This is a genomic window from Pseudomonas aestuarii, from assembly GCF_027988105.1.
GTDB classification, from domain to species: Bacteria; Pseudomonadota; Gammaproteobacteria; order Pseudomonadales; family Pseudomonadaceae; genus Aquipseudomonas; species Aquipseudomonas aestuarii.
In genome coordinates this window covers 223,925-278,510 of the sequence record NZ_JAQJZJ010000008.1, presented here as the reverse complement: position 1 = coordinate 278,510, position 54,586 = coordinate 223,925, and the positions used below count along the sequence as shown (strand labels likewise).

General features: G+C 58.9%; 59 protein-coding genes and 4 tRNA genes (1 of these 63 only partly in view). 61 read left to right on the top strand and 2 right to left on the bottom strand.

The features are described 5' to 3' along the window. Positions 1 to 614: 614 nt before the first annotated feature. The 51 genes from birA (at position 615) to bfr (ending at position 39,554) form a co-directional block, all read left to right on the top strand. Positions 615 to 1,577, top strand: a complete 963-nt coding sequence (gene birA / locus PH586_RS17785) for a bifunctional biotin--[acetyl-CoA-carboxylase] ligase/biotin operon repressor BirA (protein ID WP_271349089.1) — start codon at positions 615 to 617, stop codon at positions 1,575 to 1,577. Then, positions 1,567 to 2,313 carry a pantothenate kinase gene (locus PH586_RS17780; RefSeq protein WP_271349088.1) on the top strand — a complete coding sequence of 249 codons (747 nt, stop codon included), beginning with the start codon at positions 1,567 to 1,569 and terminating at the stop codon, positions 2,311 to 2,313. The genes birA and PH586_RS17780 overlap by 11 nt, the downstream gene beginning before the upstream one ends. Positions 2,314 to 2,321: 8 nt before the next feature. Then, entirely contained in the window at positions 2,322 to 2,993 is a 672-nt protein-coding gene (locus PH586_RS17775; protein ID WP_271349075.1) for an SPOR domain-containing protein, read from the top strand. A gap of 141 nt (positions 2,994 to 3,134) precedes the next feature. Beyond that, positions 3,135 to 3,219, top strand: a tRNA-Tyr gene (locus tag PH586_RS17770). 24 nt (positions 3,220 to 3,243) lie between these two features. Continuing rightward, positions 3,244 to 3,317: transfer RNA gene (locus PH586_RS17765), tRNA-Gly, on the top strand. A 26-nt stretch (positions 3,318 to 3,343) separates the two neighbouring features. Next, positions 3,344 to 3,419: transfer RNA gene (locus PH586_RS17760), tRNA-Thr, on the top strand. A gap of 84 nt (positions 3,420 to 3,503) precedes the next feature. After that, positions 3,504 to 4,697: an elongation factor Tu gene (gene tuf / locus PH586_RS17755; RefSeq protein ID WP_271349069.1), complete on the top strand. Its 1,194-nt coding sequence runs from the start codon at positions 3,504 to 3,506 to the stop codon at positions 4,695 to 4,697. A 54-nt stretch (positions 4,698 to 4,751) separates the two neighbouring features. Continuing rightward, a tRNA-Trp gene (locus PH586_RS17750) sits at positions 4,752 to 4,827 on the top strand. A 43-nt stretch (positions 4,828 to 4,870) separates the two neighbouring features. Continuing rightward, complete coding sequence (secE, locus tag PH586_RS17745; RefSeq protein WP_271349074.1) at positions 4,871 to 5,239, top strand: preprotein translocase subunit SecE; 369 nt, start codon at positions 4,871 to 4,873, stop codon at positions 5,237 to 5,239. 9 nt (positions 5,240 to 5,248) lie between these two features. Beyond that, on the top strand, positions 5,249 to 5,782 hold the full coding sequence (nusG, locus tag PH586_RS17740) for a transcription termination/antitermination protein NusG (RefSeq protein ID WP_238042685.1): 534 nt from the start codon (positions 5,249 to 5,251) through the stop codon (positions 5,780 to 5,782). Positions 5,783 to 5,899: 117 nt separating this feature from the next. Continuing rightward, positions 5,900 to 6,331: a 50S ribosomal protein L11 gene (rplK, locus tag PH586_RS17735; RefSeq protein ID WP_090505833.1), complete on the top strand. Its 432-nt coding sequence runs from the start codon at positions 5,900 to 5,902 to the stop codon at positions 6,329 to 6,331. Then, positions 6,331 to 7,026, top strand: a complete 696-nt coding sequence (gene rplA / locus PH586_RS17730) for a 50S ribosomal protein L1 (protein ID WP_238042684.1) — start codon at positions 6,331 to 6,333, stop codon at positions 7,024 to 7,026. The genes rplK and rplA overlap by 1 nt, the downstream gene beginning before the upstream one ends. A gap of 213 nt (positions 7,027 to 7,239) precedes the next feature. Next, positions 7,240 to 7,740: a 50S ribosomal protein L10 gene (rplJ, locus tag PH586_RS17725; RefSeq protein ID WP_238042683.1), complete on the top strand. Its 501-nt coding sequence runs from the start codon at positions 7,240 to 7,242 to the stop codon at positions 7,738 to 7,740. 81 nt (positions 7,741 to 7,821) lie between these two features. Continuing rightward, complete coding sequence (gene rplL, locus PH586_RS17720) at positions 7,822 to 8,187, top strand: 50S ribosomal protein L7/L12 (RefSeq protein ID WP_238042682.1); 366 nt, start codon at positions 7,822 to 7,824, stop codon at positions 8,185 to 8,187. A 220-nt stretch (positions 8,188 to 8,407) separates the two neighbouring features. Beyond that, positions 8,408 to 12,481 (top strand): DNA-directed RNA polymerase subunit beta, encoded by a 4,074-nt coding sequence (gene rpoB / locus PH586_RS17715; RefSeq protein ID WP_271349072.1) that lies wholly within the window; start codon positions 8,408 to 8,410, stop codon positions 12,479 to 12,481. Between the two features lie 64 nt (positions 12,482 to 12,545). Further along, positions 12,546 to 16,745 (top strand): DNA-directed RNA polymerase subunit beta', encoded by a 4,200-nt coding sequence (gene rpoC, locus PH586_RS17710; RefSeq protein ID WP_271349071.1) that lies wholly within the window; start codon positions 12,546 to 12,548, stop codon positions 16,743 to 16,745. Between the two features lie 157 nt (positions 16,746 to 16,902). Then, positions 16,903 to 17,274 carry a 30S ribosomal protein S12 gene (rpsL, locus tag PH586_RS17705; protein ID WP_003186084.1) on the top strand — a complete coding sequence of 124 codons (372 nt, stop codon included), beginning with the start codon at positions 16,903 to 16,905 and terminating at the stop codon, positions 17,272 to 17,274. A 118-nt stretch (positions 17,275 to 17,392) separates the two neighbouring features. Continuing rightward, positions 17,393 to 17,863, top strand: a complete 471-nt coding sequence (gene rpsG / locus PH586_RS17700; RefSeq protein WP_238042679.1) for a 30S ribosomal protein S7 — start codon at positions 17,393 to 17,395, stop codon at positions 17,861 to 17,863. 30 nt (positions 17,864 to 17,893) lie between these two features. Further along, positions 17,894 to 19,999 carry an elongation factor G gene (gene fusA, locus PH586_RS17695; protein WP_238042678.1) on the top strand — a complete coding sequence of 702 codons (2,106 nt, stop codon included), beginning with the start codon at positions 17,894 to 17,896 and terminating at the stop codon, positions 19,997 to 19,999. Positions 20,000 to 20,029: 30 nt separating this feature from the next. Continuing rightward, entirely contained in the window at positions 20,030 to 21,223 is a 1,194-nt protein-coding gene (gene tuf, locus PH586_RS17690; protein WP_271349069.1) for an elongation factor Tu, read from the top strand. A 141-nt stretch (positions 21,224 to 21,364) separates the two neighbouring features. Further along, a complete protein-coding gene (gene rpsJ / locus PH586_RS17685; protein ID WP_010486970.1) occupies positions 21,365 to 21,676 on the top strand; it encodes a 30S ribosomal protein S10 in 312 nt (103 codons plus the stop codon). Between the two features lie 82 nt (positions 21,677 to 21,758). Next, on the top strand, positions 21,759 to 22,394 hold the full coding sequence (rplC, locus tag PH586_RS17680) for a 50S ribosomal protein L3 (RefSeq protein ID WP_079204520.1): 636 nt from the start codon (positions 21,759 to 21,761) through the stop codon (positions 22,392 to 22,394). A 12-nt stretch (positions 22,395 to 22,406) separates the two neighbouring features. Next, positions 22,407 to 23,009: a 50S ribosomal protein L4 gene (gene rplD, locus PH586_RS17675; RefSeq protein WP_172149917.1), complete on the top strand. Its 603-nt coding sequence runs from the start codon at positions 22,407 to 22,409 to the stop codon at positions 23,007 to 23,009. Beyond that, positions 23,006 to 23,305, top strand: coding sequence for a 50S ribosomal protein L23 (gene rplW, locus PH586_RS17670; protein ID WP_271349068.1), 300 nt, complete (start codon positions 23,006 to 23,008; stop codon positions 23,303 to 23,305). The genes rplD and rplW overlap by 4 nt, the downstream gene beginning before the upstream one ends. Positions 23,306 to 23,319: 14 nt before the next feature. Continuing rightward, a complete protein-coding gene (rplB, locus tag PH586_RS17665; protein WP_271349067.1) occupies positions 23,320 to 24,144 on the top strand; it encodes a 50S ribosomal protein L2 in 825 nt (274 codons plus the stop codon). A 16-nt stretch (positions 24,145 to 24,160) separates the two neighbouring features. Next, positions 24,161 to 24,436: a 30S ribosomal protein S19 gene (rpsS, locus tag PH586_RS17660; protein WP_234229346.1), complete on the top strand. Its 276-nt coding sequence runs from the start codon at positions 24,161 to 24,163 to the stop codon at positions 24,434 to 24,436. A gap of 11 nt (positions 24,437 to 24,447) precedes the next feature. Then, complete coding sequence (gene rplV, locus PH586_RS17655) at positions 24,448 to 24,780, top strand: 50S ribosomal protein L22 (protein ID WP_079204524.1); 333 nt, start codon at positions 24,448 to 24,450, stop codon at positions 24,778 to 24,780. Between the two features lie 13 nt (positions 24,781 to 24,793). Continuing rightward, the gene (gene rpsC / locus PH586_RS17650) at positions 24,794 to 25,480 is read left to right on the top strand and encodes a 30S ribosomal protein S3 (protein ID WP_238042673.1); all 687 of its coding nucleotides are present in this window, start codon (positions 24,794 to 24,796) and stop codon (positions 25,478 to 25,480) included. 12 nt (positions 25,481 to 25,492) lie between these two features. Continuing rightward, entirely contained in the window at positions 25,493 to 25,906 is a 414-nt protein-coding gene (gene rplP / locus PH586_RS17645) for a 50S ribosomal protein L16 (protein ID WP_042552939.1), read from the top strand. Continuing rightward, on the top strand, positions 25,906 to 26,097 hold the full coding sequence (gene rpmC / locus PH586_RS17640) for a 50S ribosomal protein L29 (protein ID WP_002555481.1): 192 nt from the start codon (positions 25,906 to 25,908) through the stop codon (positions 26,095 to 26,097). The genes rplP and rpmC overlap by 1 nt, the downstream gene beginning before the upstream one ends. Before the next feature lie 2 nt (positions 26,098 to 26,099). After that, a complete protein-coding gene (gene rpsQ / locus PH586_RS17635; protein WP_238042672.1) occupies positions 26,100 to 26,366 on the top strand; it encodes a 30S ribosomal protein S17 in 267 nt (88 codons plus the stop codon). Positions 26,367 to 26,388: 22 nt separating this feature from the next. Then, complete coding sequence (gene rplN / locus PH586_RS17630; RefSeq protein WP_014854220.1) at positions 26,389 to 26,757, top strand: 50S ribosomal protein L14; 369 nt, start codon at positions 26,389 to 26,391, stop codon at positions 26,755 to 26,757. A gap of 11 nt (positions 26,758 to 26,768) precedes the next feature. Continuing rightward, a complete protein-coding gene (gene rplX / locus PH586_RS17625; RefSeq protein WP_079204527.1) occupies positions 26,769 to 27,083 on the top strand; it encodes a 50S ribosomal protein L24 in 315 nt (104 codons plus the stop codon). Between the two features lie 20 nt (positions 27,084 to 27,103). Continuing rightward, positions 27,104 to 27,643, top strand: a complete 540-nt coding sequence (rplE, locus tag PH586_RS17620) for a 50S ribosomal protein L5 (RefSeq protein WP_172149925.1) — start codon at positions 27,104 to 27,106, stop codon at positions 27,641 to 27,643. A 13-nt stretch (positions 27,644 to 27,656) separates the two neighbouring features. Further along, a complete protein-coding gene (gene rpsN / locus PH586_RS17615) occupies positions 27,657 to 27,962 on the top strand; it encodes a 30S ribosomal protein S14 (RefSeq protein ID WP_079204529.1) in 306 nt (101 codons plus the stop codon). A gap of 203 nt (positions 27,963 to 28,165) precedes the next feature. Continuing rightward, positions 28,166 to 28,558 (top strand): 30S ribosomal protein S8, encoded by a 393-nt coding sequence (rpsH, locus tag PH586_RS17610; protein ID WP_069519903.1) that lies wholly within the window; start codon positions 28,166 to 28,168, stop codon positions 28,556 to 28,558. Positions 28,559 to 28,570: 12 nt separating this feature from the next. Then, on the top strand, positions 28,571 to 29,104 hold the full coding sequence (gene rplF / locus PH586_RS17605) for a 50S ribosomal protein L6 (protein WP_271349062.1): 534 nt from the start codon (positions 28,571 to 28,573) through the stop codon (positions 29,102 to 29,104). Between the two features lie 10 nt (positions 29,105 to 29,114). Continuing rightward, on the top strand, positions 29,115 to 29,465 hold the full coding sequence (gene rplR, locus PH586_RS17600; protein ID WP_271349061.1) for a 50S ribosomal protein L18: 351 nt from the start codon (positions 29,115 to 29,117) through the stop codon (positions 29,463 to 29,465). Between the two features lie 3 nt (positions 29,466 to 29,468). Further along, positions 29,469 to 29,969 carry a 30S ribosomal protein S5 gene (gene rpsE / locus PH586_RS17595; RefSeq protein WP_238042669.1) on the top strand — a complete coding sequence of 167 codons (501 nt, stop codon included), beginning with the start codon at positions 29,469 to 29,471 and terminating at the stop codon, positions 29,967 to 29,969. 2 nt (positions 29,970 to 29,971) lie between these two features. Beyond that, positions 29,972 to 30,151 (top strand): 50S ribosomal protein L30, encoded by a 180-nt coding sequence (gene rpmD / locus PH586_RS17590; protein WP_079204534.1) that lies wholly within the window; start codon positions 29,972 to 29,974, stop codon positions 30,149 to 30,151. A gap of 3 nt (positions 30,152 to 30,154) precedes the next feature. After that, positions 30,155 to 30,589: a 50S ribosomal protein L15 gene (rplO, locus tag PH586_RS17585; protein WP_172149943.1), complete on the top strand. Its 435-nt coding sequence runs from the start codon at positions 30,155 to 30,157 to the stop codon at positions 30,587 to 30,589. Beyond that, positions 30,590 to 31,918: a preprotein translocase subunit SecY gene (gene secY, locus PH586_RS17580; protein WP_271349060.1), complete on the top strand. Its 1,329-nt coding sequence runs from the start codon at positions 30,590 to 30,592 to the stop codon at positions 31,916 to 31,918. Positions 31,919 to 31,946: 28 nt separating this feature from the next. Beyond that, positions 31,947 to 32,063: a 50S ribosomal protein L36 gene (gene rpmJ, locus PH586_RS17575; RefSeq protein WP_002555468.1), complete on the top strand. Its 117-nt coding sequence runs from the start codon at positions 31,947 to 31,949 to the stop codon at positions 32,061 to 32,063. Positions 32,064 to 32,194: 131 nt separating this feature from the next. After that, positions 32,195 to 32,551 (top strand): 30S ribosomal protein S13, encoded by a 357-nt coding sequence (gene rpsM, locus PH586_RS17570; RefSeq protein ID WP_213641487.1) that lies wholly within the window; start codon positions 32,195 to 32,197, stop codon positions 32,549 to 32,551. Positions 32,552 to 32,581: 30 nt separating this feature from the next. Further along, positions 32,582 to 32,971 (top strand): 30S ribosomal protein S11, encoded by a 390-nt coding sequence (rpsK, locus tag PH586_RS17565; protein ID WP_079204538.1) that lies wholly within the window; start codon positions 32,582 to 32,584, stop codon positions 32,969 to 32,971. A 17-nt stretch (positions 32,972 to 32,988) separates the two neighbouring features. Beyond that, a complete protein-coding gene (rpsD, locus tag PH586_RS17560) occupies positions 32,989 to 33,609 on the top strand; it encodes a 30S ribosomal protein S4 (RefSeq protein ID WP_090505816.1) in 621 nt (206 codons plus the stop codon). 22 nt (positions 33,610 to 33,631) lie between these two features. Beyond that, positions 33,632 to 34,633, top strand: coding sequence for a DNA-directed RNA polymerase subunit alpha (locus tag PH586_RS17555; RefSeq protein ID WP_079204540.1), 1,002 nt, complete (start codon positions 33,632 to 33,634; stop codon positions 34,631 to 34,633). Positions 34,634 to 34,675: 42 nt separating this feature from the next. Then, positions 34,676 to 35,062 (top strand): 50S ribosomal protein L17, encoded by a 387-nt coding sequence (gene rplQ, locus PH586_RS17550; RefSeq protein ID WP_025167705.1) that lies wholly within the window; start codon positions 34,676 to 34,678, stop codon positions 35,060 to 35,062. Positions 35,063 to 35,229: 167 nt separating this feature from the next. Beyond that, positions 35,230 to 36,609: a Na+/H+ antiporter NhaC family protein gene (locus PH586_RS17545; RefSeq protein ID WP_271349056.1), complete on the top strand. Its 1,380-nt coding sequence runs from the start codon at positions 35,230 to 35,232 to the stop codon at positions 36,607 to 36,609. Between the two features lie 175 nt (positions 36,610 to 36,784). Beyond that, the gene (gene katG / locus PH586_RS17540; protein ID WP_271349055.1) at positions 36,785 to 38,935 is read left to right on the top strand and encodes a catalase/peroxidase HPI; all 2,151 of its coding nucleotides are present in this window, start codon (positions 36,785 to 36,787) and stop codon (positions 38,933 to 38,935) included. A gap of 154 nt (positions 38,936 to 39,089) precedes the next feature. Next, entirely contained in the window at positions 39,090 to 39,554 is a 465-nt protein-coding gene (bfr, locus tag PH586_RS17535) for a bacterioferritin (RefSeq protein ID WP_271349054.1), read from the top strand. Positions 39,555 to 39,607: 53 nt separating this feature from the next. Here the strand turns inward: bfr and uvrA are convergent, their stop codons facing one another. Beyond that, a complete protein-coding gene (gene uvrA, locus PH586_RS17530; RefSeq protein WP_271349053.1) occupies positions 39,608 to 42,472 on the bottom strand; it encodes an excinuclease ABC subunit UvrA in 2,865 nt (954 codons plus the stop codon). 363 nt (positions 42,473 to 42,835) lie between these two features. On the opposite strand from uvrA, the gene PH586_RS17525 reads away from it, so the two are divergent. After that, a complete protein-coding gene (locus PH586_RS17525) occupies positions 42,836 to 44,224 on the top strand; it encodes an MFS transporter (protein ID WP_271349052.1) in 1,389 nt (462 codons plus the stop codon). 18 nt (positions 44,225 to 44,242) lie between these two features. Beyond that, the gene (locus PH586_RS17520; protein WP_238042662.1) at positions 44,243 to 44,746 is read left to right on the top strand and encodes a single-stranded DNA-binding protein; all 504 of its coding nucleotides are present in this window, start codon (positions 44,243 to 44,245) and stop codon (positions 44,744 to 44,746) included. A 139-nt stretch (positions 44,747 to 44,885) separates the two neighbouring features. Here PH586_RS17520 and PH586_RS17515 read toward each other — a convergent pair whose 3' ends face one another. Continuing rightward, positions 44,886 to 45,785 carry a LysR substrate-binding domain-containing protein gene (locus PH586_RS17515; protein ID WP_271349051.1) on the bottom strand — a complete coding sequence of 300 codons (900 nt, stop codon included), beginning with the start codon at positions 45,783 to 45,785 and terminating at the stop codon, positions 44,886 to 44,888. A 194-nt stretch (positions 45,786 to 45,979) separates the two neighbouring features. On the opposite strand from PH586_RS17515, the gene PH586_RS17510 reads away from it, so the two are divergent. The 8 genes from PH586_RS17510 to PH586_RS17475 form a co-directional block, all read left to right on the top strand. Then, entirely contained in the window at positions 45,980 to 47,620 is a 1,641-nt protein-coding gene (locus PH586_RS17510) for a 5-guanidino-2-oxopentanoate decarboxylase (RefSeq protein WP_271349050.1), read from the top strand. Further along, a complete protein-coding gene (locus tag PH586_RS17505; protein ID WP_271349049.1) occupies positions 47,614 to 49,077 on the top strand; it encodes an aldehyde dehydrogenase family protein in 1,464 nt (487 codons plus the stop codon). Before PH586_RS17510 ends, PH586_RS17505 begins: the two co-directional genes overlap by 7 nt. Positions 49,078 to 49,306: 229 nt before the next feature. Beyond that, positions 49,307 to 50,410, top strand: a complete 1,104-nt coding sequence (locus PH586_RS17500; RefSeq protein WP_271349048.1) for an extracellular solute-binding protein — start codon at positions 49,307 to 49,309, stop codon at positions 50,408 to 50,410. An 81-nt stretch (positions 50,411 to 50,491) separates the two neighbouring features. Beyond that, positions 50,492 to 51,400 carry an ABC transporter permease gene (locus tag PH586_RS17495; protein ID WP_408636977.1) on the top strand — a complete coding sequence of 303 codons (909 nt, stop codon included), beginning with the start codon at positions 50,492 to 50,494 and terminating at the stop codon, positions 51,398 to 51,400. Next, complete coding sequence (locus tag PH586_RS17490; protein WP_271349047.1) at positions 51,397 to 52,254, top strand: ABC transporter permease; 858 nt, start codon at positions 51,397 to 51,399, stop codon at positions 52,252 to 52,254. Before PH586_RS17495 ends, PH586_RS17490 begins: the two co-directional genes overlap by 4 nt. 54 nt (positions 52,255 to 52,308) lie before the next feature. Then, the gene (locus PH586_RS17485) at positions 52,309 to 53,364 is read left to right on the top strand and encodes an ABC transporter ATP-binding protein (RefSeq protein WP_271349046.1); all 1,056 of its coding nucleotides are present in this window, start codon (positions 52,309 to 52,311) and stop codon (positions 53,362 to 53,364) included. Positions 53,365 to 53,699: 335 nt separating this feature from the next. Then, positions 53,700 to 54,584, top strand: coding sequence for a sugar nucleotide-binding protein (locus tag PH586_RS17480; protein ID WP_271349045.1), 885 nt, complete (start codon positions 53,700 to 53,702; stop codon positions 54,582 to 54,584). Then, a protein-coding gene (locus PH586_RS17475) for an NAD-dependent epimerase/dehydratase family protein (RefSeq protein ID WP_271349044.1) crosses the window boundary here: on the top strand, positions 54,577 to 54,586 show its beginning. Its footprint extends 923 nt past the window's final position; only the first 10 of its 933 coding nucleotides appear in the window; the start codon lies at positions 54,577 to 54,579; the stop codon falls past the right edge of the window. The genes PH586_RS17480 and PH586_RS17475 overlap by 8 nt, the downstream gene beginning before the upstream one ends.

The following is a 54,586-nucleotide window of genomic DNA, read 5'->3' as shown; positions in this document are numbered from 1 at the left end:
ATCAATCGCAGCGAGCCTGGCGCTCGCTCAACCCTGTGGTTTGTTAATATCGCGCGTTCTGTTTTTCCTTCTGAGGCTGGAGTTTGCCGATGTCCGCCCCTGTGACCCCTTTCGGGCTTGCTGCCCTGCCGGATGCCTACAAGGCGGTGCTCTATGTGCTGGCTTTGTCTTTCCCGGGCAAGCATAAAACCGCTTTGCTCGAGCAGTAGCGCGAGATGGGGGTACGCAGTGCCTCTACCCGAGCGATGGACGGGCCGGCACTGAGCGAGGTGCTGGCGATGCTGCACCGCCTCGACTGGGTCAGCCGCGGCGGAGTCCAAGGCCTAACTTTCAAGTACATGCCCGAGGGGGTGGGCTTGTCGGGACACAGGCAAGAACAGTTAAATGCCATTTCCTTGTAACTGAGTATCCGCCACCTAAGCACTTCGATTTCAAGTGTCGAGCGAAACGATGAATGAGTCGATGCGAAAGACCATGCCATGCGGCACGATGCCACCGCTTCAATTGATTAGCCGTGTTGCACTCAGCTCCTGCAGCAGCCGAGTTTTTCGCGCAGTTTCACAACCTGTAGGCACACCGTTATCATGCGTGCCTTGCAACTCAGTGAGATCAGCATGTTGCCACTACTAAGGCTGCTTCAAGACGGGCGTTTTCATTCGGGCGAAGCGCTTGGCGCGGCCTTGGGTGTCAGTCGCTCAGCAATATGGAAGCAATTAAAGACCTTGGAGTCTGAGTTGGGCTTGCCGGTTCATAGGGTTCGTGGGCGTGGATACCGCTTGGAGAGTCAGCTTGTTCTGTTAGATGAGGATGCTCTGGCGGTCAGTGCGTCTTCTAGCGGCTGGCCATTGAGTATTCTGCCCATTGTGGATTCGACCAATGCTGAGGTCTTGAGGCGTTTGGTGAGCGGTGAGGTGCCGCCTTTTATCGTATTGGCGGAGTGCCAGACCTCTGGACGGGGACGCAGGGGGCGTAATTGGGTGAGCCCCTTTGGTGAAAATCTATATTACAGCCTGGCGCTTCAAGTAGATGGCGGTATGCGGCAGCTTGAGGGGTTGAGTCTGGTTGTGGGCTTGGCTCTGCTGCGTGCGCTGCGTTTAGCCGGGGTGGTCACTGCTGGGTTGAAGTGGCCTAACGATGTGTTGGTCGATGGCCGCAAGATAGCGGGCATTCTCCTGGAGTTGTCTGGCGATCCGGCTGATGTATGTCACGTGGTGATAGGTATCGGGGTCAACGTGAACATGCTCGCTGAGACGGGAGATATCGATCAGCCGTGGACGTCTATGCGTGCTGAGCTGGGGTGCCTGGTTGATCGCAACGAGTTTGTTTTTGAGCTTAATCGCCAATTATCACTGTATCTAGGCGAGCATGAAAAACGTGGTTTTTCAGCGTTGAGGGATGAGTGGCAAGAAAGTCATCTTTGGCAAGGGCGTCATGTGACGCTCACCATGGGTGCCAGGCCGGTTGAGGGGGTGGTGTTGGGCGTCGATCGGACGGGTGCCATCCGCTTGCGTGTTGCTGGGGTAGAGCAAAGTTTTAGTGGTGGAGAGCTCAGTTTGAGGTTGAATGATGATTCTTGAGCTCGATTGTGGAAATAGCTTTATCAAATGGCGGATCGTCACAGAAAGTGGCGCGAGTGCGGGTTGTGGCGGTGTTGTTGGTACCGATGAAGAGCTCGTTCTGGCCGTGCAGCAGCAATTGCTCGATCTGCGCGCTTGTCGTTTGGTGAGTGTGCGCTCGGATGAAGAAACGACGCGTCTTGTCGATGCGCTCAAGCGAGCACTTAGCATCGAGTGCGTTTGTGCGCATGCGGCCGTTGAGTTGGCAGGTGTGCGTAATGGGTATGAGCAGTATGAGCGTCTAGGGCTTGATCGCTGGCTTGCTCTGGTTGCTGCATACCAGCAGGCCCAGCAGGCGTGCTTGGTACTGGACTTGGGGACTGCCGTGACCTCAGATTTTGTTGATACTGATGGTCAGCACCTTGGCGGTTTTATTTGCCCTGGTGTGCCTTTGATGCGTAATCAACTGCACACCCACACTCGCCGAACACGTTATGACGATCGACTTGCCGCGCAGGCGATGCAGAGCTTTGCGCCCGGGCGCTCAACGGCTGAAGCGGTAGAGCGCGGTTGTTCATTAATGCTACAGGGATTTGTTCATACCCAGCTGGATATGGCTCGCGACTACTGGGGGGGGCGTTTTGTGGTCTTCTTGACGGGTGGTGATGCTTCTTTGGTGGTCAACCTGTTGCCGGGTGCTCAAGTAGTCCCTGACCTGGTCTTTATCGGATTGGCGATCGCCTGTCCGTTACGTTGAGGTCATGCATGCGCTGGATGTTCTTGCTGTTGATTGTATTGAATCTGTTCTATTACGTGTGGCACCAGCAGCAGGCGCCATTGCGTCCAAAATCGGTTGCTCCGCTGACCCTTGCCCAGGACAGTAAGCGCGACATTCAACTGCTGAGTGAGTCTGATGAGCCTAAGCGGCGTGATCAGCCCCCCCCCTCGGTTGCTGGGACGGTCTGTCTTTTTCTCGGGGGCTTTGAGTCGGAGTCTACGGCTGCTGCAGTAGAGCAGCGGCTGGTCAGTCTCGATATCCGTTCGCGCATGCAATCAATGGATGCCGCAGCAGAAGTTGAGTATTGGGTGTATTTGCCGCCACTGGCATCACGCCAGGCCTCGCTTCGGCAGTTGAAAGAGTTGCAGGCGAGGAAGATAGACAGCTACATCATCACCCAGGGGGATTTGGCTAACGGAATATCGCTGGGGATCTTTCCGCGCGAAGACTCGGCGCGGGGGGTGATGCAGCGTCTGCATGATGCTGGTTACGACGCCGAGCTAAGGGAATTGCCGCGTTCTCATCGAAGCTATTGGGTGCGAATCTCGCCCGAAAGCCGTCAATTGGTCAGCGATTCGCTCTTGGAGAGTTTGGCTTTTGACTTCAATGGGTTGCAGCATCAATTAAAGCAGTGCGAAAGCATTGCAACCGCTCGTTAGATTGCATAGAATGGCGCCCGCTTCGCAGGGTGGCTTTAACGGCTAATCTGCAGAGTTGCTGTCAATGCAGCTAACCTCAGGTTTTTAATGAGAAATTGCTTGACAGTAGGGTGGCTTCTGAAGAGAATGCCGCCTCCTTTTGGAGGGATTCCCGAGTGGCCAAAGGGATCAGACTGTAAATCTGACGTCATCGACTTCGAAGGTTCGAATCCTTCTCCCTCCACCAGATTTAGCGTGAGCTACAAGCTCAGCGGGTATAGTTCAGTGGTAGAACCTCAGCCTTCCAAGCTGATGATGCGGGTTCGATTCCCGCTACCCGCTCCATGTTTGTGGTTTGCGCAATGTGTAACGCTCATGTAGCTCAGCTGGTAGAGCACACCCTTGGTAAGGGTGAGGTCAGCGGTTCGAGTCCGCTCATGAGCTCCATTCAACAAAGGCAGATATGAAAGTATCTGCCTTTGTTTTAATGGTGATATGACTTGCTTAATTCTTCGCTTGGAGGCAGTCGAGATGGCTAAAGAAAAGTTTGAACGTAATAAGCCGCACGTTAACGTAGGCACTATCGGCCACGTCGACCACGGCAAGACTACTCTGACTGCCGCGCTGACCAAGGTGTGTGCCGAGGCTTTCGGTGGCGCCATTCGCGATTTCGCGCAGATCGACAGTGCTCCAGAAGAAAAAGCTCGTGGTATCACGATCAACACTTCCCACGTTGAGTACGATTCCACCATCCGTCACTACGCTCACGTAGATTGCCCGGGCCACGCCGATTATGTGAAAAACATGATCACCGGTGCTGCGCAGATGGATGGCGCCATCCTGGTTTGCTCGGCTGCTGATGGCCCGATGCCGCAGACTCGCGAGCACATCCTGCTGTCCCGTCAGGTAGGCGTTCCTTACATCGTGGTCTTCCTGAACAAGGCTGACATGGTGGATGATGCTGAGCTGCTGGAACTGGTTGAGATGGAAGTGCGTGACCTGCTGTCGATGTATGACTTCCCAGGCGACGACACTCCGATCGTGATCGGCTCGGCGTTGATGGCCCTGAATGGCCAGGACGACAACGAGATGGGCACCTCGGCCGTGCGTAAGCTGGTTGAGACCCTGGATACCTATATCCCGGATCCGGTGCGCGTTATCGACAAGCCGTTCCTGATGCCTGTTGAGGATGTATTCTCGATCTCCGGTCGCGGTACCGTTGTGACTGGTCGTATCGAGCGCGGCATCATCAAGATCCAGGAAGAAGTTGAGATTGTAGGCCTGCGTCCTACCGTCAAGACCATCTGTACTGGTGTTGAGATGTTCCGCAAGCTGCTCGACGAAGGTCGTGCTGGCGAGAACTGCGGTATCTTGCTGCGTGGCACCAAGCGTGATGACGTTGAGCGTGGTCAGATTCTGGCCAAGCCGGGTAGCGTTAAGCCGCACACCAAGTTTGAAGCAGAAGTGTATGTGCTGAGCAAGGACGAAGGTGGTCGTCATACTCCGTTCTTCAAGGGCTACCGTCCGCAGTTCTACTTCCGCACTACCGACGTAACCGGTAACTGCGAGCTGCCGGAAGGCGTTGAGATGGTAATGCCGGGCGACAACGTGAAAATGGTTGTTACCCTGATCAAGTCGATCGCCATGGAAGATGGTCTGCGTTTCGCGATTCGCGAAGGCGGCCGTACCGTTGGTGCCGGCGTGGTTGCCAAGATCATCGAGTAATCGGTTGATCTGTCCCTCTCAGGCCGGCATAATGGTCGGCCTGATTTTAGTATTAGGTCAGTAGCTCAATTGGCAGAGCGGCGGTCTCCAAAACCGCAGGTTGGGGGTTCGATTCCCTCCTGACCTGCCATTTTCTAACGAATTTGGCGTGTCTTCTCACAGGATCTTAGTAAATGACTGTTAAGGCTGAAGCCAAAGATTCGCGCTTTGATCTGCTGAAGTGGGTTGTGGTATCCGCTTTGGTGGTGGTGGGTGTGGTTGGTAATCAGTACTTTTCTGCTGAGCCAATCCTGTACCGGGTGCTGGGCTTGCTTGTTCTCGCGGTCGTTGCTGGCGCTGTCGCGCTGCAGACGGCTAGGGGGCAGGCTTTTTCCGAACTGGCAAAAGAAGCGCGCATTGAAATTCGTAAGGTCGTTTGGCCAACCCGCCAGGAAACCACGCAGACCACGTTGATTGTTGTGGCTGTTGTTCTGGTTATGGCGCTGCTGTTGTGGGGTTTAGATACCTTGCTCGGTTGGCTTGTTTCGTTTGTAGTCGGTTAAAGGTGTCCCGTGGCTAAGCGTTGGTACGTTGTGCATGCTTACTCGGGTTACGAGAAGCATGTGATGCGCTCGTTGATCGAGCGTGTAAAGCTCGCCGGTATGGAAGATGGCTTCGGTGAGATTCTGGTCCCTACTGAAGAAGTGGTGGAGATGCGCAATGGCCAGAAGCGCAAAAGCGAGCGCAAATTTTTTCCTGGCTATGTGCTAGTACAGATGGACATGAACGAAGGCACTTGGCACTTGGTCAAGGATACGCCTCGGGTCATGGGCTTCATCGGTGGTACTGCGGATAAGCCGGCAGCGATTACCGACAAAGAAGCCGATGCCATCTTGCGTCGCGTTGCTGATAGCGGTGATAAGCCCAAGCCGAAGACGCTGTTTGAGCCAGGTGAGATGGTCCGTGTCGTTGATGGGCCGTTCGCTGACTTTAGTGGTGTGGTCGAAGAAGTCAATTATGAGAAAAGCCGTATCCAGGTGGCAGTGACTATTTTCGGTCGCTCCACTCCGGTCGAGCTGGAGTTCAGTCAGGTCGAAAAGGCATAACTGACACAAGCATCCCTTACCCCGCAGTCGCAAGCTGCGGGGTTTTGTCGTCACTGGGATAAATACGTAAATCATCGGGGAGCCGTAAGGCGCTAGAACCCGTAATTGGAGTAGCTCATGGCTAAGAAAATAACGGCTTATATCAAGCTGCAAGTAAAGGCTGCACAGGCTAACCCGAGCCCGCCAGTAGGTCCGGCGCTGGGTCAGCACGGCGTAAACATCATGGAGTTCTGCAAGGCGTTCAACGCCAGGACCCAGGGTATGGAGCCGGGTTTGCCGACGCCAGTGATCATCACTGTATACAGCGACCGCAGTTTTACCTTTGAAACCAAAAGCACCCCGGCTTCGGTTCTGTTGAAGAAGGCGGCTGGCCTGACCAGTGGTTCGGCCCGTCCGAACACCGTAAAGGTTGGCACTGTGACCCGTGCTCAGCTGGAAGAGATTGCCAAGACCAAGCAGGCTGATCTGACTTCCGCTGATATGGATGCTGCCGTGCGTACAATCGCCGGCTCTGCTCGTAGCATGGGCCTCAACGTGGAGGGTGTGTAATGGCTAAGCTGACTAAGCGTCAAAAGGCAATCGCTGAGAAAATTGAGGCTGGTAAGGCTTACAACTTTTCTGAAGCGGCCACTCTCTTGGCTGAACTGTCGACTGTCAAGTTCTCCGAATCTGTTGATGTCGCTGTGAACCTGGGCGTTGATCCTCGTAAATCCGACCAGGTTGTACGTGGCGCTACCGTGTTGCCGAACGGCTCCGGTAAGAGCGTACGGGTTGCCGTGTTCACCCAGGGGCCGGCAGCTGAGGCTGCTCTGGCCGCTGGTGCTGATCGCGTGGGTATGGATGAGCTGGCAGCTGAAATGAAGGGCGGCGACCTGAACTATGACGTCGTCATCGCATCCCCGGATGCCATGCGCGTTGTTGGTCAACTGGGTCAGATTCTCGGTCCGCGCGGCCTGATGCCGAACCCGAAAGTAGGTACCGTGACTCCAGACGTTGCCACTGCTGTGCGCAATGCCAAGGCTGGTCAGGTGCGTTTCCGCACCGATAAGAACGGTATCATCCACGGTTCCGTGGGCAAGGTTGGCTTCGACGCCGAGAAACTGAAGCAAAACGTTGAAGCGCTGATTTCCGATCTGAAGCGTCTCAAGCCGTCGACTTCGAAAGGTATCTATGTCAAGCGCGTGACCCTGAGCACCACTATGGGTCCTGGTCTGGTTATCGACCAGGCTTCGCTCGACGCGTAATGAATTCGGCTGGCGCAAGTGATTGCGTTAGCCTGCAAAATTGGGGTCCCTGCCTGGCGGGGGCTATCCAAGACCGTAGGTGGCGCAAGCCTTAAACCCGGCGAGTGATCTCCGGCAGCCTACGCAGATGGTGCTCCCGATTCTTACCGAATCAGACACCAAAACGCCGTCCAGCTTCGGTTGGACGAAACGGTAACATCCAGGAGTAAACCCGTGGCAATTAAACTCGAAGACAAAAAGGCCATCGTCGCTGAAGTCAACGAGGCTGCCAAAGCTGCCCTGTCCGCTGTCGTGGCTGATGCCCGTGGCGTGACCGTAGCTGCAATGACCGGACTCCGTAAAGAGGCCCGCGCATCTGGTGTGTACGTGAAAGTCGTGCGTAACACCCTGCTGCGCCGCGCCGTTGAGGGCACTCAGTTCGACGTGCTCAACGACGTGTTCAAAGGCCCGACCCTGATTGCATTCTCCAACGAACATCCGGGCGCTGCTGCTCGTATTTTCAAGGATTTTGCCAAGGGTCAGAGCAAGTTCGAGATCAAGGCAGCTTCGTTCGAGGGTCAGTTCCTCGCAGCCAATCAGATCGACGTACTGGCAACTCTGCCAACTTACAACGAAGCGATTTCTCAGCTGATGAGCGTGATGCAAGGCGCTACCAGCAAGTTCGTTCGTACTTTGGCGGCTGTTCGCGACCAGAAAGAAGCTGCAGCGGCCTAAGGCTGGCTGCATCGTCTTTCAATCTTATTTGTTTAATTTGATGGCCGCGAAGGCTGTCCCCTAATACAGGAATTTAGAGTCATGGCTCTGACCAACGAAGACATCATCAACGCCGTTTCCGACATGTCCGTGATGCAGGTTGTTGAACTGATCAAGGCAATGGAAGAGAAGTTCGGTGTTACTGCCGCTGCTGCTGCTGGCCCGGCTGCTGCCGTTGCTGCTGTAGCTGAAGAGCAAACCGAATTCAACGTCGTGCTGCTGGAAGCTGGCGAGAAGAAAGTAAACGTGATCAAGGCTGTTCGTGAATTGACCGGTCTGGGTCTGAAAGAAGCCAAGGCAGTGGTTGATGGCGCTCCTGGCGTTGTCAAAGAAGGTGTTTCGAAGGACGAAGCTGCAGCTGCAGTTAAAGTCCTGGAAGATGCTGGCGCTAAAGTCGAGCTCAAGTAAGCGACGACCTTGCGTCTACAGCCTGAGCGACTCGCGTAAGGCTGATGGCTGGTGGCTTTTGCCACCGGCCTTTTTCCGTTGTAGGTCGGCTATTCACTAGTCGGCCCTCAATGGGAACAACCCACCCTGAGCGGTGGCGCAAACCAAAGGGTTTGCAAGAGTTTCTGGCTGCTCCCATCGGAGAGGCCAAATAAGCAGGTGACCAAGCTGGGGAACGCTGATGGCTTACTCATATACTGAGAAAAAACGTATCCGCAAGGACTTTAGCAAGTTGCCGGATGTCATGGATGTGCCTTATCTCCTGGCCATCCAGCTGGATTCGTATCGCGAATTCCTGCAGGCGGGAGCGACCAAGGACCAGTTTCGTGACATCGGCCTGCATGCGGCCTTCAAGTCCGTTTTCCCGATCATCAGCTACTCCGGCAATGCGGCCCTGGAGTATGTTGGTTATCGCTTGGGCGATCCGGCATTTGACGTAAAAGAGTGCGTGTTGCGCGGCGTCACATTCGCCGTGCCGCTGCGGGTAAAAGTGCGCCTGATCATTTTCGACAAAGAATCGTCGAACAAAGCGATCAAGGACATCAAAGAGCAAGAAGTTTACATGGGGGAAATCCCCCTGATGACCGAGAACGGTACCTTCGTTATCAACGGTACCGAGCGCGTCATCGTCTCCCAGCTGCACCGCTCCCCAGGCGTGTTCTTCGATCACGACCGTGGCAAGACCCACAGCTCGGGTAAGCTGCTGTACTCGGCGCGTGTCATTCCTTACCGCGGTTCCTGGCTGGACTTCGAGTTCGATCCGAAGGACGCCGTATTCGTGCGTATCGACCGTCGCCGCAAGTTGCCGGCATCGGTGCTGCTGCGCGCGCTGGGTTACAGTACTGAAGAAGTGTTGGACGCCTTCTATGCGACCAACGTGTTCCATGTGAAGGGCGAAACCCTCAACCTGGAACTGGTACCGCAACGTCTGCGTGGCGAGATCGCTGTTCTCGACATCCTCGACGAGAAGGGCAAGGTCATCGTTGAGCAAGGCCGCCGTATTACTGCGCGCCACATCAACCAGTTGGACAAGGCCGGCATCAAAGAGCTGCAAGTGCCGATCGATTACCTGATCGGCCGCACCTCGGCCAAGGCTATCGTGCACCCGGCTACCGGCGAAATCATCGCTGAATGCAACACCGAGCTGAACGTCGAGATCCTGGCCAAAGTGGTCAAGGCTCAGGTCGTGCGGATCGAAACGTTGTACACCAACGATATCGATTGCGGCCCGTTCATCTCCGATACCCTGAAGATCGACAGCACTACCAATCAACTGGAAGCGCTGGTCGAGATCTACCGCATGATGCGTCCAGGCGAGCCGCCAACCAAGGATGCCGCCGAGACCCTGTTCAACAACCTGTTCTTCAGTCCCGAGCGTTATGACCTTTCTGCAGTAGGTCGGATGAAGTTCAACCGTCGTATCGGTCGCACCGAGATCGAAGGTTCCGGCGTGCTGTGCAAGGAAGATATCGTCGCGGTCCTCAAGACCCTGGTCGATATCCGTAACGGCAAGGGCATCGTCGATGACATCGACCACTTGGGTAACCGCCGCGTCCGTTGCGTTGGCGAGATGGCCGAGAACCAGTTCCGCGTGGGCCTGGTGCGTGTCGAGCGCGCGGTCAAGGAACGTCTGTCGATGGCTGAAAGCGAAGGCCTGATGCCGCAGGATCTGATCAACGCCAAGCCGGTTGCGGCGGCGGTGAAAGAGTTCTTCGGTTCCAGCCAGCTTTCGCAGTTCATGGACCAGAACAACCCGCTCTCCGAGATCACCCACAAGCGCCGTGTTTCCGCGCTTGGTCCGGGCGGCCTGACCCGTGAGCGTGCTGGCTTCGAAGTCCGTGACGTACACCCGACCCATTACGGCCGTGTGTGCCCGATCGAAACGCCGGAAGGCCCGAACATCGGTCTGATCAACTCCCTGGCGGCCTATGCGCGCACCAACCAGTACGGTTTCCTCGAGAGCCCGTACCGTGTGGTGAACGACACCCTGGTGACTGACGAAATCGTCTTTCTCTCGGCAATCGAAGAGGCCGATCACGTGATCGCCCAGGCTTCGGCCACGATGAACGACAAAGGTCAGCTGGTCGATGAGTTGGTGGCCGTGCGTCACCTCAACGAGTTCACCGTTAAAGCACCTGAAGACGTCACCCTGATGGACGTTTCGCCGAAGCAGGTAGTTTCGGTTGCTGCATCGTTGATTCCGTTCCTCGAGCACGACGACGCCAACCGCGCGTTGATGGGTTCGAACATGCAGCGTCAGGCTGTACCGACTCTGCGTTGCGACAAGCCGCTGGTTGGTACCGGTATGGAGCGCAACGTTGCGCGTGATTCCGGGGTTTGCGTGGTCGCGCGTCGCGGCGGTGTGATCGATTCGGTCGACGCCAGCCGTATCGTGGTGCGGGTAAACAATGACGAAGTCGAAACCGGTGAAGCCGGTGTCGACATCTATAACCTGACCAAGTACACCCGCTCCAACCAGAACACCTGCATCAATCAGCGTCCGCTGGTGAGCAAGGGTGATCAGGTCGAGCGCAGCGACATCCTGGCCGACGGCCCGTCCACCGACATGGGTGAGCTGGCGCTGGGTCAGAACATGCGCGTCGCGTTCATGCCGTGGAACGGTTACAACTTCGAAGACTCCATCCTCCTCTCGGAGCGCGTGGTCCAGGAAGACCGTTTCACCACGATCCACATTCAGGAGCTGACCTGTGTGGCGCGTGACACCAAGCTCGGGCCGGAGGAGATCAGCTCCGATATCCCGAACGTCGGTGAGGCTGCCCTGAACAAGCTGGATGAAGCCGGTATCGTTTACGTCGGCGCCGAAGTCGGCGCTGGCGACATCCTGGTAGGCAAGGTCACTCCGAAAGGCGAGACCCAGCTGACGCCGGAAGAGAAGCTGTTGCGTGCGATCTTCGGTGAGAAGGCGTCCGATGTGAAGGACACCTCCCTGCGTGTGCCGACTGGTACCAAGGGCACCGTTATCGACGTGCAGGTCTTCACTCGTGACGGCGTAGAGCGTGATGCTCGTGCTCTGTCCATCGAGAAAAGCCAGCTCGACGAGATCCGTAAGGACTTGAACGAAGAGTTCCGCATCGTTGAAGGCGCGACCTTCGAGCGCCTGCGTGAAGCCTTGGTCGGCAAGAAAGTCGAAGGTGGTGCTGGCCTGAAGAAGGGCGCGGACATCACCGACGAAGTACTCGACGGCCTCGAGCACGGTCAGTGGTTCAAGCTGCGCATGGCAGACGACGCGCTCAACGAGCAGTTGGAAAAGGCCCAGGCCTACATCTCCGACCGCCGTCAGTTGCTCGACGACAAGTTCGAAGACAAGAAGCGCAAGCTGCAGCAGGGCGATGACCTGGCGCCGGGCGTGCTGAAGATCGTCAAGGTCTACCTGGCCATCCGTCGTCGCATTCAGCCGGGTGACAAGATGGCTGGTCGTCACGGTAACAAGGGTGTGGTCTCGGTGATCATGCCGGTCGAAGACATGCCGCACGATGTGCATGGCACGCCGGTAGACATCGTTCTCAACCCGCTGGGTGTACCGTCGCGGATGAACGTCGGGCAGATCCTCGAAACCCACCTGGGCCTCGCGGCCAAGGGGCTGGGCGAGAAGATCAACCGCATGCTCGAAGAGCAGCGCAAGGTCTCCGAGTTGCGCAAGTTCATGCAGCAGATCTACAACGAGATCGGCGGCCGTCAGGAAAATCTGGATGAACTGAGCGATCAGGAAATCCTCAACCTGGCGAAGAACCTGCGCGGCGGCGTGCCTATGGCCACGCCGGTATTCGACGGTGCCAAGGAAAGCGAAATCAAGGCCATGCTCAAACTGGCAGATTTGCCGGAAAGCGGTCAGATGCGCCTGATCGACGGCCGGACGGGTAACCAGTTCGAGCGTCCGACTACCGTTGGCTACATGTACATGCTGAAACTGAACCACCTGGTGGACGACAAGATGCACGCGCGTTCCACGGGTTCCTACAGCCTGGTTACCCAGCAGCCGCTGGGTGGTAAGGCGCAGTTCGGTGGTCAGCGCTTTGGTGAGATGGAGGTCTGGGCACTGGAAGCCTATGGCGCCGCCTACACCCTGCAGGAAATGCTGACCGTTAAGTCGGATGACGTGAACGGCCGTACCAAGATGTACAAAAACATCGTGGACGGTGATCACCGTATGGAGCCGGGCATGCCCGAGTCCTTCAACGTACTGATCAAAGAGATCCGTTCACTCGGTATCGACATCGATCTGGAAACCGAATAACACGTGACGCGAATCGAGAGCGGGGCTGGATTGCCCGCTCTCTGCTCCGCCAGGAGGAAAGGCCTTGAAAGACCTACTGAATTTGCTGAAAAACCAGGGTCAAGTCGAAGAGTTCGACGCCATCCGTATCGGATTGGCTTCGCCTGAGATGATCCGTTCGTGGTCGTTCGGTGAAGTTAAAAAGCCGGAAACCATCAACTACCGTACGTTCAAACCTGAGCGTGATGGCCTGTTCTGCGCCAAGATCTTTGGCCCGGTAAAGGATTACGAGTGCCTGTGCGGTAAGTACAAGCGCTTGAAGCACCGTGGCGTGATCTGCGAGAAGTGTGGCGTTGAAGTGGCCCTGGCCAAGGTTCGTCGTGAGCGCATGGCGCACATCGAACTGGCTTCGCCGGTAGCCCACATCTGGTTCCTGAAATCGCTGCCGAGCCGTATCGGCTTGCTGATGGACATGACCCTGCGTGATATCGAGCGCGTACTCTATTTCGAGAGCTACGTGGTAATCGATCCGGGCATGACCACCCTGGAAAAAGGCCAGCTGCTGAACGATGAGCAGTACTTCGAAGCCCTCGAAGAGTTCGGTGACGACTTCGACGCCCGCATGGGTGCCGAGGCCGTTCGTGAGCTGTTGCACGCCATCGACCTGGAGTTCGAGATTGGCCGTCTGCGCGAAGAAATTCCGCAAACCAACTCGGAAACCAAGATCAAGAAGCTGTCCAAGCGTCTGAAACTGATGGAAGCCTTCCTCGGCTCCGGCAACTTGCCTGAGTGGATGGTGTTGACCGTTCTGCCGGTTCTGCCGCCAGACCTGCGTCCGCTGGTTCCGTTGGATGGCGGCCGCTTTGCGACCTCGGATCTGAATGATCTGTATCGCCGCGTGATCAACCGCAACAACCGTCTCAAGCGCCTGCTCGATCTTTCCGCGCCGGACATCATCGTGCGCAACGAAAAGCGTATGTTGCAGGAAGCGGTCGATGCATTGCTCGACAACGGTCGTCGTGGTCGCGCCATCACTGGCTCGAACAAGCGTCCGCTGAAATCCTTGGCTGACATGATCAAGGGTAAGCAAGGTCGCTTCCGTCAGAACCTGCTCGGTAAGCGCGTGGACTACTCCGGTCGTTCGGTAATTACCGTAGGCCCGACTCTGCGTCTGCACCAGTGCGGTTTGCCGAAGAAGATGGCCCTCGAGCTGTTCAAGCCGTTCATTTTCGGCAAGCTGGAAATGCGTGGTCTGGCGACCACCATCAAGGCCGCCAAGAAGATGGTCGAGCGCGAGTTGCCGGAAGTGTGGGACGTTCTCGCTGAAGTGATTCGCGAACACCCCGTACTGCTCAACCGTGCACCGACCCTTCACCGTCTGGGCATCCAGGCGTTTGAGCCGGTTCTGATCGAAGGTAAAGCGATTCAGCTGCACCCGCTGGTCTGCGCCGCTTACAACGCCGACTTCGACGGTGACCAGATGGCCGTGCACGTGCCGCTGACGCTGGAAGCCCAGCTCGAAGCGCGCGCACTGATGATGTCGACCAACAACATCCTGTCGCCTGCCAACGGTGAGCCGATCATCGTTCCTTCGCAGGACGTGGTACTGGGTCTGTACTACATGACCCGTGAAGCGATCAATGCCAAGGGCGAAGGCCGCGTGTTCGCTGACTTGCAGGAAGTCGATCGGGTGTTCCGTGCCGGTGAAGCGTCGCTGCACGCCAAGGTCAAGGTGCGCATCAACGAAGTCATCAAGGATCGTGATGGCACCATCACCAAGAACACCCGCATCGTTGACACCACAGTCGGTCGTGCGCTGTTGTTCCAGGTGGTCCCGGCTGGCCTGTCCTATGACGTGGTCAACCAGTCGATGAAGAAGAAGGCGATCTCCAAGCTGATCAACCAGTGCTACCGCACTGTTGGCTTGAAAGACACCGTGATCTTCGCTGACCAGTTGATGTACACCGGTTTCGCCTATTCGACCATCTCCGGTGTGTCGATCGGTGTGAACGACTTCGTCATCCCGGATGAGAAGGCGCAGATCATTGATGCCGCCACCGAGGAAGTCAAAGAGATCGAGTCGCAGTACGCCTCCGGCCTGGTTACCCAGGGCGAGAAGTACAACAAGGTGATCGACCTCTGGTCCAAGGCCAACGACGAAGTGTCCAAGGCGATGATGGCCAACCTCTCGAAAGAGAAGGTCATCGACCGTCATGGCAACGAAGTCGAGCAGGAGTCCTTCAACTCCATGTACATGATGGCCGACTCCGGTGCGCGGGGTTCTGCTGCGCAGATCCGTCAGCTCGCCGGTATGCGCGGTCTGATGGCCAAGCCGGATGGCTCGATCATCGAAACGCCGATCACCGCGAACTTCCGCGAAGGTCTCAGCGTTCTGCAGTACTTCATCTCCACTCACGGTGCTCGTAAGGGTCTTGCGGATACCGCATTGAAGACTGCGAACTCCGGTTACCTGACCCGTCGCCTGGTCGATGTGGCCCAGGATCTGGTGGTTACCGCGATCGACTGTGGCACCGAGCATGGCTTGCTCATGACCCCGCACATTGAAGGCGGTGATGTGGTTGAGCCGTTGGGTGAGCGCGTACTGGGCCGAGTCATTGCCCATGACGTGTTCAAGCCGGGCACTGACGAGCTCCTGGTGCCTGGTGGCACTCTGGTCGACGAGGAGTGGGTCGAGTTCATCGAGCTGAACAGCATCGACGAAGTGATCGTGCGTTCGCCGATTACCTGTGAGACCCGCTACGGTATCTGCGCCAAGTGCTACGGTCGCGACCTGGCTCGTGGTCACCAGATCAACATCGGTGAAGCGGTCGGCGTTATCGCTGCTCAATCGATCGGTGAGCCGGGAACCCAGCTGACCATGCGTACGTTCCACATTGGTGGTGCGGCCAGCCGGACTTCCGCTGCAGATAGCGTGCAAGTGAAGAACGGCGGCATGGTTCGTCTGCACAACCTCAAGCACGTCGAGCGTCTCGACGGCAACCTGGTCGCGGTATCGCGTTCCGGCGAGCTGGCGATTGCCGATGAGTTCGGTCGTGAGCGTGAGCGTTACAAGCTGCCTTACGGTGCGGTTATTTCGGTGAAGGAAGGTGACAAGGTCGACGCTGGCGCCATCGTCGCCAAGTGGGATCCGCACACCCACCCGATCGTTACCGAAATGAAAGGTACCGTGACCTACGTGGGCATGGAAGAAGGCATCACCATCAAGCGCCAGACCGACGAATTGACCGGTCTGACCAACATCGAAGTGCTGGATCCGAAAGATCGCCCAGCCGCCGGCAAGGACATCCGTCCAGCCGTGAAGATGGTGGGTATTGATGGTAAGGATCTGCTGCTGCCGGGTACTGATGTGCCGGCTCAATACTTCCTGCCGGCTAACGCCTTGGTGGGTGTGGCCAACGGTGTTCAGGTCGGTGTGGGTGATGTTATTGCCCGTATCCCGCAGGAAACCTCGAAGACCCGTGACATTACCGGTGGTCTGCCACGCGTTGCCGACTTGTTCGAAGCCCGTCGCCCGAAAGAAGCCTCTATTCTGGCTGAAATCAGCGGCACCATTGCCTTCGGTAAGGAAACCAAGGGTAAGCGTCGCCTGGTCATTACGCCGACCGACGGCAGCGATCCGTACGAGGAGCTGATTCCGAAGTGGCGTCACCTCAACGTGTTCGAGGGTGAGCAGGTCAACAAGGGTGAAGTCATCTCCGACGGCCCGAGTGATCCGCACGACATCCTGCGTCTGTTGGGTGTCAGCGCCCTGGCCAAGTACATCGTCAACGAGATTCAGGACGTTTACCGCCTGCAGGGTGTGAAGATCAACGACAAACACATCGAGACCATCCTGCGCCAGATGCTGCGCAAGGTCGAAGTGGCCGAGTCGGGTGACTCCACCTTCATCAAAGGTGATCAGATGGAGCTGACCGCGGTACTGGGTGAGAACGAGCGGCTGGCAGCAGACGATAAGTTCATTGCCAAGTACACCCGCGTGCTGTTGGGTATCACCAAGGCATCGTTGTCGACCGAATCGTTCATTTCGGCTGCATCGTTCCAGGAGACAACCCGGGTACTCACCGAGGCGGCAGTTACGGGCAAGCGCGACTTCTTGCGCGGCCTGAAAGAGAACGTGGTCGTGGGTCGTCTGATCCCGGCCGGTACCGGTCTGGCTTACCATGCTGAGCGCAAGCGCAAGCGTGAAGCCGACAAGCCGGTACGTGTCAGCGCCAGTGAAGTGGAAGCCGCACTGACCGAAGCGCTGAACTCCAGCGGTAGTTGAGTGCGCAGCCTCGTTGCTTCGGTAGTGGGGCTGTAGCTTGACGGGGCGCGTGAGTCTCATTAGACTCATGCACCCCTAAATTTGGCAGGGCATGTGCCCTGCCAAATTGCTTTTGTTGAAAATAAATAGCGTCGAAAGACAACAGTGGAGCTAGTAGATGGCAACTATCAACCAGCTGGTACGTCAGCCGCGTAAGCGTATCGTCGAGAAATCCGACGTGCCTGCGCTGCAGAACTGCCCGCAACGTCGTGGTGTATGCACTCGCGTGTATACCACTACGCCGAAAAAACCGAACTCGGCACTGCGTAAAGTCTGCCGTGTGCGTCTGACCAACGGTTTCGAGGTTTCCTCGTACATCGGCGGTGAAGGCCACAACCTGCAAGAGCACAGCGTGGTCCTGATCCGTGGCGGTCGTGTAAAAGACTTGCCAGGTGTTCGTTACCACACCGTTCGCGGCTCCTTGGATACTTCCGGCGTCAAAGGTCGTAACCAGGGTCGTTCGAAGTACGGTACCAAGCGTCCGAAGTAATCGGTGCTTGAGCTGAAATTGCAGTTTTCTATTTTTCTGAGTCGATAAGAGTAAGGTCGGGCGCCATCCTTGTGGGGCAGTCCCGAGCTAACCTGAAGACCGTTTGAGGGCTTATCAAATGCCAAGACGTCGTGTAGCAGCCAAGCGCGAAGTGCTTGATGATCCAAAGTACGGTAGCCAGATCCTGGCTAAGTTCATGAACCACGTGATGGAAAGCGGCAAGAAAGCCGTTGCCGAGCGTATCGTTTATGGTGCCTTGGAGAAGGTTAAAGAACGTAAGAACAGCGATCCCCTGGAAATCTTCGAGAAAGCTCTCGACGCCATCGCTCCGCTGGTCGAAGTGAAGTCGCGCCGTGTAGGCGGTGCTACTTACCAGGTTCCGGTCGAAGTTCGTCCGTCCCGTCGTAACGCTCTTGCAATGCGCTGGCTGGTAGATTTTGCCCGTCGTCGTGGTGAGAAATCCATGGCTCTGCGCTTGGCTGGCGAGCTGATGGATGCCGCTGAAGGCAAGGGTGCTGCAGTGAAGAAGCGTGAAGACGTGCACCGTATGGCCGAAGCCAACAAGGCCTTCTCGCACTACCGCTTCTAATCATCGCGCTTCTAAATTTGCGAGGGCTTTATGGCTCGTACTACACCGATTAACCGTTACCGTAACATCGGTATCGTAGCTCACGTGGATGCGGGTAAAACCACAACCACCGAGCGTGTGCTTTTCTACACAGGTAAAAGCCACAAAATGGGCGAGGTGCATGACGGCGCCGCGACTACCGACTGGATGGTGCAAGAGCAGGAGCGTGGTATTACCATTACTTCTGCTGCCATTACCGCCTTCTGGAAGGGTTCCGAGAAGCAGTACAAAGATGAACACCGCTTTAACGTCATCGATACCCCCGGCCACGTTGACTTCACTATTGAAGTTGAGCGTTCGCTGCGTGTGCTTGACGGCGCGGTTGTTGTGTTCTGTGGTACCTCGGGCGTTGAGCCGCAGTCGGAAACCGTATGGCGTCAGGCCAACAAGTACGGCGTTCCGCGTCTCGTTTACGTCAACAAGATGGACCGTGCCGGTGCTGACTTCCTGCGCGTGATTGGTCAGATCAAGCAGCGCCTGGGTCACACTCCTGTGCCGATCCAGTTGGCTATCGGTTCCGAAGACAACTTCCAGGGTCAGATCGATCTGATCAACATGCAGGCTGTCTACTGGAACGATTCCGACAAAGGCATGGTTCCTGTTCGCAAGGACATTCCTGCAGAACTGTTGGAAGAAGCCGAGAAGTGGCGAGGCAACATGGTTGAGGCTGCGGCCGAAGCCAACGAAGAGCTGATGAACAAGTACCTCGAAGGTGAAGAGCTCACTCTCGAGGAAATCAAGAGTGCTCTGCGTCAGCGTACTATCGCTGGTGAGATCGTTCTGGCTGTTTGTGGTTCTTCCTTCAAGAACAAGGGTGTTCCCCTGGTTCTCGACGCCGTCATCGACTTCCTGCCTGCGCCGACCGACATTCCTGCCATCAAGGGTACCCACCCGGATGACGAGACTATCGACCTGGAGCGTCATGCAGACGACAGCGAGCCGTTCTCGGCTCTGGCGTTCAAGATCGCTACCGACCCATTCGTGGGTACCCTGACCTTCGTTCGAGTTTACTCGGGCGTGTTGAACTCCGGTGACGGCGTGATCAACTCGGTTAAGGGCAAGAAAGAGCGCGTGGGTCGTATGGTGCAGATGCACGCAAACGCCCGTGAAGAGATCAAGGAAGTACGCGCTGGTGACATCGCGGCCCTGATCGGCATGAAGGACGTCACCACTGGTGAGACCCTGTGCAACGCTGACAAGCCAATCATCCTTGTTCGTATGGACTTCCCGGAGCCGGTTATTTCGGTTGCCGTAGAGCCCAAGACCAAGGACGACCAGGAAAAAATGGGTATCGCACTGGGCAAGCTTGCTCAGGAAGACCCGTCTTTCCGCGTCAAGACCGATGAAGAGACTGGTCAGACCATCATCTCCGGCATGGGCGAGTTGCACCTGGACATCCTGGTCGACCGTATGCGTCGTGAGTTCAACGTCGAAGCCAACATTGGTAAGCCTCAGGTTTCCTATCGTGAGCGCATCACGAAGAGCTGTGAAATCGAAGGCAAGTTCGTTCGTCAGTCCGGTGGTCGTGGCCAGTTCGGTCATTGCTGGATCCGTTTTGCGCCTGCTGACGAAGGTCAGGAAGGTCTGCAATTCGTCAACGAAGTTGTGGGTGGTGTGGTTCCTAAGGAATACATCCCGGCTATCCAGAAGGGTATTGAAGAGCAGATGAAGAACGGCGTTGTTGCCGGCTATCCGCTGATCGGCCTGAAGGCTACCGTGTTCGATGGTTCCTACCACGACGTCGACTCCAACGAGATGGCGTTCAAGGTGGCGGCTTCCATGGCAACCAAGCAACTGGCCCAGAAGGGCGGTGGTGAGTTGCTCGAGCCGATCATGGCGGTAGAGGTTGTTACCCCTGAAGACTATATGGGTGACGTGATGGGCGACCTCAACCGCCGTCGCGGCATGATCTTGGGCATGGAAGACACGATCTCCGGTAAAGTAATTCGCGCCGAAGTACCGTTGGGCGAGATGTTCGGTTATGCGACCGACGTCCGTTCCATGTCTCAGGGTCGCGCGAGCTACTCTATGGAATTCAAAAAATACAATACAGCTCCGTCGCACATCGTCGAATCTGTAACCAAAAAACAAGGCTGATTCAGCCCTTTAGGCAAGGAGTTAATTGTCGTGGCTAAAGAAAAATTCGAACGTAACAAACCGCACGTCAACGTTGGCACTATCGGTCACGTCGACCATGGTAAAACCACCCTGACTGCTGCGTTGACCAAGGTGTGTGCCGAAGCTTTCGGTGGCGCCATTCGCGATTTCGCGCAGATCGACAGCGCACCGGAAGAAAAAGCTCGTGGTATCACGATCAACACTTCCCACGTTGAGTACGATTCCACCATCCGTCACTACGCTCACGTAGATTGCCCGGGCCACGCCGATTATGTGAAAAACATGATCACTGGTGCTGCGCAGATGGATGGCGCTATCCTGGTTTGCTCCGCTGCTGACGGCCCGATGCCGCAGACTCGCGAGCACATCCTGCTGTCCCGTCAGGTAGGCGTTCCTTACATCGTGGTCTTCCTGAACAAGGCTGACATGGTGGATGACGCTGAGCTGCTGGAACTGGTTGAGATGGAAGTGCGTGACCTGCTGTCGATGTATGACTTCCCAGGCGACGACACTCCGATCGTGATCGGCTCGGCGTTGATGGCCCTGAATGGCCAGGACGACAACGAGATGGGCACCTCGGCCGTGCGTAAGCTGGTTGAGACCCTGGATACCTATATCCCGGATCCGGTGCGCGTTATCGACAAGCCGTTCCTGATGCCTGTTGAGGATGTGTTCTCGATCTCCGGTCGCGGTACTGTTGTGACTGGTCGTATCGAGCGCGGCATCATCAAGATCCAGGAAGAAGTTGAGATTGTAGGCCTGCGTCCTACCGTCAAGACCATCTGTACTGGTGTTGAGATGTTCCGCAAGCTGCTCGACGAAGGTCGTGCTGGCGAGAACTGCGGTATCTTGCTGCGTGGCACCAAGCGTGATGACGTTGAGCGTGGTCAGATTCTGGCCAAGCCGGGTAGCGTTAAGCCGCACACCAAGTTTGAAGCAGAAGTGTATGTACTGAGCAAGGACGAAGGTGGTCGTCATACTCCGTTCTTCAAGGGCTACCGTCCGCAGTTCTACTTCCGCACTACCGACGTAACCGGTAACTGCGAGCTGCCGGAAGGCGTTGAGATGGTAATGCCGGGCGACAACGTGAAAATGGTTGTTACCCTGATCAAGTCGATCGCCATGGAAGATGGTCTGCGTTTCGCGATTCGCGAAGGCGGCCGTACCGTTGGTGCCGGCGTGGTTGCCAAGATCATCGAGTAATCGATTGATCTGAAAAAAGCCCTCGCTTGCGGGGGCTTTTTTATTGGGTTGACACTCGCTGGGGCCGTCTATAGAATTGCGCCTCCTTTTAGCGGGTGTACTGCGCCCGCTGGGAATAGCAGCTTGGAATCTGAGGTCAAAATGCAAAACCAACAAATCCGTATTCGGTTGAAGGCTTTTGACCATCGCCTGATCGATCAATCAACCCAGGAAATCGTGGAAACCGCGAAACGTACTGGTGCTCAGGTGCGTGGTCCGATTCCTCTGCCTACCCGCAAAGAGCGGTTTACCGTTCTGACTTCACCGCACGTCAACAAAGACGCGCGTGATCAGTTCGAAATCCGTACTCATAAGCGCGTTCTGGACATTGTCCAGCCGACGGATAAAACCGTTGATGCGTTGATGAAGCTTGATCTTGCGGCTGGCGTGGAAGTGCAGATCAGCCTCGGCTAAAACCTTGGGGTTTTAGTCGTGTAACGCTCTGAAATGGGCGGCCATAGCGGGTGAAAGCCCCGTACACTCATGAGGTTACAACATGACTATTGGTGTAGTCGGTCGTAAATGCGGTATGACCCGTATTTTCACCGAAGAAGGTGTCTCCATTCCGGTTACGGTCATTGAGATCGAGCCGAATCGCGTCACTCAGTTCAAAACTGAAGAGTCCGATGGCTATCGTGCAGTGCAAGTCACTGTCGGCGAGCGTCGTGCTTCCCGTGTCAGCAAGGCGCAAGCCGGTCATTTCGCCAAGGCGAATGTTGCGGCAGGTCGTGGTGTTTGGGAGTTCCGTCTTGAAGAAGGCGACTACCAGGCTGGCGATCTGATCAACGCTGAAATTTTCCAAGCTGGTCAACTGGTGGATGTCACTGGTCAGTCCAAGGGTAAAGGCTTTGCCGGTACCATCAAGCGTTGGAACTTCCGCGGCCAAGACAACACTCACGGTAACTCCGTGTCCCACCGTGTTCCGGGTTCCATTGGCCAGTGCCAGACTCCGGGTCGCGTTTTCAAGGGCAAAAAAATGTCCGGTCACATGGGTGCTGAGCGCGTGACTGTGCAGTCCCTGGAAGTAGTGCGCGTCGATGCTGAACGCAACCTGCTGTTGGTCAAGGGTGCCGTTCCTGGCGCAACTGGCGGCAACTTGGTTGTTCGTCCGGCAGCCAAGGCTCGCGGTTAAGGGGAAGCTGACATGCAATTAAATGTAAATGGCGCTCAAGCGATCGAAGTGTCCGAAGCGACATTCGGTGGCGATTACAACGAGACCCTGGTTCACCAAGCAGTCGTGGCCTACATGGCTGGCGGCCGTCAGGGCAGCAAGCAGCAGAAGACCCGTTCCGACGTTTCCGGTGGCGGTAAGCGCCCATGGCGTCAGAAGGGCACTGGTCGTGCTCGTGCCGGTACCACTCGTGGTCCGATCTGGCGTGGCGGTGGTGTTACTTTTGCGGCCCGTCCGCAGAATCACGATCAGAAGCTGAACAAGAAAATGTATCGCGCTGCATTGCGTTCGATTCTTGCTGAGCTGGTTCGCACCGATCGTCTGGTGGTGGTTGAGGACTTCAGTGTTGAAGCGCCGAAAACCAAAGACCTGCTGAACAAACTGAATGGCATGGGTCTGACCGATGTTCTGATCGTGTCCGATGCTATTGACGAAAATCTGTACCTGGCTGCTCGCAACCTGCCTCATGTCGATGTTCGTGACGTGCAGGGTTCCGATCCGGTCAGTCTGATCGCGTACGAAAAGGTGCTGGTCACCGTTTCTGCCGTGAAGAAATTCGAGGAGCTGCTGGGATGAACCAGGAACGCGTATTTAAAGTGCTGCTTGGCCCGCACGTCTCCGAGAAGGCCACGGTTCTGGCTGACAAGAAAAGCCAGTTCGTTTTCAAGGTTGCAACCGATGCAACCAAGCTGGAAATCAAGAAGGCCGTCGAAAGCCTGTTCAGCGTGAACGTTGCTGCTGTTAATACCGTGAATGTTCTCGGTAAGAGCAAGCGCACCGCTCGTGGTCTGGGCAAGCGTAACGACTGGAAGAAAGCGATCATTTCGCTTGAGCCAGGCCAAGATCTCGATTTCGCCAGCAGTGCTGAGTAAGGGAGGGGTGCATCATGGCAATCGTTAAATGCAAACCGACTTCCCCTGGCCGCCGTTTTGTGGTCAAGGTGGTCAATCAGGAGCTGCATAAAGGCGCTCCTTACGCTCCGCTGCTCGAGAAGAAGTCGAAGACTGGCGGTCGTAACAACAATGGTCGTATCACCACCCGTCATATCGGTGGTGGCCACAAGCAGCATTACCGTCTGGTCGATTTCCGTCGCAACGACAAAGATGGCATTCCAGCCACTGTCGAGCGTATTGAATACGATCCGAACCGTACCGCACACATCGCTTTGCTGATGTATGCAGACGGCGAGCGTCGCTACATCATCGCCCCTAAGGGTGTGAGTGCTGGCGATCAGCTGGTGGCTGGTATCATGGCTCCGATCAAACCGGGCAATAGTCTGCAACTGCGCAACATCCCAGTTGGTAGCACTATTCACGGTATCGAATTGAAGCCGGGCAAAGGTGCTCAGATCGCTCGTTCCGCTGGTGCTTCGGCTCAGCTGATTGCGCGTGACGGTGTCTACGTGACATTGCGTCTGCGTTCCGGTGAAATGCGTAAAGTGCTGGCTGAGTGCCGTGCGACCCTGGGCGAAGTCTCGAACTCCGAGCACAGCCTGCGTTCGCTGGGTAAAGCTGGTGCCAAGCGCTGGCGTGGCGTTCGCCCAACCGTTCGTGGTGTTGCCATGAACCCGGTTGACCACCCACACGGTGGTGGTGAAGGTCGTACCTCTGGTGGTCGTCATCCGGTGTCTCCATGGGGCTTCCCGACTAAGGGCGCGAAGACTCGTGGTAACAAACGCACCGATAAAATGATCGTCCGTCGTCGCAAGTAAATAGAGGGATACGACAGTGCCACGTTCTCTGAAAAAAGGTCCTTTTATCGATCTTCACCTACTGAAGAAGATCGAAGTGGCGGTGGAAAAGAACGATCGCAAGCCGGTGAAAACCTGGTCGCGCCGTTCCATGATCCTGCCGCAAATGGTCGGTCTGACCATTGCTGTGCATAACGGTCGTCTACATGTTCCCGTTCTCGTGAACGAAGACATGGTCGGCCACAAACTCGGCGAGTTTGCTGGTACCCGCACTTATCGTGGGCACGTAGCAGACAAGAAAGCCAAGCGTTAAGGGGTTAGGAAATGGAAGTAGCCGCTAAGTTGTCGGGCGCTCGAATCTCCGCCCAGAAAGCCCGCTTGGTCGCCGACCAGATTCGCGGGAAGAAGGTGGGCGAAGCGCTCAATCTGTTGGCTTTTAGCAGTAAGAAAGCCGCCGATATCATCAAGAAAGTGCTGGAGTCGGCTGTAGCCAACGCCGAGCATAACGAAGGCGCAGATGTTGATGACCTTAAGGTCAGCACCGTTTTCGTCAACGAAGGGCGTTCGCTGAAGCGAATCATGCCGCGTGCCAAAGGCCGCGCTGATCGCATCGTCAAGCGGTCTTGCCATATCACTGTCAAGGTTGCGGACAAGTAACGGAGTCGAACAGATGGGTCAGAAAGTACATCCCATTGGCATTCGCCTGGGAATCGTCAAGGAGCACACCTCCGTCTGGTACGCAGACGGTCGGACTTATGCGGACTATTTGTTCGCTGATCTGAAGGTGCGCGAATATCTCCAAGACAAACTAAAAAGCGCGTCCGTTAGCCGTATCGATATCCATCGTCCGGCTCAGACTGCACGCATCACCATCCACACTGCCCGTCCCGGTATCGTTATTGGGAAGAAGGGTGAGGATGTTGAGAAGCTGCGTCAGGACCTGACCAAGCAAATGGGTGTGCCCGTGCACATCAATATCGAAGAAATCCGCAAGCCGGAGCTCGACGGTATGCTGGTTGCGCAGAGCGTAGCTCAGCAGCTGGAGCGTCGTGTGATGTTCCGTCGCGCTATGAAACGCGCTGTACAGAACGCCATGCGCATTGGTGCCAAGGGCATCAAAATCCAAGTGAGCGGTCGTCTCGGCGGTGCTGAAATTGCCCGTACCGAATGGTATCGCGAAGGTCGTGTGCCGTTGCACACCCTGCGTGCCGACGTCGACTATGCCATCTACGAAGCACACACCACTTATGGTGTGATCGGTGTCAAGGTTTGGATCTTCAAAGGCGAAGTAATTGGTGGCCTTAAAGAAGAACTGAAACCGCAGGCACCTGCGCCTCGTAAAAAAGCTGCCAAGTAAGGGGTACGCCAAATGTTGCAACCAAAGCGTACGAAGTTCCGTAAGCAGATGACCGGCCACAACCGTGGCCTGGCTCAACGCGGTAGCAAAGTCAGCTTCGGCGAATTCGCCCTGAAGTCTGTTGCCCGCGGTCGTCTCACCGCCCGTCAGATCGAGTCCGCTCGTCGTGCTCTGACTCGTCACGTTAAGCGTGGCGGGAAAATCTGGATTCGCGTGTTCCCGGATAAGCCAGTTACCAAGAAGCCTCTCGAAGTGCGGATGGGTAAAGGGAAGGGTAGCGTTGAGTATTGGGTAGCCCAGATTCAGCCAGGCAAAGTCCTGTATGAAATCGAAGGCGTTTCCGAAGAGTTGGCGCGTGAGGCTTTCGCCCTGGCGGCTGCAAAGCTGCCACTCGCCACCACTTTTGTTAAGCGGACGGTGATGTGATGAAGGCGAATGAACTTCGTGAAAAATCAGCACAGCAGCTGAACGAGCAACTGCTCGGCCTGCTGCGCGACCAGTTCAATCTGCGTATGCAGAAAGCAACTGGCCAGTTGGGGCAGTCTCACCTGCTCTCGCAAGTTAAGCGCGATATTGCTCGTGTGAAGACTGTGCTCAATCAGCAGGCAGGTAAGTGATCATGGCTGAAGCCGAAATAACAGTCCGTACGCTGACCGGCCGTGTCGTCAGCGACAAGATGGACAAGACCATCACCGTATTGATCGAGCGTCGCGTTAAGCACCCGATCTACGGTAAATATGTCAAGCGTTCGACCAAGCTGCACGCGCACGACGAAAGCAATCAGTGCCATATCGGTGACAAGGTTTCCATTCGTGAAACCCGTCCCGTAGCCAAGACTAAATCTTGGGCGCTGGTTGAAGTTCTCGAACGCGCAGTGGAAGTCTAAGGACTAGGGGTCGGAGAAATATATGATTCAGACTCAATCCATGCTCGACGTCGCTGACAACAGCGGTGCTCGTCGCGTTATGTGCATCAAGGTGCTGGGCGGTTCGCACCGCCGTTATGCTGGCATCGGCGACATCATCAAGGTGACCGTCAAGGAAGCAATTCCGCGCGGTAAAGTGAAGAAAGGCCAGGTGATGACTGCTGTTGTAGTCCGCACTCGTCATGGCGTTCGTCGCCCTGATGGCTCGATCATTCGCTTCGATGGCAACGCTGCTGTTCTGTTGAACAACAAGCAAGAGCCGATCGGCACCCGTATTTTTGGGCCGGTGACGCGTGAACTTCGCAACGAGAAGTTCATGAAGATCGTCTCGCTCGCCCCTGAAGTGCTCTAAGGAGATCCGACATGCAAAAGATTCGTCGTGACGACGAGATCATCGTGATCGCCGGTAAAGACAAAGGTAAGCGTGGCAAGGTGCTCAAGGTTCTCGCTGATGACCGTCTGGTCGTTGGTGGTTTGAACCTGGTGAAGCGCCATACCAAGCCGAACCCGATGTCGGGCGTTCAGGGCGGTATCATCGAGAAAGAAGCGCCTCTGCACGCTTCCAACGTGGCCATTTTCAACAGCGAAACCAACAAGGCTGACCGTGTTGGTTTCAAAGTTGAAGAAGGTAAAAAAATTCGTGTCTTCAAGTCGACCCAAAAAGCGGTTGATGCTTGAACACTGCTAGGTAGAAGACCATGGCACGACTAAAAGAGATTTATCGGAAAGAAATCGCGCCGAAGCTTAAGGAAGAACTTAAGCTTGCGAACGTGATGGAAGTTCCGCGCATCACCAAGATCACCCTGAACATGGGCTTGGGCGAAGCGATCGGTGACAAGAAAATCATCGAGAACGCTGTAGCCGATCTGGAAAAGATCACCGGTCAGAAAGTCGTAGTGACTCATGCCCGTAAATCGATTGCAGGTTTCAAGCTGCGTGAAGGTTGGCCGATTGGCGTCAAGGTAACCCTGCGCCGCGATCGCATGTACGAGTTCCTGGATCGTCTGCTGTCTATCTCCCTGCCGCGCGTGCGTGACTTCCGCGGCCTGAATGCCAAGTCCTTCGATGGTCGTGGCAATTACAGCATGGGCGTTAAAGAGCAGATCATCTTCCCGGAAATCGATTACGACAAGATCGATGCCCTGCGTGGTCTGGACATTACCCTGACTACCACTGCGCGTACGGATGATGAGGGTCGTGCTTTGCTGCGCGCCTTCAAATTCCCGTTCCGCAACTGATTGGAGTTGGACCATGGCTAAAATGAGCATGAAAAACCGCGAGCTGAAGCGTCAGCAGACGGTAGCCAAGTACGCGAAGAAGCGTGCTGCGCTGAAAGCTACCATCGCCGATCTGAACGCCAGTCCAGAAGCGCGCTGGGAAGCTCAGGTGGCTCTGCAGAAGCAACCGCGTGATGCCAGTGCCTCGCGCCTGCGCAATCGCTGCCGCATTACCGGTCGTCCGCACGGCGTGTATCGCAAGTTCGGTCTGTCGCGTATCAAGCTTCGTGAAGCTGCAATGCGTGGTGACGTGCCAGGTCTGGTCAAGGCCAGCTGGTAAGTCGTTGCATCCTGGGTCTGTCCGGTTGAGATACTTGGCAGATTCAGGCAGGCAAAATGAAACAAGCCCCTTTTGGGGCTTGATTCATTTTTGATCAGTCTCTAGAATGCTCGGCTCGCCTGAGCCAGGGTTTTTGATTTGCCCGGCGTTTTGGTGACTCTAGCCGTAAGGCTAATTCTTTTTGTATCAGGAGCGTCTAGCCCATGAGTATGCAGGACCCGTTAGCGGACATGCTAACTCGTATCCGTAATGCCCAGATGGCTGAAAAGTCCGTCGTAAGCATGCCGTCTTCCACGTTGAAGGTGGCTGTAGCCAAAGTCTTGAAAGACGAAGGTTATATTGCGGGTTATCAGATCAGCGGTGAAGTTAAGCCGCAGCTGTCCATCGAGCTGAAATATTTCGAAGGCCGTCCGGTTATCGAAGAAGTCAAGCGCGTTAGCCGTCCAGGCCTTCGCCAGTACAAGTCCGTTGATGATTTGCCAAAAGTTCGTGGCGGTCTCGGCGTTTCTATCGTCTCCACCAACAAAGGTGTGATGACGGACCGCGCGGCGCGCGCTGCCGGTGTCGGCGGCGAAGTGCTCTGTACAGTGTTCTAAGGGGGGATAAGCATGTCACGCGTCGCTAAGAACCCCGTCACGTTGCCCGCTGGTGTAGAGATTAGTCTCGCCGGTCAGCAGCTTTCGGTTAAGGGTGCCAAGGGTGCTCTAGAGCTGAACATTCATTCGTCCGTTGAAGTGGTCCAGGAATCCGGTGAGCTGCGTTTTGCTGCTCGCAACGGAGACCAGCAGACTCGCGCAATGGCCGGTACCACTCGCGCATTGGTCAACAACATGGTGATCGGCGTCAGCACTGGCTTCGAGCGCAAGCTTCAGCTGGTAGGCGTTGGTTACAAGGCGCAAGCCAAAGGTCAGGTCTTGTCCCTGGCTCTAGGCTTCTCCCACCCGATCGATTACGAGCTGCCGGAAGGCGTTGTTGCTGAAACCCCTAGCCAGACCGAAATCCTGATCAAGGGTGTCGATAAACAACTGGTTGGTCAGGTTGCTGCGGAAATCCGTGATTTCCGTCGTCCTGAACCTTATAAGGGCAAAGGTGTTCGTTACGCTGACGAAGTCGTCCGTCGTAAAGAAGCCAAGAAGAAGTAGGGCCTAGCAAATGACCGACAAAAAAGTTACTCGACTGCGTCGCGCTCGCAAAGCACGTCTGAAAATGCACGAGCTCGAAGCCGTGCGTCTCTGCGTGTATCGCTCTTCGCAGCACATCTATGCCCAGGTCATTTCGGCCGACGGCAGCAAGGTTTTGGCCAGCGCCTCGACCTTGGACAAAGCACTGCGTGATGGCGCCACTGGCAATATCGACGCGGCCAAGAAAGTTGGCGAGCTGGTTGCCGAGCGTGCGAAAGCCGCTGGTGTGACTCAGGTTGCATTCGACCGTTCTGGCTTCAAGTACCACGGCCGCGTTCAGGCGCTGGCTGATGCTGCTCGTGAAGGCGGGCTGGAGTTCTAAGTTATGTCAAATAACGACCAAAAGCGCGATGAAGGCTATATCGAGAAGCTGGTGCAGGTTAACCGCGTAGCCAAAACCGTAAAGGGTGGCCGTATCTTCACTTTCACCGCGTTGTCCGTGGTGGGTGATGGTAAGGGTCGCGTCGGTTTCGGCCGTGGCAAGTCCCGTGAAGTGCCAGCCGCTATCCAGAAAGCTATGGAAGCTGCTCGTCGCAACATGATCCAGGTGGACCTGAACGGCACCACTCTGCAATACGCAATGAAGTCCGGTCATGGCGCCTCCAAGGTGTACATGCAGCCGGCTTCCGAGGGTACCGGTATCATCGCCGGCGGCGCCATGCGTGCTGTGCTGGAAGTGGCTGGTGTGCAGAACGTTCTGGCCAAGTGCTATGGCTCGACTAACCCGGTGAACGTGGTGCATGCCACTTTCAAAGGTTTGAAAGCTATGCAGTCGCCTGACTCTGTTGCGGCCAAGCGTGGCAAGAGCGTCGAGGAGATTCTCTAATCATGGCTAATACCGTAAAAGTCACGCTGATCAAAAGCATGACCGGCCGTATCCCCAACCACAAACTCTGTGTGAAGGGGTTGGGTCTGCGTCGCATCGGTCACACCGTAGAAGTCCTGGATACTCCCGAGAATCGCGGGATGATCAACAAGGCCTACTACATGCTGCGAGTCGAGGGTTAACACATGTACCTGAACGATCTGAGTCCTGCGCCGGGTTCCCGTCGCGAGAAGCACCGTCCGGGCCGTGGTATCGGTAGTGGGTTGGGTAAGACTGGTGGCCGTGGCCACAAGGGTCAATCCTCCCGCTCCGGTGGCACCATTGCTCCGGGTTTCGAAGGCGGCCAGCAGCCTCTGCACCGTCGTTTGCCCAAGTTCGGTTTCGTGTCCCTGAAGGCTATGGATCGCGCAGAAGTGCGTACCTCCGAGCTGAACAAGGTCGAAGGCGGCGTTATTACTCTGCAAGCGCTGAAGGATGCCAACCTGATTAACCAACATGTACGGCGTGTGAAAGTCATGCTGTCCGGTGAGGTTACTCGCGCTGTCACCCTTAAAGGTATCGCTGCCACCAAAGGTGCGCGTGCGGCTATCGAAGCAGCTGGCGGTAAGTTCGAGGAATAAATGGCTAAGCAAGGTGCTCTCTCAGCGCTCAGCAATGGCGGGTTATCCGAGCTCTGGGCTCGTCTGCGCTTTCTGTTCATGGCGATTATCGTCTATCGGATTGGCGCACACATTCCAGTTCCTGGCATCAATCCGGACCGGTTGGCAGACCTGTTTCGACAGAATGAGGGGACCATTCTTAGCTTGTTCAACATGTTTTCCGGTGGCGCACTGGAGCGCATGAGCATTTTTGCATTGGGGATCATGCCGTACATTTCGGCGTCGATCATCATGCAGCTCATGACCGCTGTCAGTCCGCAGCTGGAGCAGTTGAAGAAGGAAGGTGAGGCTGGTCGTCGCAAGATCAGCCAATACACCCGCTACGGCACACTCGTCCTGGCATTCGTTCAAGCAATCGGCATGTCCGTTGGTTTGGCGAGCCAGGGCGTCGCGTTTTCGGCCGATTTCGGCTTCCACTTCGTTGCAGTCACCACCTTCGTGGCGGGTGCGATGTTCATGATGTGGTTGGGCGAGCAAATCACCGAGCGTGGTGTTGGTAACGGTATTTCGATGCTGATTTTTGCAGGCATCGTAGCCGGTCTGCCGTCGGCGATCGGGCAGTCTTTCGAGTCTGCTCGGCAGGGCGATATCAATATCTTTGCCCTGATGGCCATCGGTTTGCTGGCAGTAGCGATCATCGGTTTCGTGGTGTTCATTGAGCGTGGGCAGCGCCGCATTGCGGTGCACTACGCCAAGCGTCAGCAGGGCCGCAAGGTCTTTGCCGCGCAGACCAGCCACTTGCCTTTGAAGGTGAATATGGCGGGGGTTATCCCGGCTATTTTTGCCAGCAGCCTGCTGTTGTTCCCGGCCTCGCTGGGTGCCTGGTTTGGTCAGTCCGAAGGTATGGGCTGGCTGCAGGATATTTCACAGGCTATCGCTCCTGGTCAGCCGTTGAACATTTTGCTGTTTAGTGCGGGGATCGTTTTCTTCTGCTTCTTCTACACGGCACTGATGTTCAATCCGAAAGACGTAGCGGAAAACCTGAAGAAGTCCGGTGCCTTTATTCCGGGCATCCGTCCAGGCGAGCAGTCGGCGCGCTATATCGATGGCGTATTGACTCGTTTGACCATGTTCGGTGCTCTGTACATGACGGCCGTGTGCCTGCTTCCCCAGTTCCTGGTGGTGGCGGCCAACGTACCGTTCTATCTCGGCGGGACCTCGTTGCTGATCGTGGTAGTGGTTGTGATGGACTTTATGTCGCAAGTACAATCGCACCTCGTTTCGAACCAGTACGAATCCCTGATGAAGAAAGCCAACCTGAAGGGCTACGGCAGCGGCATGATGCGCTGAAGTGTCCACAAGGTTCGAGGAGTTGGTGATGAAAGTTCGTGCGTCAGTGAAAAAGCTGTGCCGCAACTGCAAGATTATTCGTCGTGAAGGTGTCGTTCGAGTTATTTGCAGCGCGGAACCGCGTCACAAGCAGCGCCAAGGCTGAGTGTGATTTAAGTTACAAGCCCGGCAGCTAGTGCGCTGCCGGGTTGATTATTTGTTTCTACAGCGCTAATATCTCGCGCCTCATTTCTTGGCTTCCGGGGCGTAGGTAGCTGTCAATTGGAGTTCCACTGAATGGCCCGTATTGCAGGCGTAAACATTCCGGATAACAAGCACACTGTTATCTCGCTGACCTACATCTTTGGTGTCGGTCGCACTACCGCGCAGAAAATCTGTGCGGCTGCCGGTGTCAATCCGGCAGTAAAGATCAAGGATCTCTCTGACGAGCAGATCGAGCAGCTGCGTGGCGAAGTAGCCAAGGTTAATACCGAAGGCGACCTGCGTCGTGAAGTGAACATGAAAATCAAGCGCTTGATGGACCTGGGTTGCTACCGCGGCCTGCGTCATCGTCGTGGTCTGCCGGTTCGCGGTCAGCGTACCAAGACCAACGCGCGTACCCGTAAGGGCCCGCGTAAGCCGATCCGCAAGTAATCGCATTCGCGCATCGACAGGAATCTAGTCATGGCAAAACCTGCTGCTCGTACTCGTAAGAAAGTCAAAAAGACAGTGGTTGATGGCATCGCCCACATCCACGCTTCATTCAACAACACAATCGTGACCATTACTGACCGTCAGGGCAACGCCCTGTCCTGGGCTACCTCTGGTGGTTCAGGCTTCCGCGGCTCGCGTAAAAGCACCCCGTTCGCTGCCCAGGTGGCTGCTGAACGTGCTGGTCAAGCTGCGCTGGAATTCGGCCTGAAGAACCTCGACGTCAACGTCAAGGGTCCCGGTCCGGGTCGTGAGTCCGCTGTCCGTGCATTGAACGGCTGCGGTTACAAGATCGCCAGCATCACCGATGTGACACCCATCCCGCACAACGGATGCCGTCCTTCGAAGAAGCGTCGCGTGTAATCAGGAGACAGTGAGAAATGGCTCGTTACATTGGTCCCAAATGCAAACTGTCTCGTCGTGAAGGCACTGATCTTTTCCTGAAAAGTGGCGTCCGCGCCCTGGAATCGAAGTGCAACATCGAAGCAGCCCCAGGTATTCACGGTCAGCGCCGTGGCCGTCAGTCCGACTACGGCACCCAGCTGCGTGAGAAGCAAAAAGTTCGTCGTATCTACGGTGTGCTTGAGCGTCAATTCAGCGGTTATTACAAAGAAGCAGCCGGCAAGAAAGGCGCTACTGGTGAGAACCTGCTGCAACTGCTCGAGTGCCGTCTGGATAACGTGGTTTATCGTATGGGCTATGGTGCTACCCGCGCCGAATCCCGTCAGCTGGTTTCGCACAAGGCGATCAGCGTAAACGGTAAGACTGTAAACGTGCCGTCCTACCAGGTTAAAGCTGGCGACGTCGTTGCAGTTCGCGAGAAGTCGAAGAATCAGCTGCGCATTGTTCAGGCTCTTGAGCTGTGTGCCCAGCGTGGCCGCGTTGAATGGGTAGAAGTAGACATTGAGAAGAAGTCCGGCGTATTCAAAGCCGTACCGGTTCGCAGTGATCTGTCCGCTGACATCAACGAAAGCCTGATTGTCGAGCTCTACTCCAAGTAAGGGCTAGAAAATAGGTGCATCCATGCAGATTTCGGTAAATGAGTTCCTGACCCCCCGCCATATCGATGTGCAGGTGGTCAGTCCGACCCGCGCCAAGATCACACTCGAGCCTCTCGAGCGTGGCTTTGGACACACCTTGGGCAACGCGCTGCGTCGCATCCTGTTGTCCTCCATGCCTGGCTGTGCAGTAGTCGAGGCCGAGATTGACGGTGTACTCCATGAGTACAGCGCCATCGAAGGTATTCAGGAAGATGTCATTGAAATCCTGCTTAACCTGAAAGGCTTGGCTATCAAGTTGCACGGTCGCGACGAAGTGACGCTGACTCTGGCGAAGAAGGGCTCGGGTGTAGTCACCGCTGCCGATATTCAGCTGGATCATGATGTCGAAATCGTCAATGGCGACCACGTGATCGCCAACATGGCTTCCACTGGCGCGCTGAACATGAGGCTCACCGTAGCTCGTGGTCGCGGCTATGAGCCGGCTGATGCTCGTCAGAGCGATGAAGATGAAAGCCGCAGCATTGGTCGCTTGCAGCTGGATGCTTCATTCAGCCCGGTACGCCGTGTGTCGTACGTGGTAGAGAACGCTCGTGTTGAGCAGCGTACTAACCTGGACAAGTTGGTTATTGACCTGGAGACCAACGGTACTCTGGATCCTGAAGAGGCTATCCGCCGTGCCGCAACCATCCTGCAACAGCAGTTGGCTGCGTTCGTCGACCTCAAGGGTGACAGTGAGCCTGTGGTTATCGAGCAGGAAGACGAGATCGATCCGATCCTGTTGCGTCCGGTTGATGACCTGGAACTGACTGTACGTTCGGCAAACTGCCTCAAGGCAGAGAACATTTACTACATCGGCGACCTGATTCAGCGCACCGAAGTAGAATTGTTGAAAACGCCGAACTTGGGCAAGAAATCCCTGACTGAAATCAAGGACGTTCTGGCTTCACGCGGTCTTTCCCTCGGTATGCGCCTCGACAACTGGCCGCCGGCAAGTCTGAAGAAAGACGATAAGGCGACTGCCTGATCGTCATCATCACCGAACGTCAGTTTGGTAAGGAATTGAACCATGCGTCATCGTAAAAGTGGCCGTCACCTTAGCCGCACAAGCGCACACCGTAAGGCTATGTTCCAGAACATGGCGGTGTCGCTGTTCGAGCACGAGCTGATCAAAACTACTCTGCCGAAAGCCAAAGAGCTGCGTCGCGTTGCCGAGCCGCTGATTACTCTGGCTAAAGAAGACAGCGTTGCCAACCGTCGTCTGGCCTTCGATCGTACCCGTTCGAAAGCCATTGTCGGTAAGTTGTTCAACGACCTGGGCAAGCGTTATGCCACCCGTCAGGGCGGTTATCTGCGTATCCTCAAGTGCGGTTTCCGCACTGGCGACAACGCTCCGATGGCTTATGTTGAGCTGGTTGACCGTCCGGTCGGCGGCGCAGTAGAAGCTGCCGAGTAAGTTGTAGGTTGTAGAAAAAACCGGGCCTTGGCCCGGTTTTTTTGTTTTTGCGATGAATAATATTCCGCACGTCGTGTTTGATATTGTGTGCGCATGCCGGCTCGGGTAAGGTTCGTGGGTCTTCCGATCCCGCCGTCTTGCGGCCCCAATAAGAACAATTGCACATCATGTCTGAACCTACTGCGCTGAGTCTGATTCCCCCTGCTGTCGTGTTGATCCTGGCGGTCATGTTGCGACGGCCCATCCTGGCCCTGGTTCTGGGTGCCATCTCCGGTTTGATGCTGCTGTCGCCGGCCGAGACGTTGAACAACTTCTCCGAAATTTCCCTCAAGGTGATGCAGGACGAAACCATTGGCTGGCTGATCTTGGTCTGTGGCAGCTTCGGCGCGCTGATCGCCTTGCTGGTGCGTACCGGTGGGGCCCTGGCTTTCGGTTGTGCGGCGTTGAAGCTGGCCAAGGGGCGACGCTCCTCGCTGCTGATGACCTTTGCTCTGGGCGTGGTGATCTTCGTCGATGACTACCTCAATGCCCTGACTGTGGGCGAAACCATGAAGCGGGTCACCGACCGCTTCCGGATCTCCCGCGAGATGCTCGCCTATGTGGTGGACTCCACTGCGGCTCCGATCTGCGTGCTGGTACCGTTGTCGACCTGGGCGGTGTTCTTCGGCGGCCTGCTGGAGAGCAACGATATTGCCGCCACCGGCCAGGGCATCAGCGTGTATATCCAGGCCATCCCCTACATGCTCTATGCCTGGTTCGCGGTGATTCTGGTGCTGCTGGTAGCTGCCGGGGTGGTACCGGCCTTTGGTCCCATGCGCAAAGCCGAGATGGCCGCACGTCACGGTTCGGCCGGTGCCATGCACGTGGGCGAACTGAGCCCCGAACACAACTACTCGATGAAGTCGCTGGAGGAGGAATTCGAAGGGGCGGACAAGGACGGCGGCAGGCTTTACAACTTCCTGGTGCCGCTGTTCATGCTGATTGGCTTTACCGTCTATTTCGATATCGATGTATGGATGGGCATGCTGGCTACCCTGGCCATTACCGTGCCGTTCTACCTGCTGCAGCGCTTGATGTCTTTGTCCGAAATGCTCGATCAGATGATCGATGGATTCAAGACCATGCTGCCGGCCATCGGTATCGTGATCGCCGCCTTTATCTTCAAGGAGGTGTGCGATCAGTTGATGCTGCCGCAATATGTGGTGGAGTCGCTTAAACCCTATATGAGCCCGCAGATGCTGCCGGCCATGGTGTTTCTGGCCATGGCCGTGTTGGCCTTCGCCACGGGATCGTCCTGGGGCATCTTTGCCGTGACCATTCCCATTGTCATGCCCCTGGCCTATGCGCTGCAGGCAGATATCCCGCTGACCATCGGCGCGCTGCTGTCTGCTTCGGCTTTCGGTAGTCAGGCTTGCTTCTATAGCGATTCAACCGTGCTGGCCGCCCAAGGCTCGGGTTGTAACCTGATCAGTCATGCCATCACCCAGTTGCCCTATACCCTGATCGCAGCAGGCTTGGCCTTTGTCGGGTTTATCCTGATTGCCTGAAGGGGCCTAGGTAAAACGGGCCTGTTGGCCCGTTTTTGTGCGGATGAGATGAAAGAATATAACTATCGAGTTGTTACGCTTCATAAATTGGTTCCCTTGCTCAAGCGGGTCTAGGCTTGTTCCATTGTCGGCCGCAGTCGATGGGTCCGACCCGCTCAGGAGAAAGGAGAGAACAATGTCGAACCAAGGTAAATGTCCGTTCAATCACGTCGCTGGCGGTGGCACGACCAGCAAGGATTGGTGGCCGAACCAGTTGCGTGTGGATCTGCTCAATCAGCACTCTGAAAAGTCCAACCCGCTGGGCGAGAAGTTCAACTACGCCGAAGAGTTCAAGAAGCTCGACTACCAGGCGCTCAAGGCGGACCTGGTCAAGCTGATGACCGACAGCCAGGACTGGTGGCCGGCCGACTTCGGGCACTACGGCCCGCAGATGATCCGTATGGCCTGGCACGCCGCTGGCACCTACCGCACCACCGACGGTCGCGGTGGCGGCGGTCGCGGGCAGCAGCGTTTCGCTCCGCTGAACTCCTGGCCGGACAACGTCAATATCGATAAGTCACGTCGCCTGCTCTGGCCGATCAAGCAGAAGTACGGGCAGAAGCTTTCCTGGGCCGATCTGATTATCCTCGCCGGCAACGTGGCCCTCGAATCCATGGGCTTTCGTACCTTCGGCTTTGGTGCCGGTCGTGAGGACGTGTGGGAACCTGATCTGGATGTGAACTGGGGGGCCGAGACCGCGTGGCTGGGTGTGGATCCGCAGCGCGTCGTCGGCGACCGGGAACTGAGCGCGCCGTTCGGCGCCACCCACATGGGCCTGATCTATGTGAACCCGGAGGGCCCGAACGCCAGCGGTGACTACATGCAAGCGGCCAAGGACATCCGCTCTACCTTCCAGCGCATGGCCATGGATGACGAGGAGACCGTGGCCCTGATTGCCGGCGGTCATACCTTCGGCAAATGCCATGGCGCGGCGCCGGAGTCGCACAAGGGGCCGGAGCCCGAGGCGGCGCCGATCGAAGCGCAGGGCCTGGGCTGGATCAGCGACTTCGGTAGTGGTCACGGCAAGGACACCATCTCCAGCGGCATCGAAGTCACCTGGAGCAAGACCCCGACGCAGTGGAGCAACAACTTCTTCGAGAACCTGTTCAATTTCGAGTGGGAGCTGACCCAGTCGCCGGCCGGCGCCAAGCAGTGGGTGGCCAAGGATGCACCGGAGATCATTCCGGATGCGCATATCCCGGGCAAGTTCCACAAGCCGACCATGCTCACCACCGACCTGACCCTGCGCTTCGATCCCGAGTTCGGCAAGATCTCCCAGCGCTTCCTGAACGATCACCAAGCCTTCGCCGATGCCTTCGCCCGCGCCTGGTTCAAGCTGATCCACCGCGATATGGGGCCAAAGGCCCGTTATCTCGGCCCGGAAGTGCCGCAAGAGGATCTGCTTTGGCAGGACCCGCTGCCGGCGCCGGTCCATAACCCGAGCGCCGCCGATATCGCCGAGCTCAAGGCCAAGATCGCCGCCTGCGGACTGTCGGTGGGTGAGTTGGTCTCGGTAGCCTGGGCCTCGGCCTCGACCTTCCGCGGTAGCGACAAGCGCGGTGGTGCCAACGGTGCACGTCTGGCCCTGGCTCCGCAGAAGGACTGGGAGGTCAATCGGCGCGCCATCCAGGCCCTGCCCAAGCTGGTCGAGATCCAGAAAGCGTCCGCCAAGGCCTCGCTGGCCGACGTCATAGTGCTGGCCGGCAATGTCGGCGTGGAGCAGGCCGCCAAGGCCGCCGGAGTAAGTGTGGATGTACCCTTCGCGCCGGGTCGTGTCGACGCCCGCCAGGATCAGACCGATGTGGAGACCTTCGAGCCGCTCGAGCCGTTCGCCGACGGCTTCCGCAACTACCGCATGGGCAAGCTCGGCGTGCCGACCGAGGCCATGTTGGTCGACAAGGCTCAGTTGCTGACGCTGAGCGCACCGGAACTCACCGCGCTGGTCGGTGGCCTGCGCGTGCTGGGGGCCAACCATGACGGCAGTCAGCAGGGTGTGTTCACCGACCAGGTCGGCGTGCTGAGCAACGACTTCTTCGTCAACCTGCTGGACATGGGTATCGAGTGGAAGGCGGTGGATGGTGAGGCGGAAACCTTCGAGGGCAAGGATCAGGAGAGCGGCAAGGTGAAATACACCGGCACCCGCAACGACCTGGTCTTCGGTTCCAACTCGGTGCTGCGTGCATACGCCGAGGTCTACGCCAGCACCGACGGCAAGGAAAAGCTGGTCAAGGACTTCGTCGCTGCCTGGACCAAGGTGATGAATCTGGACCGCTTCGACCTCGCTTGAGCTGTTGTCGGTGGGGCGCCGTAGGGCGCTCCACCGGCTGCGTTCACCAACCCTGCGGCGCCTCCCTCGTGGAGGCGTCGTGCTTTTCGCTTGACCGTGGTGGGCGGCCAGCGGAGCATTCGGCCATTCCACGGTTGCAGCAAGGATCCCAGACATGCAGGGCCACATCGAAGTCATCGATTATTTGAAAATGCTGCTCAAAGGCGAGCTGGCGGCGCGCGATCAGTATTTCGTGCACTCACGCCTGTACGACGATTGGGGCTTCAGCAAGCTCTACGAGCGCATCAACCATGAAATGGAAGAAGAGACTCAGCACGCCGATGCGTTGTTGAAGCGGATTTTGTTTCTCGAAGGCACGCCGGATATGACCCCGGATCCCTTCATGTTTGGCCAGGCGGTGCCGGAGATGCTCAAGCTCGACCTGGCTCTGGAATACCAGGTGCGCGCGGCCTTGAGCAAAGGCATCGAGCTGTGTGAGCGGCACCAGGATTATCAGACCCGCGACATCCTCCTGGCCCAGCTCAAGGACACCGAGGAGGATCATGCCTACTGGCTGGAAATTCAGTTGGGCTTGATCGACAAGCTGGGCCTGCAGAATTACCTGCAGGCGCAGATGTAGGCGTTAGTTACCAGCGCTACGGCAGCACTGTTCCTCTATGGTTACGTCCCGGCTTACGCCGGGCTCAGGCTGGCCTGTGCAGGGGCGACGCGATCCCTTTCCAGCAGTGGTTTGAGGAAATAGCCAGTGTGCGACTGCGGCATCTCGGCGACGTCTTCCGGGGTGCCGCAGGCGATGATCTGGCCACCCTTGGAGCCGCCTTCCGGGCCGAGGTCGACCAGCCAATCGGCGGTCTTGATCACATCCAGGTTGTGTTCGATCACCACCACGGTATTGCCGTGATCGCGCAGGCGATGGAGCACGTCGAGCAGTTGCTGGATATCGGCGAAGTGCAGGCCGGTGGTTGGCTCGTCGAGGATATACAGGGTCTTGCCGGTGTCGCGCTTGGACAGTTCGCGCGACAGCTTGACTCGCTGCGCCTCGCCGCCGGACAGGGTGGTCGCGCTCTGGCCCAGCTTGATGTAGGACAGGCCGACATCCATCAGGGTCTGTAGTTTGCGCGCCAGGGCCGGCACGGCATCGAAGAACAGTCGGGCTTCCTCGATGGTCATTTCCAGCACCTCATGGATGCTCTTGCCCTTGTACTTCACTTCCAGGGTTTCGCGGTTGTAGCGCTTGCTCTTGCACACGTCGCAGGGCACGTAGATGTCCGGCAGAAAGTGCATCTCCACCTTGATCAGGCCGTCACCCTGGCAGGCTTCACAGCGGCCGCCCTTGACGTTGAAGGAGAAGCGTCCCGGGCCGTAGCCGCGCGAGCGCGACTCGGGCACGCCGGCGAACAGCTCGCGGATCGGGGTGAACAGGCCGGTGTAGGTGGCCGGATTGGAGCGCGGCGTGCGGCCGATCGGGCTCTGGTCGATATCCACCACCTTGTCGAGGTGCTGCAGGCCATCAACGCTGTCGTGAGCGGCGGCTTCCAAGGTGGTGGCGCCGTTCAGCGCCGTGGCGCTAAGGGGGTAGAGGGTGTTGTTGATCAGGGTCGACTTGCCCGAGCCGGACACGCCGGTGACGCAGGTCAGCAGGCCGATGGGAATATCCAGGTCGACATTGCGCAGGTTGTTGCCGCGTGCCCCTTTGATTTTCAGCGAGAGCTTCGTGTCCCGCGGCGTGCGCTTGTCCGGCACGGGAATCTTTACCCGCCCCGAGAGGTACTTGCCGGTTAGCGAATCCGGGTGGGCCATGACCTCGGCGGCGGTGCCCTGGGCGACGATCTGGCCACCATGCACCCCGGCACCGGGGCCGATATCCACCACATAGTCGGCCATGCGAATGGCGTCTTCGTCGTGCTCGACCACGATCACCGTGTTGCCGATATCGCGCAGGTGACGCAGGGTGCCGAGCAGGCGTTCGTTGTCGCGCTGGTGCAGGCCGATCGAGGGCTCGTCGAGGATGTACATCACCCCGACCAGGCCGGCGCCGATCTGGCTGGCCAGGCGGATGCGCTGGGCTTCGCCGCCGGACAGGGTGTCGGCGCTGCGGTCCAGGGTCAGGTAATCGAGGCCGACGTTGACCAGGAACTGCAGGCGTTCGCGGATTTCCTTGAGGATCTTTTCGGCGATCTCGCCGCGTCGTCCGGGCAACGCAAGGCTGCCAAAATACTCGGTGGCATCGCCAATCGGCATGCCGCTGACGGCGGGTAGGGTCCGCTCACCGACCCAGACATGCCGCGCCTCACGGCGCAGGCGGGTGCCGCGGCAGTCCTGACAGGCTTGGGTGCTGAGGAACTTGGCCAGTTCTTCGCGCACGCTGGCCGACTCGGTCTCGCGGTAGCGGCGGTCCAGGTTCGGCACTATGCCTTCGAACGGGTGGGAGCGCTTGACGATGTCGCCGCGGTCGTTCAGGTAGCGGAAGTCGACGTTCTGCGTGCCGCTGCCGAACAGGATGCATTTCTGATGCTCGGCGGCCAAGTCGTCGAAGGGGATCTCCAGGCTGAAACCGTAATGCCCGGCCAATGAGCCGAGCATCTGGAAGTAATAGACGTTGCGCCTGTCCCAGCCACGGATGGCGCCCTCGGCCAGGGTCATCTCGCCGTTGACCAGGCGCTTGATGTCGAAGAACTGCTTAACGCCCAGGCCGTCGCAGGTCGGGCAGGCGCCGGCCGGGTTGTTGAAGGAGAACAGCTTGGGTTCCAGTTCGCTGATCGAATGGCCGCACACCGGGCAGGCGAAACGCGCGGAGAAGATGATTTCCTCGCCGTCTTCGCCTTCCATGGGCGCCACCAGGGCCAGGCCGTCGGCCAGCTTGAGCGCGGTCTCGAACGACTCGGCCAGGCGCTGTTGCAGGTCGCCACGGGCCTTGAAGCGGTCGACCACGGCATCGATGCTGTGCTTCTTCTGCTTGTCTAGCTTGGGCAGTTCGTCCAGTTCGTAGATCTTGCCGTTGACCCGCACCCGCACGAAGCCCTGGGCGCGCAGTTCGTCGAATACCGCCAGGTGTTCACCCTTGCGTTCGCGGATCACCGGCGCCAGCAACATCAGCTTGCTGCCTTCGGGCAGGGCCAGCACCTGGTCGACCATCTGGCTGACGGTCTGCGCTTCCAGTGGCAGGTCGTGGTCCGGGCAGCGCGGAATACCGGCGCGGGCGTAGAGCAGGCGCAGGTAGTCATAGATCTCGGTGATGGTGCCGACGGTGGAACGCGGGTTGTGCGAGGTGGATTTCTGCTCGATGGAGATCGCCGGCGACAAACCTTCGATGGTGTCGACATCGGGTTTTTCCATCATCGACAGGAACTGCCGGGCATAGGCCGACAGCGACTCGACGTAGCGGCGCTGGCCCTCGGCGTAGAGGGTGTCGAAGGCCAGCGAGGACTTGCCGGAACCGGACAGGCCGGTAATCACGATCAGCTTGTCGCGCGGTAGGGTCAGGTCGATGTTTTTCAGGTTATGGGTGCGGGCACCCCGGATCACAATCTTGTCCACAAACAGCGGCCTCGCATGGCGGGCGGAAAACCAGTGAGTATACGGCCCTGTGACGCAGTGCGGCAAAGCGTGACGGCTGCGCCGCGTCGCGCAATGCCGAGGGCTGTTGACGCTTTGGGGCGGCCGCGACGCAGGTCCATTCGGCTGGGGCCGCCAGGTTGCGCGGCAAATGGCAGCATAGGGGTTGCCGCACTTGGCAAAGGAGCAGCATGCCCGGCGTCCTGCGTGATCGTCATGGCTGGGGTGAATGCCACACGTCCGCCGGGCGTGGCCTTGCCTGGTGCCATTTGCCACAGCAACGCGGCTCGCCGCGAAGCGTCAACAGCCCTTATAATCGCCGCCTATTTCATCAAGGCGTTTTCCATGCACGATCCCTACAGCGAGCGCATGAGTGGCGGTGAAACCCGTGCTGCCGCTGGGCTGGCCCTGGTATTTGCCTTCCGCATGCTTGGCATGTTCATGGTTCTGCCGGTATTGGCGACCTACGGCATGGAGTTGCGTGGCAGTACGCCGGCATTGATTGGCCTGGCCATTGGCGCCTATGGCCTGACCCAGGCATTCCTGCAGATACCCTTGGGCATGCTCTCCGACCGGATTGGCCGGCGTCCGGTGATCTATGCCGGGTTGCTGATTTTCGCCGCCGGCAGTCTGCTGGCAGCCAATGCCGACTCGATCTGGGGCGTGATCGCCGGCAGAGTGCTGCAGGGCGGCGGGGCGATATCCGCTGCGGTGATGGCGCTGCTCTCCGATCTGACCCGCGAACAGCACCGCACCAAGGCCATGGCCATGATCGGCATGAGCATCGGTCTGTCCTTCGCCGTGGCCATGGTGGTCGGCCCGCTGCTGACCCGTGCCTTTGGCTTGTCCGGCTTGTTCCTGGCAACGGCAGCCATGGCTCTGCTCGGCATCGTCATCGTCGCCGGGGTGGTGCCGCGTGCTGCCGGACCGCTGCAGCACCGCGAGTCCGGCGTCGCCCGCCAGGCGTTGTTGCCGACCCTGAAGCATGTCGACCTGTTGCGTCTGGACTTCGGCATCCTGGCCCTGCACGCGATTCTGATGGCCAGTTTCATCGCCCTGCCACTGGCGCTGGTGGAGCAGGGCGGGCTGCCCAAGGAAGAGCACTGGTGGGTCTACCTGACCGCGCTGCTGGTCGGATTTTTCGGCATGCTGCCGTTCATCATCTATGCCGAGAAAAAGCGCCACATGAAGCGCGTGCTGCTCGGCGCGGTGGCCGTGCTGCTGGCCTGTGAACTGTACTTCTGGCTGTTCGGCAACAGCCTGCGTGCCCTGGTACTCGGCACCGTGGTGTTTTTCACCGCGTTCAATCTGCTCGAGGCTTCGCTGCCGTCACTGATCAGCAAGGTTGCGCCTGCCGGCGGCAAAGGCACGGCGATGGGGGTGTACTCGACCAGTCAGTTTCTCGGCGCGGCGCTGGGCGGTATTCTCGGCGGTTGGCTGTTCCAGCATTACAGCCTGTCGGGGGTGTTCCTCGGTTGCGCCGCCATGGCTCTGCTCTGGCTAGTCTTTGCTGTTACTATGCGCGAACCGCCTTATGTCACCAGTCTGCGCTTGCCGCTTTCAGCCGCGGCATTGCACGAAGTGGGGTTGGCCGAGCGTTTACAGGCACTGCCCGGAGTGGCGGATGCTGTGGTGGTGCGTGATGAAGCGGCCATCTATATCAAAGTGGATACCCAACAATTGGATCGCATGTCCCTCGAGCGCCTGATCGAAGCGGCGCCGGCGACATGCTGACAGCTATAGGAGAACGTTATGGCCCGTGGGGTTAACAAAGTCATTCTGGTCGGTACCTGCGGACAGGATCCGGAAACGCGTTATCTGCCCAGCGGCAACGCCGTGACCAACCTGAGCCTCGCTACCAGCGAGCAGTGGACCGACAAGCAGACCGGCCAGAAGGTCGAGAAAACCGAGTGGCACCGTGTCTCGCTGTTCGGCAAGGTTGCTGAAATCGCCGGCGAATACCTGCGCAAGGGTTCGCAGGTGTATATCGAAGGCAAGCTGCAGACTCGCGAGTGGGAAAAAGACGGCATCAAGCGTTATACCACCGAGATCGTCGTCGACATGCAGGGCACCATGCAGCTGCTCGGTGGCCGTCCGGATAACGCCGGTGGCGATTCGGCGCCACGTCAGCAGCGCCAGCAGGCGCCGCAACGTGAGCCGCAGCGTGAACAGCAGCAGGCGCCGCGTCCGGCCCCGCAGCAGCAGGCCAAGCCGGCGCAGGATTTCGACAGTTTTGACGACGACATCCCGTTCTAGGCAATACCTGAGAGTGGTTCTGTAAAGCATCAACTGAAAACCCCTGTAGCTCTCACTCGGTTACAGGGGTTTTTCTATGCGCGCGAATAACGGCTCCTCCTGGCCATGCTGCGTCTGGGTTCGCCCCTCTGTTCGAGGTTCAGGTCGATGCCCGAGCGTTGCGCGCCGCGGCCTGTAGCAGCAGCCAGTCGACCAGTTCGGCTAGCTGGGTAGAGGGTTGCGGGCGCTCGGGGTAGACCAGGAAGTAGGCGTCGCCGGTGCGCACCTTCAGCTCGAAGGGGGTGGCCAGGCGCCCGGCTTCCAGGTCTTCGCCGATCAGCGACCAGTCGCCGATGGCCACGCCCAGGCCCTGCGAGGCCACCGTCATGGCCAGATCCAGGGTGTCGAAATGCTGACCCTTGCCGATGCTTTTGACCGTGCTGCCGGCGGCTTTCAGCCAGGCTTCCCAGTCGCGCTGGTCGCGCGTGGGGTGCAGCAGGGTGTAGCGCTCCAGATCGGCCGGCTGGCTGAGCGGTTGCGGGCCGCTGAGCAGTTGCTGCGCGCAGACCGGGGTCAGCAGCTCGTCGAACAGGTGGTGCGCCACCAGGCCGGGGTCGGGTTGATTGCCGAACACCACGGCGGCATCGAACTCCTCGCTGCGAAAGTCCACCGAGTGCTGCACGGTGGTCGTCAGCTCGACGGGCACGTCCGGGCGTTCGGCCTGCCAGTGCATCAGGCGCGGCAGCAACCAGCGCATTACGCAGGTCGGCGCCTTCAACCGTAGCGCCTCGCGCCGCGCGCCCACTCGTTCGACCGCCTCGCCGATCAGGCCGAATGCCTGCTGGATCTGCGGAAACAGCTCACGACCCTGGGCGGTCAGGCTGAGGCCGCGCGCCTGGCGCTGGAACAACGGGTAGCCCAGGTGACTCTCCAGACCGGCGATCTGCCGGCTTACCGCGCCCTGGGTGATGTGCAGCAGTTCGGCTGCACGGGTGAAGTTGCAGCACTGGGCGGTGACCACGAAGGTATGCAGCGCAGGCAGAGGTGGAAGCCGTTTCATGGAGACTCAGCTATGCAGTGAGGACATGCCTAGTATGACTATTTTTGCATTGTCCGGTGGTTGGGCAGGGGGTCAAATTGCAGCTTGCCTGCACTTTTCGCGCATCTGCGACGCATCCACACGGCCCGCTGAATCCTCGGGCGCGCAATGCGGCGAATGCAGAAGGCCTCAGCTACTGAACAGGAGAAAAGAACATGGCGACATGCGGCGAAGTATTGGTGAAGTTGCTCGAAGGCTATGGTGTCGAGCGGGTATTCGGCATCCCCGGCGTGCATACCGTCGAGTTGTACCGCGGGCTGGCCCGTTCGCCGATCGAGCATGTCACGCCGCGGCACGAACAGGGCGCCGGTTTCATGGCCGATGGCTATGCGCGCACCAGCGGCAAGCCGGGGGTGTGTTTCATCATCACCGGCCCGGGCATGACCAATATCGCCACGGCCATGGCCCAGGCCTATGCCGATTCGATCCCGATGCTGGTGATCTCCAGCGTGCAGGCGCGCAGCCAGCTCGGCGGTGGGCGCGGCAAGCTGCACGAGCTGCCGGCGCAGAGCAATCTGGTCGCCGGTTTCTCCGCCTTCTCCCACACCCTGCTGTCGGCCGCCGAGCTGCCGGCCGTGCTGGCGCGGGCCTTTGCCGTGTTCCAGGCGGCGCGGCCGCGGCCGGTGCATATCGAGATTCCACTTGACGTGCTGGTCGAGGAGGCCGACGAGCTGCTGGGCAGTCAGCCGATCGAACTGGCCCGGCCCGGCGCCAGCCCGGTTGCCATCGCACAGATGGCCCGCCTGCTGGCTGGTGCCCAGCGCCCACTGATCCTCGCCGGCGGCGGCGCGATAGACGCGGCGCCGGCGCTAACCCGCCTGGCCGAGCAGCTGCAGGCGCCGGTGGCGCTGACCATCAATGCCAAGGGCCTGTTGCCCTCGCGCCATCCGCTGTTGATCGGTTCGACCCAGTCGACCCTGGCCACCCGCGAACTGGTGGCCGAGGCCGATGTGGTGCTGGCGGTCGGTACCGAATTGGGCGAAACCGATTATGACGTGACCTTCGCCGGCGGCTTCGAGATTCCCGGCGCGCTGCTGCGCATCGACATCGACCCGGACCAGGCCGTGCGCAATTACCCGCCGACGCTGGCGCTGGTCGCTGACTCCGCGCTGGCGCTGGCGGCCTTGCATGCGGCGCTCGGCGCACAGGCCTTGGCCCCGCGTCGTACCGACTGGGGCAGTGCCCGCGCCACGCGCCTGCGCGAGACCCTCGAGGCCTCCTGGGATGCGCCTATGCGCGGGCAGACCAGCTTCCTGCAGACGGTGCTGGAGGTGCTGCCGGATGCCGTGTTGGTCGGTGACTCGACCCAGCCGGTGTACAGCGGCAACCTGACCCTGAACCTGGAGCAGCCGCGGCGTTGGTTCAACTCCTCGACCGGCTACGGCACCCTCGGCTACGCCCTGCCGGCGGCCATAGGTGCGCTGCTCGGCGACAGCCGCGAAGGCGCGCAGCGGCGCCCGGTGGTGTGCCTGATCGGCGACGGCGGGCTGCAGTTCACCCTGGCCGAACTGGCCAGTGCGGTGGAGGCGCGCGCGCCGATCATCGTCCTGCTGTGGAATAACCAGGGTTACGAGGAGATCAAGAGGTACATGGTCAACCGCGACATCGAGCCGGTGGGCGTGGATATCTTCACCCCGGACTTTGTCGCCGCGGCCAAGGCGCTAGGCTGCGAGGCGGAACGGGCGAATGATGCTGAGGCGTTGCGCGCGGCCTTGCGCCAGGCGAGCGAGTCGCCGTTGCCGACCCTGATCGAAATCGACCAGCAGGCCTGGATGAGCGGGATGGCGGCATGTTGAACAGCCGCCCGACACACAATGGCGCACTGGCCGGTCTGTATATCGGCGGGCACTGGTACAGCGGCGGCGACAGCCTGAAGGTGATCAACCCCGCCACCGAAGAGCTGCTGGCGAGCGTGGCCGGCGGCGATGCCGCGGCGGTCGAGCGGGCGGTGCGCGCGGCAAGTGAGGCTTTTCCGGCCTGGGGGCTCAGCGCCGGGGTCGTGCGGGGCGCCTGTCTGCGCCGGATCGCCGCCGGGGTCGAGGCGCGCCGCGAGCGCCTGATCCAGCTGCAGGCGCGCAACACCGGCAAGCCGTTGAGCGAGGCGGCGATCGATGTCGACGACGTGATCGCCACCTTTACCTATTACGCCGAGCTGGCCGAGGCGCTGGACACCCAGCAGGACGCCGCGGTGGAGCTGCCCAGCGGCGACTTCGCCGCCCGTCTGCGCCGCGAGCCCTGTGGCGTGGTGGGGCTGATCGTGCCATGGAATTTCCCCATGGTGACCACCGCCTGGAAGCTGGCTCCCGCCCTGGCGGCCGGCTGTACGGTGGTGTTGAAACCCTCGGAGGTGACCCCGCTGCCTGAATTGGAGCTGGCCGACATCATCGCCGAGAGCGGCCTGCCGGCCGGGGTGTTCAACCTGGTCTGCGGCACCGGTCAGGCGGTCGGGGCGCCACTGGCGGCCCATCCGGGGGTGGCCAAGCTGTCGTTCACCGGCAGCAATGCGGTGGGCGTGCAGGTCATGCAGCGCGCCGCCGAGACGGTCAAGGGCGTCAGTCTGGAGCTGGGCGGCAAGTCCTCGCTGCTGGTATTTGCCGACGCTGACCTGGATCTGGCCGTCGAGTTGGCCTGTGGCGGCGGTTTCTTCAACGCCGGGCAGATGTGCTCGGCGACCAGCCGGGTGCTGGTCGCCGATGAGCTGGCCGAAGAGTTCCTGGCGCGGTTGCAGATACGGGTCGAGGCGATCCGCGTCGGTGATCCGTTTGCGGCGGACGTGGAGATGGGCGCGCTGGTCAATCAGGTCCAGTACCAACGGGTCTGTCGGCATATCGCCGACGGCCTGGATGGCGGCGCGCGCTTGCTCAGCGGCGGTGAGCGTCCAGCTGGGCTGGCGCGGGGCTATTTCCTGCGGCCCACGGTGTTTACCGACGTGCCGCTGGACAGCGCCCTGTGGCGTGAGGAGATCTTCGGGCCGGTGCTCTGTGTGCGCAGCTTCAGCAGTGAGGCGGAGGCCATCGACCTGGCCAACGACAGCGAGTTTGGCCTGGTGGCCAGCGTGGTTAGCGGCGACGCGCGTCGTGCCGAGCGGGTCGCCAATGCCCTGCAAGCAGGCCTGGTGTGGATCAACGCGCCACAGGTGATCTTCCCGCAGGCGGCCTGGGGCGGCTTCAAACAGAGCAGCATCGGCCGTGAGCTGGGGCCTTGGGGGCTGCAGGCGTTCCAGGAAATCAAGCACGTGATTCGCGCCCTTTAAGCGGGCGTTTGTGGTGCATGCATGCCTGCTTTCAAGGCATGCATGCCGCGCATGGCTTCGATGACTATTTATCGATTGTTGGCCCGTCGAGCGCGCCGCAGGATGGCTCGGCCAGCCCAGGCCGCACCAGCGCGAGCAGGGCCTCGGGCCGGGTTGAACGGTTGATTGCGGGGAGCCCGGCAGCGGGTCGCAAGCTCCCGAAGACAGATAAAAATAAGAGGAAACTGCGATGAGCGAGCACGATTTCAGCAGAAGAACATTCATCAAGACGGTGGGTGTCGCGTCGGTGGCAGCCGCGGCCCTGTCCTTTCCCTTCATCAAGGCCAGCGCCGGCGACATGAAGTTTCACGGCAAGACCCTGCGCCTGCTCACCTGGTCCGACGACACCGGCCTGGCGGCGCTGCGCAATATCGCCGCGACCTTCGAAGCCAAGACCGGCGCCAAGGTGATCGCCGACCGCACCGGCAGCACCTCGGAGATGGTTGCCAAGCTCAAGGCCGGCGGTGATCGCCCGCAATACGACATCATCACCCTGGCCGGCGTCGGCGCCGAAGGCCTGGCCAGCGCCGGGCTGCTGGAAAAGCCCGACCTCAACCGCATCCCCAACCTGCGCGATGTGCCGGCGCAGTACCAGACCGGCGCCGACGGTCACGGCATCGGCTACCTGTTGTGGTGCAACAGCCTGATCTACAGCACCCGCACCGTGAAAGAAGCGCCGGACAGTTACGCCGCCCTGTGGGACAAGGACATGGCGCCGAACATCTTCCTGCCGCCGCCGAACTGGACCGAGGCCATGGACCTGATCATCATCGCCGCCAAGCTGGCCGGCGGTGACGCGCACAATGTCGAGCCGGGCTTCAAGCTGCTGGAGAAGCTCAAGGACCGGGTGATTACCCTGGGCGAGAACCCCAACCAGATCGCCGAGCTGTTCCGCACCGGGTCGCTGGACATGGGCGGCCTCTATGCGCCGGCCTTCTTCCCCAAGCAGATCCGCGATCCGTCTTATGGCCTGGGCGCCACCTTCGGCATGAAGGAGGGCTTCTACACCGACCTGATGCTCTCGGTCATGCCCAAGCACCGTCCGGGCGATACCGACCTGGCCTATGCCTTCATCGACCATTCGCTCGACCCGCTGGTGCAGGGCAAGATGGCCGAGGACATCTTCAACGGCCCGGTCAACGCCAAGGCGATCATCTCCGCCGAGGCGCGCAAGAGCCCGTACATCCTCACGCCCGAGCAGATCTCGGAGAAGGCGATCATGCACGACAACGCCTTCCTGGCCACCGTGCACGACCAGTGGATTCGCCGCTACACGGAAATCTTCTCTTCCTGATGTAGCTCCGCACACCGCGCAGCCGGCCTCCAGGCGCCTGCGCGGGGTGCGGCAACCTTCTGTACTGATGAGATTTCCGACATGGCACTTTCAACTCTGACCCGTCAGGTCGGCGTGGCGCCCCTGCGCCCGGCCAAGACGTTTTCCCCCACGGCACGCGCCTGGCTGTTCCTCTCGCCGGCGATGCTGTTCCTCGGCGTGCTGATTGCCGCCAGCCTGCTGGTGCTGCGCATGAGCGTCGGCACCAAGGGCGCGGAATGGAGCGGTTTCAGCCTGGCCAGCTACGCCCAGTTGCTCGAACCCTATTACCTCAAGTCGCTGCTGCTGACCCTGCGCCTGGCCCTGGTCAGTGCGCTGATCGCGGTGCTGCTGGCGATTCCGGTCGGCTACTGCATGTCGCGCCTGCAGTCGCCGTTGTTGCGCCGGGTGTTCCTCGCCGCGGTGCTGTTGCCGTTGCTGGTCAACCTGCTGCTGCAAAGCTACGGCTGGTTGGTGATCCTCGGTCCGGGCGGGATGGTCAACCAGGCGCTGATGGGCCTGGGCCTGATCGACCGGCCGGTGATGCTGCTGTACAACCAGACGGGCGTGCTCATGGGCCTGGTGCAGACCGCCTTCCCGTTGGCGGTGCTGCCGATCGCCAGCGCCATGCGCGGCGTGTCGCGCAGCTACGAAGAGGCGGCGGCGACCCTCGGCGCCAGCCGGGCGCAGGTGTTCCGCCAGGTGGTGTTGCCGATGAGCCTGCCGGGCATCATCACCGGCGCCACCCTGGTGTTCGCCTACAACGCCAGCAGTTTCGTGGTGCTCCTGCTGCTGGGCGGCCGGCGGGTGCCGATGCTGGCGGTGATGGTGCATGACCAGATCGCTCCGCTGATGAACTGGCCCGCCGCCTCTGCCGCCGGGGTGGTGCTGATCGTCACCACGCTGGCGATCATGACCTTCTCCGAATTCGTCACCGGCCGTCGCCGGCGCATCCTGGAGGCTTCGCAATGAGCAGTCCACTCAAGAGCCTGTTGCGCGCTGCCGCCCCGTTGCCGGGGGAAACCGGGCGTTTTGCCATGGGTCTGTCCGGGTTCATCCTGCTGCTGGCGGTGCTGCCGATCCTGAGCATGATCGTGATGTCGTTCAGCGGCGCCTCGAACCTCGATTTTCCGCCGGCCAGCTACAGCCTGCAGTGGTACAAGGCGGCCTGGAACACCTTCGTTTCGCCGGACGCCAGTGACGTGCTCAGCCTCGGTCAGGCGCTCACCACCAGTCTGCTGGTGGCCACCCTGAGCATGCTGTTCGCCACCCTGGTGGCGGTGCCGGCCGCCTATGCGTTGGTGCGCTGCGAGTTTCGCGGCAAGGCGGTGGCGCTGCAGCTGATGTCGCTGCCGCTGGTGTTTCCCATGGTGGTGCTGGGCCTGGCGCTGTTGCTGATATTCGACAACCTGCCGTTTCAGCTCAGCACCTCGCGGCTGGTGATCGCCCATGTGATCCTCGCCTTGCCGTTCGTGGTGAAGAACTGCACCGCGGCCATGCTGTCGATCGGCAACGAGGTCGAGGAGGCCGCGCAGATGCTCGGCGCCTCGCCGCTGCGCGCCATCGTCGACGTGGTGGTGCCGCTGATGCGCTCGGGGATTCTGGCCGGGATGCTGCTGGCCTTCATCATCTCGTTCAATGAATTCACCGTGACCTACTTCCTCTACAACATCGACGTGATGACCGTGCCGATCTGGATGTACAGCCGCACCGTGTCCTCCCTCGATCCGACCGTTTTCTCGTTCGCCGTGTTGATCGTGCTGATCGACTTCGCCCTGATCTGGGCGCTGGAGAAGCTGGTTGGCGACGGTGGCGTGTCCTTTTAATTCAGCCGGGCAGGCCCTGGCGGCTTGCCGGCAACTGCTTAGTGGAGGTGCCGCATGAGCGGATTGGTTCTAGAAAACGTTGAAAAACACTATGGCTCGGCCTGCGCCGTGACCGACGTCAACCTGCACCTGCCGGAGGGCAAGCTGGTGTGCTTCCTCGGCCCCTCGGGCTGTGGCAAGACCACCCTGCTGCGCATGATCGCCGGGCTGGAAACCCTCAGCGCCGGCGAGATCCGCCTGGATGGCCAGGACATCGGTCACACCCCGGCGCATCAGCGCAACTTCGGCATGGTGTTCCAGTCGCTGGCGCTGTTCCCGCACATGACGGTCGGCGAAAACATCGCCTATCCGTTGAAGTTGCGCGGTGTGAACAAGGCCGATCAGCAGGCGCGGGTGAGCGAACTGCTGCAGCTGATCCAGTTGCAGGAAATGCTCGACCGGCCGGTGGCCAAGCTCTCCGGTGGGCAGCGCCAGCGCGTGGCAATTGCCCGGGCGATTGCCGCGCGGCCGAAACTGCTGCTGTTGGACGAGCCCCTGTCGGCACTGGACGCCAAGCTGCGCGAATCCATGCAGGTGGAGATCCGCCAGCTGCAGCAGCGCCTGAATATCACCACCATCCTGGTCACCCATGACCAGCGCGAGGCCATGACCATGGCCGATATCGTGGTGGTACTCGGCGAACATCGGGTGCAGCAGGTCGGCACGCCGATCGAGATCTACCGCAATCCGGCCAACGCCTTCGTCGCCGACTTTATCGGCAGCGGCAATATCTTCCCGGCGATCGCCCTGGGCCACGGCCGGGTCGGCCTGCCAGGCGGTGCGGCGCTGCAGGTGCCGATCTGCGAGAGCATTCACGCCGGCACCAGTATCAAGATGCTGGTGCGCCCGGAAGACCTGCAGTTGTCGCTGCCCCAGGCCACTGCCGGCAACCGTCTGCAGGGCACCGTGACCTTCGTGCGCGACAGCGGCGCGACCATCGAAACCACCATCGCGTGTTCCGGCGTCTCGCTGACCGCGCTGAGTACGCCCTGCCAGGGCATCGGCCTGGGTATTGGCAGCCCGGTGTCGGTGACCATCCCGGCCGAAGCCTGTCGGGTACTGACCGCCTGAGCGCATGCGAGTGTGCTGCTGACAGCGCGTTTGCCCAGCCAATGGAGGGTGGGTGAAGCTGTCTGCAGAGCGCCGTCGTGCCAGGGCCTCTTGCCAGGCCCTGGCTGGCTTTGCCGCTGCTGTCGCGCACTGCGGGGTACGCGGCTAATGACGGCGTGCGCGTAAACCCGCAAAATGCGACACTTTGGCGCGATGTCAGCGTCTAATTTTGATAATGCCAAACCGGGAGAGAGGCGGTGGTCGGGGGTCAGGGGTGATGAGCAAGGGGGCGTGGCCAGCGTGATGCCGGGTTGCCCATTGCAGTCGCCTGACGGGTTCGGCCGTTGCGAGACACCATGCGTATGCGTTTAATGCTATTGGGTGGCGGTAATGCCTTGGGGCAGGCACTGATCCGTCTCGGCGCCGAGGAGGACATCGGCTTCCTCGCGCCGCGTCCGCCGGAGTCCGGCTGGGATGCCGCCAGCCTGACCCAGTTGCTGGACGACACCCGGCCCGACGCCCTGATCAACCTGGCTTACTATTTCGACTGGTTTCAGGCCGAAGGGGTGAGCGAGGCACGTCTCGCTGCCCAGCAACAGGCGGTTGAGCGGCTTGCCGAGCTTTGTCAGCATCATGAGATTCGCCTGCTGCAGCCGTCCAGTTACCGGGTGTTCGATGGTTCGCGGGTTACCGCCTACAGCGAAAGGGAAGAGCCGGTGCCCCTGGGCGTGCGTGGTCAGGCCTTGTGGCGCCTCGAGCAGAGCGTGCGCGCGGTATGCCCGCGGCATGTGCTGTTGCGCTTTGGCTGGTTGCTGGATGAGAGCCCGGACGGTCAGCTCGGGCGTTTCCTGGCGCGTGCCGAGCGGGATGAAAACATCGAGCTCGCCGATGATCGGCGCGGCAACCCGACCCCGGTCGACGATGCGGCGCGGGTGATTCTCGCCGTGCTCAAGCAGCTCGATTGCCAGACGCCGCTATGGGGGACGTTCCATTATGGCGGCCACGAAGCCACCACCTCGCTGGCCCTGGGTCAGGCGGTGTTGAGCGAGGCGCGCCACTTCCGCAGCAATCTGCTCGACGAAATCACGGCGCAGGCCCATGCCGCGCGTCCGGATGCTGCCGAAGAGCCGCAGCATGCGGTGCTGGCCTGCAAGAAAATCCTGCATACCTTCGGTATCAAGCCGCGCGCCTGGCGCTCCGGGCTGCCGAGCCTACTGGATCGCTACTATCGCCATGTCTGATG

Excerpts from the sequence above, each read along its gene's own strand:
- birA (WP_271349089.1), top strand. The coding sequence starts at position 615 with ATGTTGCCACTACTAAGGCTGCTTCAAGACGGGCGTTTTCATTCGGGC.
- PH586_RS17780 (WP_271349088.1), top strand. The coding sequence starts at position 1,567 with ATGATTCTTGAGCTCGATTGTGGAAATAGCTTTATCAAATGGCGGATC.
- PH586_RS17775 (WP_271349075.1), top strand. The coding sequence starts at position 2,322 with ATGCGCTGGATGTTCTTGCTGTTGATTGTATTGAATCTGTTCTATTAC.
- tuf (WP_271349069.1), top strand. The coding sequence starts at position 3,504 with ATGGCTAAAGAAAAGTTTGAACGTAATAAGCCGCACGTTAACGTAGGC.
- secE (WP_271349074.1), top strand. The coding sequence starts at position 4,871 with ATGACTGTTAAGGCTGAAGCCAAAGATTCGCGCTTTGATCTGCTGAAG.
- rplK (WP_090505833.1), top strand. The coding sequence starts at position 5,900 with ATGGCTAAGAAAATAACGGCTTATATCAAGCTGCAAGTAAAGGCTGCA.
- rplA (WP_238042684.1), top strand. The coding sequence starts at position 6,331 with ATGGCTAAGCTGACTAAGCGTCAAAAGGCAATCGCTGAGAAAATTGAG.
- rplL (WP_238042682.1), top strand. The coding sequence starts at position 7,822 with ATGGCTCTGACCAACGAAGACATCATCAACGCCGTTTCCGACATGTCC.
- rpoB (WP_271349072.1), top strand. The coding sequence starts at position 8,408 with ATGGCTTACTCATATACTGAGAAAAAACGTATCCGCAAGGACTTTAGC.
- rpsL (WP_003186084.1), top strand. The coding sequence starts at position 16,903 with ATGGCAACTATCAACCAGCTGGTACGTCAGCCGCGTAAGCGTATCGTC.
- rpsG (WP_238042679.1), top strand. The coding sequence starts at position 17,393 with ATGCCAAGACGTCGTGTAGCAGCCAAGCGCGAAGTGCTTGATGATCCA.
- fusA (WP_238042678.1), top strand. The coding sequence starts at position 17,894 with ATGGCTCGTACTACACCGATTAACCGTTACCGTAACATCGGTATCGTA.
- rpsJ (WP_010486970.1), top strand. The coding sequence starts at position 21,365 with ATGCAAAACCAACAAATCCGTATTCGGTTGAAGGCTTTTGACCATCGC.
- rplC (WP_079204520.1), top strand. The coding sequence starts at position 21,759 with ATGACTATTGGTGTAGTCGGTCGTAAATGCGGTATGACCCGTATTTTC.
- rplD (WP_172149917.1), top strand. The coding sequence starts at position 22,407 with ATGCAATTAAATGTAAATGGCGCTCAAGCGATCGAAGTGTCCGAAGCG.
- rplW (WP_271349068.1), top strand. The coding sequence starts at position 23,006 with ATGAACCAGGAACGCGTATTTAAAGTGCTGCTTGGCCCGCACGTCTCC.
- rplB (WP_271349067.1), top strand. The coding sequence starts at position 23,320 with ATGGCAATCGTTAAATGCAAACCGACTTCCCCTGGCCGCCGTTTTGTG.
- rplV (WP_079204524.1), top strand. The coding sequence starts at position 24,448 with ATGGAAGTAGCCGCTAAGTTGTCGGGCGCTCGAATCTCCGCCCAGAAA.
- rpsC (WP_238042673.1), top strand. The coding sequence starts at position 24,794 with ATGGGTCAGAAAGTACATCCCATTGGCATTCGCCTGGGAATCGTCAAG.
- rplP (WP_042552939.1), top strand. The coding sequence starts at position 25,493 with ATGTTGCAACCAAAGCGTACGAAGTTCCGTAAGCAGATGACCGGCCAC.
- rpmC (WP_002555481.1), top strand. The coding sequence starts at position 25,906 with ATGAAGGCGAATGAACTTCGTGAAAAATCAGCACAGCAGCTGAACGAG.
- rpsQ (WP_238042672.1), top strand. The coding sequence starts at position 26,100 with ATGGCTGAAGCCGAAATAACAGTCCGTACGCTGACCGGCCGTGTCGTC.
- rplN (WP_014854220.1), top strand. The coding sequence starts at position 26,389 with ATGATTCAGACTCAATCCATGCTCGACGTCGCTGACAACAGCGGTGCT.
- rplX (WP_079204527.1), top strand. The coding sequence starts at position 26,769 with ATGCAAAAGATTCGTCGTGACGACGAGATCATCGTGATCGCCGGTAAA.
- rplE (WP_172149925.1), top strand. The coding sequence starts at position 27,104 with ATGGCACGACTAAAAGAGATTTATCGGAAAGAAATCGCGCCGAAGCTT.
- rpsN (WP_079204529.1), top strand. The coding sequence starts at position 27,657 with ATGGCTAAAATGAGCATGAAAAACCGCGAGCTGAAGCGTCAGCAGACG.
- rpsH (WP_069519903.1), top strand. The coding sequence starts at position 28,166 with ATGAGTATGCAGGACCCGTTAGCGGACATGCTAACTCGTATCCGTAAT.
- rplF (WP_271349062.1), top strand. The coding sequence starts at position 28,571 with ATGTCACGCGTCGCTAAGAACCCCGTCACGTTGCCCGCTGGTGTAGAG.
- rplR (WP_271349061.1), top strand. The coding sequence starts at position 29,115 with ATGACCGACAAAAAAGTTACTCGACTGCGTCGCGCTCGCAAAGCACGT.
- rpsE (WP_238042669.1), top strand. The coding sequence starts at position 29,469 with ATGTCAAATAACGACCAAAAGCGCGATGAAGGCTATATCGAGAAGCTG.
- rpmD (WP_079204534.1), top strand. The coding sequence starts at position 29,972 with ATGGCTAATACCGTAAAAGTCACGCTGATCAAAAGCATGACCGGCCGT.
- rplO (WP_172149943.1), top strand. The coding sequence starts at position 30,155 with ATGTACCTGAACGATCTGAGTCCTGCGCCGGGTTCCCGTCGCGAGAAG.
- secY (WP_271349060.1), top strand. The coding sequence starts at position 30,590 with ATGGCTAAGCAAGGTGCTCTCTCAGCGCTCAGCAATGGCGGGTTATCC.
- rpmJ (WP_002555468.1), top strand. The coding sequence starts at position 31,947 with ATGAAAGTTCGTGCGTCAGTGAAAAAGCTGTGCCGCAACTGCAAGATT.
- rpsM (WP_213641487.1), top strand. The coding sequence starts at position 32,195 with ATGGCCCGTATTGCAGGCGTAAACATTCCGGATAACAAGCACACTGTT.
- rpsK (WP_079204538.1), top strand. The coding sequence starts at position 32,582 with ATGGCAAAACCTGCTGCTCGTACTCGTAAGAAAGTCAAAAAGACAGTG.
- rpsD (WP_090505816.1), top strand. The coding sequence starts at position 32,989 with ATGGCTCGTTACATTGGTCCCAAATGCAAACTGTCTCGTCGTGAAGGC.
- PH586_RS17555 (WP_079204540.1), top strand. The coding sequence starts at position 33,632 with ATGCAGATTTCGGTAAATGAGTTCCTGACCCCCCGCCATATCGATGTG.
- rplQ (WP_025167705.1), top strand. The coding sequence starts at position 34,676 with ATGCGTCATCGTAAAAGTGGCCGTCACCTTAGCCGCACAAGCGCACAC.
- PH586_RS17545 (WP_271349056.1), top strand. The coding sequence starts at position 35,230 with ATGTCTGAACCTACTGCGCTGAGTCTGATTCCCCCTGCTGTCGTGTTG.
- katG (WP_271349055.1), top strand. The coding sequence starts at position 36,785 with ATGTCGAACCAAGGTAAATGTCCGTTCAATCACGTCGCTGGCGGTGGC.
- bfr (WP_271349054.1), top strand. The coding sequence starts at position 39,090 with ATGCAGGGCCACATCGAAGTCATCGATTATTTGAAAATGCTGCTCAAA.
- PH586_RS17525 (WP_271349052.1), top strand. The coding sequence starts at position 42,836 with ATGCACGATCCCTACAGCGAGCGCATGAGTGGCGGTGAAACCCGTGCT.
- PH586_RS17520 (WP_238042662.1), top strand. The coding sequence starts at position 44,243 with ATGGCCCGTGGGGTTAACAAAGTCATTCTGGTCGGTACCTGCGGACAG.
- PH586_RS17515 (WP_271349051.1), bottom strand. The coding sequence starts at position 45,785 with ATGAAACGGCTTCCACCTCTGCCTGCGCTGCATACCTTCGTGGTCACC.
- PH586_RS17510 (WP_271349050.1), top strand. The coding sequence starts at position 45,980 with ATGGCGACATGCGGCGAAGTATTGGTGAAGTTGCTCGAAGGCTATGGT.
- PH586_RS17505 (WP_271349049.1), top strand. The coding sequence starts at position 47,614 with ATGTTGAACAGCCGCCCGACACACAATGGCGCACTGGCCGGTCTGTAT.
- PH586_RS17500 (WP_271349048.1), top strand. The coding sequence starts at position 49,307 with ATGAGCGAGCACGATTTCAGCAGAAGAACATTCATCAAGACGGTGGGT.
- PH586_RS17495 (WP_408636977.1), top strand. The coding sequence starts at position 50,492 with ATGGCACTTTCAACTCTGACCCGTCAGGTCGGCGTGGCGCCCCTGCGC.
- PH586_RS17490 (WP_271349047.1), top strand. The coding sequence starts at position 51,397 with ATGAGCAGTCCACTCAAGAGCCTGTTGCGCGCTGCCGCCCCGTTGCCG.
- PH586_RS17485 (WP_271349046.1), top strand. The coding sequence starts at position 52,309 with ATGAGCGGATTGGTTCTAGAAAACGTTGAAAAACACTATGGCTCGGCC.
- PH586_RS17480 (WP_271349045.1), top strand. The coding sequence starts at position 53,700 with ATGCGTATGCGTTTAATGCTATTGGGTGGCGGTAATGCCTTGGGGCAG.